The organism is Brevundimonas sp. GN22, from assembly GCF_054824005.1.
In genome coordinates, this window is the sequence record NZ_JSYD01000052.1 from 1 (window position 1) to 54478 (window position 54478).

56 protein-coding genes and 1 tRNA gene are annotated in these 54478 nt (G+C 61.8%); 20 read left to right on the forward strand and 37 right to left on the reverse strand.

Features of this window, described 5'->3' with window-relative positions:
* From OB03_RS08230 to OB03_RS08250, 5 genes are all read right to left on the reverse strand, one after another.
* On the reverse strand, positions 1 to 1105 hold a 1105-nt coding region (locus OB03_RS08230), incomplete at its 3' end, for an ATP-binding cassette domain-containing protein (RefSeq protein WP_461343801.1).
* A gap of 98 nt (positions 1106 to 1203) precedes the next feature.
* A complete protein-coding gene (locus OB03_RS08235) occupies positions 1204 to 1470 on the reverse strand; it encodes a hypothetical protein (protein ID WP_461343802.1) in 267 nt (88 codons plus the stop codon).
* Positions 1425 to 2099: an alpha/beta hydrolase gene (locus tag OB03_RS08240; RefSeq protein WP_461343803.1), complete on the reverse strand. Its 675-nt coding sequence runs from the start codon at positions 2097 to 2099 to the stop codon at positions 1425 to 1427. The genes OB03_RS08235 and OB03_RS08240 overlap by 46 nt, the downstream gene beginning before the upstream one ends.
* 84 nt (positions 2100 to 2183) lie before the next feature.
* The gene (locus OB03_RS08245; protein ID WP_242913209.1) at positions 2184 to 2546 is read right to left on the reverse strand and encodes a hypothetical protein; all 363 of its coding nucleotides are present in this window, start codon (positions 2544 to 2546) and stop codon (positions 2184 to 2186) included.
* Between the two features lie 132 nt (positions 2547 to 2678).
* On the reverse strand, positions 2679 to 3431 hold the full coding sequence (locus OB03_RS08250) for an SDR family oxidoreductase (protein WP_461343804.1): 753 nt from the start codon (positions 3429 to 3431) through the stop codon (positions 2679 to 2681).
* A 104-nt stretch (positions 3432 to 3535) separates the two neighbouring features.
* Between OB03_RS08250 and OB03_RS08255 the strand changes: the two genes are divergently transcribed.
* Positions 3536 to 4162: a TetR/AcrR family transcriptional regulator gene (locus OB03_RS08255; RefSeq protein ID WP_461343805.1), complete on the forward strand. Its 627-nt coding sequence runs from the start codon at positions 3536 to 3538 to the stop codon at positions 4160 to 4162.
* On the opposite strand, the gene OB03_RS08260 is transcribed toward OB03_RS08255, so the two are convergent.
* A complete protein-coding gene (locus tag OB03_RS08260) occupies positions 4163 to 4774 on the reverse strand; it encodes a TIGR02466 family protein (RefSeq protein WP_461343806.1) in 612 nt (203 codons plus the stop codon).
* Between the two features lie 49 nt (positions 4775 to 4823).
* Positions 4824 to 5594, reverse strand: coding sequence for a tRNA1(Val) (adenine(37)-N6)-methyltransferase (locus OB03_RS08265; RefSeq protein ID WP_242913213.1), 771 nt, complete (start codon positions 5592 to 5594; stop codon positions 4824 to 4826).
* A 61-nt stretch (positions 5595 to 5655) separates the two neighbouring features.
* Here OB03_RS08265 and OB03_RS08270 point away from each other — a divergent pair, with 61 nt between their 5' ends.
* Positions 5656 to 6687, forward strand: coding sequence for a polyprenyl synthetase family protein (locus OB03_RS08270; protein WP_242913214.1), 1032 nt, complete (start codon positions 5656 to 5658; stop codon positions 6685 to 6687).
* Positions 6688 to 6808: 121 nt separating this feature from the next.
* Here the strand turns inward: OB03_RS08270 and OB03_RS08275 are convergent, their stop codons facing one another.
* Positions 6809 to 8014 carry a pyridoxal phosphate-dependent aminotransferase gene (locus tag OB03_RS08275; protein ID WP_461343807.1) on the reverse strand — a complete coding sequence of 402 codons (1206 nt, stop codon included), beginning with the start codon at positions 8012 to 8014 and terminating at the stop codon, positions 6809 to 6811.
* 538 nt (positions 8015 to 8552) lie between these two features.
* Here OB03_RS08275 and OB03_RS08280 point away from each other — a divergent pair.
* The 8 genes from OB03_RS08280 to OB03_RS08315 all read left to right on the forward strand — a co-directional run bounded on the left by OB03_RS08280 (position 8553) and on the right by OB03_RS08315 (position 16564).
* A complete protein-coding gene (locus tag OB03_RS08280) occupies positions 8553 to 9167 on the forward strand; it encodes a hypothetical protein (protein WP_461343808.1) in 615 nt (204 codons plus the stop codon).
* Positions 9168 to 9208: 41 nt separating this feature from the next.
* Positions 9209 to 9898 (forward strand): TVP38/TMEM64 family protein, encoded by a 690-nt coding sequence (locus tag OB03_RS08285; protein WP_461343809.1) that lies wholly within the window; start codon positions 9209 to 9211, stop codon positions 9896 to 9898.
* A 261-nt stretch (positions 9899 to 10159) separates the two neighbouring features.
* A complete protein-coding gene (locus OB03_RS08290; RefSeq protein WP_242913218.1) occupies positions 10160 to 11200 on the forward strand; it encodes a rod shape-determining protein in 1041 nt (346 codons plus the stop codon).
* A gap of 110 nt (positions 11201 to 11310) precedes the next feature.
* A complete protein-coding gene (gene mreC / locus OB03_RS08295; RefSeq protein WP_242913219.1) occupies positions 11311 to 12414 on the forward strand; it encodes a rod shape-determining protein MreC in 1104 nt (367 codons plus the stop codon).
* A complete protein-coding gene (locus OB03_RS08300; protein ID WP_242913220.1) occupies positions 12411 to 12929 on the forward strand; it encodes a hypothetical protein in 519 nt (172 codons plus the stop codon). The genes mreC and OB03_RS08300 overlap by 4 nt, the downstream gene beginning before the upstream one ends.
* Complete coding sequence (gene mrdA, locus OB03_RS08305) at positions 12926 to 14911, forward strand: penicillin-binding protein 2 (RefSeq protein WP_242913221.1); 1986 nt, start codon at positions 12926 to 12928, stop codon at positions 14909 to 14911. Before OB03_RS08300 ends, mrdA begins: the two co-directional genes overlap by 4 nt.
* A gap of 5 nt (positions 14912 to 14916) precedes the next feature.
* Positions 14917 to 16074: a rod shape-determining protein RodA gene (gene rodA / locus OB03_RS08310; RefSeq protein WP_461343810.1), complete on the forward strand. Its 1158-nt coding sequence runs from the start codon at positions 14917 to 14919 to the stop codon at positions 16072 to 16074.
* Positions 16075 to 16096: 22 nt separating this feature from the next.
* On the forward strand, positions 16097 to 16564 hold the full coding sequence (locus OB03_RS08315; RefSeq protein WP_242913223.1) for a DUF6173 family protein: 468 nt from the start codon (positions 16097 to 16099) through the stop codon (positions 16562 to 16564).
* Between the two features lie 3 nt (positions 16565 to 16567).
* On the opposite strand, the gene pip is transcribed toward OB03_RS08315, so the two are convergent.
* Positions 16568 to 17542, reverse strand: coding sequence for a prolyl aminopeptidase (pip, locus tag OB03_RS08320; RefSeq protein WP_461343811.1), 975 nt, complete (start codon positions 17540 to 17542; stop codon positions 16568 to 16570).
* 11 nt (positions 17543 to 17553) lie between these two features.
* Positions 17554 to 17934 carry a DUF423 domain-containing protein gene (locus tag OB03_RS08325; protein ID WP_242913225.1) on the reverse strand — a complete coding sequence of 127 codons (381 nt, stop codon included), beginning with the start codon at positions 17932 to 17934 and terminating at the stop codon, positions 17554 to 17556.
* A gap of 51 nt (positions 17935 to 17985) precedes the next feature.
* Here OB03_RS08325 and OB03_RS08330 point away from each other — a divergent pair, with 51 nt between their 5' ends.
* Positions 17986 to 19173, forward strand: a complete 1188-nt coding sequence (locus OB03_RS08330) for an MFS transporter (RefSeq protein ID WP_461343812.1) — start codon at positions 17986 to 17988, stop codon at positions 19171 to 19173.
* Here the strand turns inward: OB03_RS08330 and OB03_RS08335 are convergent.
* From OB03_RS08335 to OB03_RS08345, 3 genes are all read right to left on the reverse strand, one after another.
* The gene (locus OB03_RS08335; protein WP_242913227.1) at positions 19136 to 19741 is read right to left on the reverse strand and encodes a hypothetical protein; all 606 of its coding nucleotides are present in this window, start codon (positions 19739 to 19741) and stop codon (positions 19136 to 19138) included. The genes OB03_RS08330 and OB03_RS08335 overlap by 38 nt on opposite strands.
* Positions 19742 to 19823: 82 nt before the next feature.
* Complete coding sequence (locus OB03_RS08340) at positions 19824 to 22268, reverse strand: tipN (protein WP_461343813.1); 2445 nt, start codon at positions 22266 to 22268, stop codon at positions 19824 to 19826.
* Between the two features lie 176 nt (positions 22269 to 22444).
* Positions 22445 to 22621 (reverse strand): hypothetical protein, encoded by a 177-nt coding sequence (locus OB03_RS08345; protein WP_242913229.1) that lies wholly within the window; start codon positions 22619 to 22621, stop codon positions 22445 to 22447.
* A 153-nt stretch (positions 22622 to 22774) separates the two neighbouring features.
* Here OB03_RS08345 and OB03_RS08350 point away from each other — a divergent pair, with 153 nt between their 5' ends.
* A complete protein-coding gene (locus tag OB03_RS08350; protein WP_242913230.1) occupies positions 22775 to 24250 on the forward strand; it encodes a phospholipase D-like domain-containing protein in 1476 nt (491 codons plus the stop codon).
* Here the strand turns inward: OB03_RS08350 and OB03_RS08355 are convergent.
* The 5 genes from OB03_RS08355 to folD form a co-directional block, all read right to left on the reverse strand.
* Complete coding sequence (locus tag OB03_RS08355; protein WP_242913231.1) at positions 24247 to 24975, reverse strand: endonuclease/exonuclease/phosphatase family protein; 729 nt, start codon at positions 24973 to 24975, stop codon at positions 24247 to 24249. The genes OB03_RS08350 and OB03_RS08355 overlap by 4 nt on opposite strands.
* Before the next feature lie 41 nt (positions 24976 to 25016).
* On the reverse strand, positions 25017 to 25700 hold the full coding sequence (locus OB03_RS08360) for a TPM domain-containing protein (RefSeq protein WP_461343814.1): 684 nt from the start codon (positions 25698 to 25700) through the stop codon (positions 25017 to 25019).
* Positions 25700 to 26530, reverse strand: coding sequence for a TPM domain-containing protein (locus OB03_RS08365; RefSeq protein WP_461343815.1), 831 nt, complete (start codon positions 26528 to 26530; stop codon positions 25700 to 25702). The genes OB03_RS08360 and OB03_RS08365 overlap by 1 nt, the downstream gene beginning before the upstream one ends.
* A gap of 12 nt (positions 26531 to 26542) precedes the next feature.
* A complete protein-coding gene (locus OB03_RS08370) occupies positions 26543 to 27229 on the reverse strand; it encodes a LemA family protein (RefSeq protein WP_461343816.1) in 687 nt (228 codons plus the stop codon).
* A gap of 97 nt (positions 27230 to 27326) precedes the next feature.
* A complete protein-coding gene (gene folD, locus OB03_RS08375) occupies positions 27327 to 28253 on the reverse strand; it encodes a bifunctional methylenetetrahydrofolate dehydrogenase/methenyltetrahydrofolate cyclohydrolase FolD (protein WP_242913235.1) in 927 nt (308 codons plus the stop codon).
* Between the two features lie 109 nt (positions 28254 to 28362).
* Between folD and OB03_RS08380 the strand changes: the two genes are divergently transcribed.
* Positions 28363 to 30153, forward strand: coding sequence for a PPC domain-containing protein (locus OB03_RS08380; RefSeq protein WP_461343817.1), 1791 nt, complete (start codon positions 28363 to 28365; stop codon positions 30151 to 30153).
* A 20-nt stretch (positions 30154 to 30173) separates the two neighbouring features.
* The gene (gene fni, locus OB03_RS08385) at positions 30174 to 31202 is read left to right on the forward strand and encodes a type 2 isopentenyl-diphosphate Delta-isomerase (RefSeq protein ID WP_242913237.1); all 1029 of its coding nucleotides are present in this window, start codon (positions 30174 to 30176) and stop codon (positions 31200 to 31202) included.
* A gap of 2 nt (positions 31203 to 31204) precedes the next feature.
* Here fni and OB03_RS08390 read toward each other — a convergent pair whose 3' ends face one another.
* The 5 genes from OB03_RS08390 to OB03_RS08410 all read right to left on the reverse strand — a co-directional run bounded on the left by OB03_RS08390 (position 31205) and on the right by OB03_RS08410 (position 34479).
* Positions 31205 to 31567 (reverse strand): hypothetical protein, encoded by a 363-nt coding sequence (locus OB03_RS08390; protein WP_461343818.1) that lies wholly within the window; start codon positions 31565 to 31567, stop codon positions 31205 to 31207.
* 110 nt (positions 31568 to 31677) lie between these two features.
* Positions 31678 to 32043 (reverse strand): response regulator, encoded by a 366-nt coding sequence (locus tag OB03_RS08395; RefSeq protein ID WP_461343819.1) that lies wholly within the window; start codon positions 32041 to 32043, stop codon positions 31678 to 31680.
* Between the two features lie 203 nt (positions 32044 to 32246).
* Positions 32247 to 32321: transfer RNA gene (locus tag OB03_RS08400), tRNA-Val, on the reverse strand.
* A gap of 82 nt (positions 32322 to 32403) precedes the next feature.
* Entirely contained in the window at positions 32404 to 33693 is a 1290-nt protein-coding gene (locus OB03_RS08405) for a dicarboxylate/amino acid:cation symporter (RefSeq protein ID WP_461343820.1), read from the reverse strand.
* 102 nt (positions 33694 to 33795) lie between these two features.
* Positions 33796 to 34479, reverse strand: a complete 684-nt coding sequence (locus OB03_RS08410; RefSeq protein WP_242913241.1) for an HAD-IA family hydrolase — start codon at positions 34477 to 34479, stop codon at positions 33796 to 33798.
* Positions 34480 to 34543: 64 nt separating this feature from the next.
* Here OB03_RS08410 and glmU point away from each other — a divergent pair, with 64 nt between their 5' ends.
* Both glmU and rpiA read left to right on the forward strand, forming a co-directional pair.
* Positions 34544 to 35893: a bifunctional UDP-N-acetylglucosamine diphosphorylase/glucosamine-1-phosphate N-acetyltransferase GlmU gene (gene glmU / locus OB03_RS08415; RefSeq protein WP_461343821.1), complete on the forward strand. Its 1350-nt coding sequence runs from the start codon at positions 34544 to 34546 to the stop codon at positions 35891 to 35893.
* A complete protein-coding gene (rpiA, locus tag OB03_RS08420) occupies positions 35890 to 36567 on the forward strand; it encodes a ribose-5-phosphate isomerase RpiA (protein WP_461343822.1) in 678 nt (225 codons plus the stop codon). The genes glmU and rpiA overlap by 4 nt, the downstream gene beginning before the upstream one ends.
* A 62-nt stretch (positions 36568 to 36629) precedes the next feature.
* Here rpiA and OB03_RS08425 read toward each other — a convergent pair whose 3' ends face one another.
* Complete coding sequence (locus OB03_RS08425; protein ID WP_461343823.1) at positions 36630 to 37526, reverse strand: hypothetical protein; 897 nt, start codon at positions 37524 to 37526, stop codon at positions 36630 to 36632.
* A gap of 195 nt (positions 37527 to 37721) precedes the next feature.
* Here OB03_RS08425 and gor point away from each other — a divergent pair, with 195 nt between their 5' ends.
* Positions 37722 to 39101, forward strand: a complete 1380-nt coding sequence (gene gor / locus OB03_RS08430; RefSeq protein WP_461343824.1) for a glutathione-disulfide reductase — start codon at positions 37722 to 37724, stop codon at positions 39099 to 39101.
* On the opposite strand, the gene OB03_RS08435 is transcribed toward gor, so the two are convergent.
* The 7 genes from OB03_RS08435 to parE all read right to left on the reverse strand — a co-directional run bounded on the left by OB03_RS08435 (position 39098) and on the right by parE (position 46452).
* Positions 39098 to 39532, reverse strand: coding sequence for a J domain-containing protein (locus tag OB03_RS08435; protein ID WP_461343825.1), 435 nt, complete (start codon positions 39530 to 39532; stop codon positions 39098 to 39100). The genes gor and OB03_RS08435 overlap by 4 nt on opposite strands.
* Positions 39533 to 39539: 7 nt before the next feature.
* A complete protein-coding gene (locus OB03_RS08440; RefSeq protein ID WP_461343826.1) occupies positions 39540 to 40373 on the reverse strand; it encodes a division plane positioning ATPase MipZ in 834 nt (277 codons plus the stop codon).
* Positions 40374 to 40470: 97 nt separating this feature from the next.
* Positions 40471 to 41079, reverse strand: a complete 609-nt coding sequence (locus OB03_RS08445; protein WP_461343827.1) for an SPOR domain-containing protein — start codon at positions 41077 to 41079, stop codon at positions 40471 to 40473.
* A 161-nt stretch (positions 41080 to 41240) separates the two neighbouring features.
* Entirely contained in the window at positions 41241 to 42002 is a 762-nt protein-coding gene (locus OB03_RS08450; RefSeq protein WP_461343828.1) for a chorismate mutase, read from the reverse strand.
* A gap of 284 nt (positions 42003 to 42286) precedes the next feature.
* Positions 42287 to 42859 (reverse strand): prephenate dehydratase domain-containing protein, encoded by a 573-nt coding sequence (locus tag OB03_RS08455; protein ID WP_242913249.1) that lies wholly within the window; start codon positions 42857 to 42859, stop codon positions 42287 to 42289.
* A complete protein-coding gene (locus tag OB03_RS08460; protein WP_242913250.1) occupies positions 42856 to 44226 on the reverse strand; it encodes a class II 3-deoxy-7-phosphoheptulonate synthase in 1371 nt (456 codons plus the stop codon). The genes OB03_RS08455 and OB03_RS08460 overlap by 4 nt, the downstream gene beginning before the upstream one ends.
* Before the next feature lie 123 nt (positions 44227 to 44349).
* On the reverse strand, positions 44350 to 46452 hold the full coding sequence (gene parE / locus OB03_RS08465; RefSeq protein ID WP_242913251.1) for a DNA topoisomerase IV subunit B: 2103 nt from the start codon (positions 46450 to 46452) through the stop codon (positions 44350 to 44352).
* A 518-nt stretch (positions 46453 to 46970) separates the two neighbouring features.
* Between parE and OB03_RS08470 the strand changes: the two genes are divergently transcribed.
* Positions 46971 to 47291, forward strand: a complete 321-nt coding sequence (locus OB03_RS08470; RefSeq protein ID WP_461343829.1) for a hypothetical protein — start codon at positions 46971 to 46973, stop codon at positions 47289 to 47291.
* Here OB03_RS08470 and OB03_RS08475 read toward each other — a convergent pair.
* Complete coding sequence (locus OB03_RS08475; RefSeq protein WP_461343830.1) at positions 47224 to 48558, reverse strand: O-antigen ligase family protein; 1335 nt, start codon at positions 48556 to 48558, stop codon at positions 47224 to 47226. The genes OB03_RS08470 and OB03_RS08475 overlap by 68 nt on opposite strands.
* A 315-nt stretch (positions 48559 to 48873) precedes the next feature.
* Between OB03_RS08475 and OB03_RS08480 the strand changes: the two genes are divergently transcribed.
* The gene (locus tag OB03_RS08480) at positions 48874 to 49326 is read left to right on the forward strand and encodes a hypothetical protein (RefSeq protein WP_461343831.1); all 453 of its coding nucleotides are present in this window, start codon (positions 48874 to 48876) and stop codon (positions 49324 to 49326) included.
* Position 49327: 1 nt separating this feature from the next.
* Here OB03_RS08480 and OB03_RS08485 read toward each other — a convergent pair whose 3' ends face one another.
* The 3 genes from OB03_RS08485 to OB03_RS08495 form a co-directional block, all read right to left on the reverse strand.
* Positions 49328 to 51664: an ATP-dependent helicase gene (locus tag OB03_RS08485; RefSeq protein WP_461343832.1), complete on the reverse strand. Its 2337-nt coding sequence runs from the start codon at positions 51662 to 51664 to the stop codon at positions 49328 to 49330.
* 82 nt (positions 51665 to 51746) lie between these two features.
* Entirely contained in the window at positions 51747 to 51986 is a 240-nt protein-coding gene (locus OB03_RS08490) for a ribbon-helix-helix domain-containing protein (RefSeq protein WP_461343833.1), read from the reverse strand.
* Positions 51987 to 51990: 4 nt separating this feature from the next.
* The gene (locus tag OB03_RS08495) at positions 51991 to 52413 is read right to left on the reverse strand and encodes a YbaY family lipoprotein (protein ID WP_242913257.1); all 423 of its coding nucleotides are present in this window, start codon (positions 52411 to 52413) and stop codon (positions 51991 to 51993) included.
* A gap of 140 nt (positions 52414 to 52553) precedes the next feature.
* On the opposite strand from OB03_RS08495, the gene OB03_RS08500 reads away from it, so the two are divergent.
* A complete protein-coding gene (locus tag OB03_RS08500; protein ID WP_461343834.1) occupies positions 52554 to 53465 on the forward strand; it encodes a DMT family transporter in 912 nt (303 codons plus the stop codon).
* Here OB03_RS08500 and OB03_RS08505 read toward each other — a convergent pair whose 3' ends face one another.
* Positions 53466 to 53648 carry a DUF4169 family protein gene (locus OB03_RS08505; protein ID WP_242913259.1) on the reverse strand — a complete coding sequence of 61 codons (183 nt, stop codon included), beginning with the start codon at positions 53646 to 53648 and terminating at the stop codon, positions 53466 to 53468.
* The coding region (locus tag OB03_RS08510) for a patatin-like phospholipase domain-containing protein (RefSeq protein ID WP_461343835.1) at positions 53641 to 54478 on the reverse strand (838 nt) is incomplete at its 5' end. The genes OB03_RS08505 and OB03_RS08510, both read right to left, overlap by 8 nt.

Here is a 54478-nt window from a genome sequence, read left to right on the forward strand (position 1 = left end):
TCAGCTTGAACATGGTCGACTTACCCGCACCGTTCGGGCCGATAACGCCAACGATACCGTTCGGCGGCAGCTTGAAGGTCAGGTTGTCGAACAGAACCTTGTCGCCGTACGATTTCTTCAGGCCTTCAACTTCCAGAACCACGTTGCCGAGGCGCGGGCCAGGCGGGATCTGGATGTGGGCGAAGGATTGAGCGCCGCGTTGCGACTCCTGTTCCTCGACCATGCGTTCATAGGCGGCCAGACGGGCTTTCGACTTGGCCTGACGGGCCTTGGCACCCGAGCGGACCCACTCCAGTTCGCGGGTAAGGGCGCGCTGGCGAGCTTCCGATTCCGACTGCTCTTGAACGACGCGCTTCTGCTTGGCTTCCAGCCACGAGGAGTAGTTACCCTCGTGCGGGTGGCCTTTGCCGCGGTCCAGTTCGAGCGTCCACTTGGTCACTTGGTCAAGGAAGTAACGGTCGTGGGTGACGAGGATGACGCAGCCCGGGAAGTTCTCCAGGTGGTGCTGCAGCCAAGCGACGGATTCGGCGTCCAAGTGGTTGGTCGGTTCGTCCATCAGCAGCATGTCGGGCTTCGACAGCAGCAGGCGAGCCAGAGCCACGCGGCGCTTTTCACCGCCCGACAGGTTGGTCACGGCCCAGTCGTCAGGCGGGCAGCGCAGAGCGCCCATGGCCTGATCGATACGGCTGTCGATGTCCCAGACGTCGGCGGCGTCGATCTTCTCCTGGAGAGTGGTCATCTCTTCCATGAGCTCGTCGGTGTAGTTTTCGCCGAGTTCGTTGGCGACTTCGTTGAAGCGGTTGACCCACTGCTTCTCTTCGCACCAGGCTTCGACGTTCTCGCGAACGTTCAGGCTGTCGTCCAGCTTCGGCTCTTGTTCCAGATAGCCACGCTTGATGCCGTCGGCAGCGCGCGCTTCGCCTTGGAACTCGTTGTCGATGCCAGCCATGATCTTCAGCAGGGTGGACTTACCCGAGCCGTTCACGCCGACCACACCGATCTTCGCGTCGTTGTAGAAGCTCAGCCAGATGTTTTCGAAGATTTTTTTGCCGCCAGGGAAGGTCTTGGTCAGACCTTGCATCTGGAAAATATATTGTTGCGCCATGCGGTGCGTCGCGCCCTTGATTCAGAGGAACTGGGAAGTTGGGGCTGATGTAGCGATTGGGGACGCAAAGGGCAAATCCGACGCGACGAATGTCGGGTTCACTTCGCTGGCAAAAGGGCCCCCAGCCCCCTCATGAAGCCAACCGGCGCTACGGTTTGGTGGTCTTCGCCTTCGACAACGAGGTTGCTGACAGTGAGACCGGGATAGTTGCGGCCTTTGAGAACGGCATTCATCCGGGCGTTGTCGCCAACCATGTCGTAGCTGTTGCCGGTCGTGGCCGGGGTTTCCTTCTCGCCGATATACATAAAGACCTTGGCTTTCAGGTCATCATGTTTGGCGGCATAGGCAGCCTTGGCGCGGAACATATGGTGGTTGTCGTACCAGAGGGACGGGCTACCCCGACATAGCCACTAAACGTTTCTGGATCGCTGAACAGGACCTGAGCGGCCAATAGACCGCCGTAGGAGTGGCCAAGCAAAACGCGCTGGCGCGCATCCGCGCGGTACTTGTTCTCGATAAACGGCAGGACGCTGCCCTTAAGCCATGCCTGATAGGCGGGGCCACCACCGCTAATGCGGTTTGGCGTGGGCGTGGGAGTGTAGTCGAGTCTTCGGCTCGCGTTGCCCTCTTCGCCTAAGGCGTAGGCGAGGCCGACGAGGATGTGCTCGGCGATTACAGGGCTGTCGACATTCATACGCCTCGCAAACTGGCGGATCAGCGGAAAGGCGTAATGGGCGTCGGTAACATAGAGGACTGGATAGGTGCGGTTCGGCGACGCGTCATAGCTGGGCGGTAGGGCGACGTAGACCTGATAGGTCCGCCCATCCAGTTTGTCCGGTACGTTCCAGACCTCTGTGCCGGCAAGCTGGTACGGCTCGCCCATGCCGGTCTGGGATTGATCCGTCTGAACGGATGCACTCGGAGCGGCTGACCGGGCATCCGCCGACTGGTCGCAGCCTGCAGCCAGTGTCAGGGCGACAACGTTCGCCAGCACAGTCCATGTTTCATCAAAGCTCGCCCTCAGGAAACAATGATTTCCGGTAACAAGCTTTACTGTGAATACGGCGGGATTTTGTTGTTACGCGACCGGCTGTGGAGTCTTGTGCTGCTTCATCACGCCAAAGAGACCAGTACCGAACAGCACCAGACCAAGGCCCAGCAGGAATATCGAGACTGCATTGCCGCCGATTTCCTGCTGATTGGCTGCGGAGATCGCCCTGGCGGCATCGTTGGCATTGGTCGCCGTCATAGCAACGGCGAACGTCTTGTCAGAGCACTGCTTGGCCATATCGCTGTCGCCGCCTCGATTTTGCACTTCGGCTCGGCAGGCTTGGGTCAGGTCTGCATCGGGCGACGGAGCCGTACCCGAGAACTGCATGAACCCGCCGACCAGCAGGAGCACAAAGCCAATGACGGCGGCGACAAGAGGTTTGGATTTCATAACGAACAGCCCGGACTTTGAATGTGTGTCCGGTAGCAAACCCGTCAGGCATCAATCCGATGCGCAAGGTTACCTTTTCTTGCGTAACGCGAGGAGAAGCCTGCCCTCATTTGAGGGCAGGCGGTCGTTGCATCACGCGTTGGCACCGCCGTCGACCGTGATCCCCGTGCCGGTGACATATCCGGCGGACGGGCCAGCCAGATAGGCGACGGCGGCCGCGATTTCCTCGGGCTGGCCATAGCGCTGGACTGCCAGCGTTGGCAGGACGGCAGCGGCCACGGGACCGTCTTCGGGGTTCATTTCCGTATTGGTCGGGCCGGGGCGCACAAGATTGACGGTGATTTTGCGACCGCCCAGTTCGCGGGCCAGCCCTTGGGTGAAGGACTCAAGAGCGGACTTGGTCGCGGAATAGACGCTGATGCCGGCAAAGGGGACCTTCTGGCCCACATTGCTGCCGATGGTGATGATACGGCCGCCGTCGGTGATGTGCTTCAGCGCCGCCTGCGTTGTGAACAGAACGCCGCGCACATTGACGTTCAACTGTGCGTCGATGTCCTCGGCGCTCATCTCGGCGAATGCGCCCATACGGGCGATGCCCGCATTGTTCACCAGAATATCCAATCCGCCCAGTTCGGCGGCAGTTTGCTCCACGGCGTCGCGCACAGCCTGTGGATTGGCGGCATCGGCGCGGATGGCAACAGCCTTGCGGCCCAAGGCTTGAAGCTCCGCGGCCAATGCCTCGGCCTTTTCCCTGGAGTTTTCATAGGTGATCGCGACGTCTGCGCCTTCGCTGGCGAGACGGAGGGCGATGGCGGCACCGATACCGCGGGCAGCGCCTGTTACCAGTGCGCGCTTACCGGAGAGGGGGAGGGAAGATTGTGTCATGGTAGTTCAGATTCATTCTGTAGTGATCGGTACAGAATGAATGGTGGCGATACCTTGGTCGCGCAAGGGTTTATTTAATGATCAATACAAATTAATATAGGCATATGACCCAGCCCGCCCCTCAAACCCGCACCGCCCGAGGCCGCCCGCGCAGCTTTGACCGCGATCAGGCGCTCGAAAAAGCCATGCGTGTTTTCTGGGAAAAAGGGTTTGCGGCCACGTCGATGACGGACCTCACGTCGGCCATGGGCATTGCTCCGCCCAGTCTCTATGCGGCGTTTGGTTCTAAGGAGGACCTCTATGCCGAGGCTCTGGATTTATATGACCAGCGCGCGCGCACCCTCACCGAAGACATCTATAGCCAAGGGCCGTCACTGCGAGATCAGATCGAGGCGTCCTTGCGTCTGTCGGCTCGTATCGACGGCAAGGATGTTCCGACCGGTTGTATGGTGATGATGGCTTGCGAGCAGTCGTCCGAACTGTCCGAAGACCTGCAGGACCGCTTGTCGGACAAGCGGTGCCGCGGCACGGACATGCTGAAAGACAGGCTGGAGCGCGCGGTGGAGACTGGTGAACTGCGGGCCGATGCGGACGTGGAGGGGCTGAGCCAGTTCTATAGCGTGCTACAGCGCGGACTGGCGCTCAGCGGGCGCGTCGGCATCGAGCCGGATGACATGGAAACCGCTATCGCCAAGGCGATGCAGGCATGGGACCGCCTGACGGCAGCCTGATCAGCTGTAGTTGAAGCTGATTGAGATGCGTTGCTCGGTGGCGCGGTTGGCGGGCACTTCGTGGCGCAGCCAGCTTTCCCACATCAGGATCGTGCCTGACTGAGGGCGCATATAGACGAATGGTTTCTCGGCTTCGGTTGCGGAGTCCGTCACGCCTGGACGGTTCATCATCATGACCAGACGCGGGTCTTCCATCTTCAGCGACGACGCGCCGTCCGGAATATGGATGTAGATGGTGCCCGAGATGATCGAGTGCGGGTGAATGTGGCCGGTGTGGCCGCCGCCCGGCATCAGGATATTGACCCAGAGGTTATCCAGCTTCGGCTTACGCGCGAGATCGAAGTTCAGCGCCTTGGCATAGGCCGTCGCGTGCTTGTCCAGGATGCGCTTCAGCTCGGCAAATTCGGGGAAACGCTGGGGCAGGTCGTTGATCGAGCCATAGGAGGTGTAGCCCGGATAGTGGTTGTCCTCGCACCATTTGATGCCCGCCTCGTCCTCTTCGCCCATCACAAGGCACAGATCGAGCAGCTCTTCATGCAACTCGGCCCAGCCCTTGTCGGGGGCGACGGAGGTTTCGTAAATCTGGGTCGGGAAGAGGGTGCGGATAGCCATAGCCGCCTCATACGCCGATGGCCGCCTGCACGCAAAGCCGTGCTTGCGTCTAGAAGGTCAGGTCTGCCTCGCCGCGCAGGATGGCCTCGGCCTCGGGCGTATGCTTGGGGCCGGTTCGCGGATGCAGCACCAGAGGTGGCAGCAGCCGCAACGGAGCCTTGCCCGTCTTGGTGGCTTGAACCAGCACGCGCTTGGCGGGCTCGTCCGCAAAGGAATGGACGGGGCGGATGGCGAATGATCCGGCCTTAGGAGCCAGTAGCGACAGGATGTCGGCTAGACGGTCGGCGCGGTGAACGATCACGATCTTGCCGCCCTCGCGCACAGACTTCACCAGAAACTCGGTCCAGGCCTTTAGCCCGTCATCGGCTATCCATGCGCCGCGCCGTTCCTCTGCAGGAGGGCGGATAGCGTTCGGGTCGTCGAAATACGGCGGATTGCTGACGGCCCAGTCAAAGGTCGGCAAGTCCAGCGCCTTGAAGCGTTTGGCCACGTCGCCGTTGATGATCGTCGCGCGCTCGGCCACGCCATTGGCCTGCACATTATGCATGGCCAGTTGATAGGCGAATGGATCGCGCTCCAGTCCGGTGACAGAAACCTCGGGGTGGCGTTTGGCGATCTGCATCAACACAGCGCCCGCGCCGCAGCCTGCCTCGATGATGCGCTCGCCCGCTTTTGGCGCGACTGTGGCCGCAAGTAAGGCGGCGTCCATGCCGGCGCGATAGCCTCTGGCGGGTTGGCGCAAAGACACACGGCCACCCAGAAGATGGGTTTCCGTCGTTTCGGCGGTGGTTTGGATGTCGTCTTCGGCTTGACCCTGCATAGTGCGGCCACCATTGTGCGCCGCATCGCGTCGGGGCAAGTCGGCGCGGCATGATTTTGTGATGAAAGAGACTGTTGTGGACGCTGCTACCGCCACTACCCCCCGTTCGAAAGGGGATGTGAACGCCCTTGTCGCTCTGGCGAAGGAGGACATGGCGGCCGTCGATGCCCTGATCATCGACCGCATGCAGTCGGACGTGCCGGTGATTCCCCTGCTGGCCGAGCACCTGATCTCGGCAGGGGGCAAGCGCCTGCGTCCTCTGCTGACCGTGGCATCGGCCCGCGCCTGTGGCGGCGAGGGCGATATCTCGGCGGCGCTCAAACTGGCCGCATCGGTAGAGTTCATTCACACCGCGACCCTGCTTCACGACGACATCGTGGACGGCTCGGAAATGCGCCGTGGCAAGGTCGCCGCGCACCTGATCTGGGGCTCGGCCTCGTCGGTGCTGGTGGGCGACTTCCTGTTCGCCCGTGCATTCGAGCTGATGGTCGAAACCGACTCCATCAAGGCGTTGGGTGTTCTGGCGACCGCGTCTTCGGTGATTGCTGAGGGCGAGGTCCTGCAACTGACCCGCTCGCACGACGTGAACCTCGACGAAGACACCTATCTCCAGATCATCCGCGCCAAGACGGCAGAGTTGTTCGCTGCGGCTGCCGAAACGGGAGCGCTGGGCGTAGGCGTATCGGCAGAGCGCGTGGCCGCCATGCGTGAGTATGGCATGTCGCTGGGTATCGCTTTCCAACTGGCGGACGACGCACTGGATTACGGCGCGACTTCGGAAGCTCTGGGTAAGAATGCCGGTGACGACTTCAACGAGGGCAAGGTGACGTTGCCGCTGCTGCTGGCTATCGAACGCACCAAGGACACGCACGCAGAGTTCTGGACCCGTACCGTCGATAAGGGCGAGCGTACCGAGGGTGACTTCGACATCGCGCTCAACCTGATGCGGGAATGTGGTGCCATCACCGGAACGCTGGACCGCGCTTATGAATATGCGGACCAAGCCAAGGCGGCGCTGTCGATTTTGCCGGAGACGCCGTGGCGCAAGGCTCTTGAAGATGTGGCCGATTATGCGGTCAGCCGCGGGGCCTGATTTGCCTGCTCAACAGACCAAAGCCTCGCCGTCCGGCGGGGCTTTTTCTTTGCGGGGTGCATGAAAAAGGCGCTGATGGGATGCCCATCAGCGCCTCTTCGATTTCAAAGTCTTGCGCGGCTTACTTCAGCGAAGCGCAGAACTTCTGGATACGGGTGCAGGCCTCGGTCAGGGCCGCTTCCGAGGTCGCGTAGGAGATACGGAAGTAAGGGGCCAGACCAAAGGCAGAACCCTGAACAACCGCGACGCCTTCAGCGTTCAGGAGTTCGGTGGTGAAGACTTCGTCGTTCTCGATCACAACTCCCGACGGAGCGGTCTTTCCGATCACGCCCGCGCACGACGGGTAAACATAGAAGGCACCTTCCGGCGTAGCGCAGGTGATACCCTCCGCTTCGTTCAGCATCTTCACGACGAGGTCGCGACGCTTTTTGAAGGCTTCGGCGCGCGGGGCGAGGAAGTCTTGCGTACCGTTGAGCGCCTCAACTGCGGCCCACTGCGAGATGGTGGACGCGTTCGAGGTGGTTTGGCTGGCGACCTTGCGCATCAGGTCGATCAGCGGCTTGGGGCCACCGGCGTAACCGATGCGCCAGCCGGTCATCGAATAGGCTTTCGACACACCGTTCATGGTCAGGGTGCGGTCGAACAGGTCCGGCGCGACCTGAGCGATAGTGGTGTACTCAAAGCCGTCATAGACAAGGTGTTCGTACATGTCGTCGGTCAGCACCCAGACGTGCGGGTGCTTGCGCAGGACGACAGCCAGAGCTTCCAGCTCGGCGCGAGTATAGGCGGCACCGGTCGGGTTCGACGGCGAGTTCAGGATCAGCCACTTGGTCTTGGGCGTGATCGCCGCTTCCAGAACGTCGGGGCGCAATTTGAAGCCGTCAGCTTCTTCGCCAATCACGGTGACCGGCTCACCGCCAGCCAGCAGGACCATGTCCGGATACGACACCCAGTAAGGGGCCGGAACGATGACTTCGTCACCCGGGTTCAGGGTCGCCAGCATGGCGTTATAGATGACCGGTTTGCCGCCCGGAGCGACGTGGATCTGGTTGGTCTCGTACTTCAGGCCGTTCTCGCGCGCGAACTTGGCCACGATGGCAGCCTTCAGTTCCGGCATGCCGTCGGCATCGGTGTACTTGGTTTCACCGCGCTGGATCGCGTCGATTGCGGCCTGTTTGATGTTGTCCGGCGTGTCGAAGTCCGGCTCACCTGCGCCCAGACCGATCACATCGCGACCCTCGCGTTTGAGTTCGCGTGCGCGGGCAGTAACGGCGATGGTAGCCGAAGGCTTTACGCGGGCGAGGGCGGACGACTGAAGGCTGGACATAGTGATCCCGTCTGAACAAATGGACGAATGCGCCGGGGAGGCGAGGGTAGTTACCCATTGCTGCCCGCTTGCACAATCTTTGTGCGTCGAACACGGCATTTTTCCCTCGTTAGAGAGCGATTTATGCGACAGACGACCAATTCTGTGATCCAGATTATCGCGGGGACTACACCGAAGCGTCGCCTGTGGAGGTCGTATGTTTGTTTCTATTTTAGCTGCGCTCGCGGTCGGAGCTCAGCTTCCTCCAGCGACTGATGAAGAGCGGCTTGCGGTATTGGGACTGCCCTCGATCGCCGCCGAGGCTCAAACCGGGGCCGAGATATATCGTGTGCGGCTCATAAACGGGTACGGTCAGCCTCTGCCATCCGTTGCATTCACAAAGCGAAATGGTCAGTCGCCCACATTAGAAGTTCACGGGCGAAGTGGGGCGAGGCTCCACACGGGGGTGAACGATGAAGTCTGGTCGCGGGTTCCCGTAGGCTCCGCCAACGCGGACCGTGAACGCGCTCCCTTAGGATCTCGGCCGCTCCCGGAAGAAATGTGCCTTCACCCTTGGTTCGTGAACGTCGAGATGGCCAATAATGTAGTGCCGGGGCGGGGCCGAAAAGATGTTCGGTCCGCATCGAGCGCGACAGGTTCAGAAAACTATACGACGCGTTACGGGTTCGAACTGGTAGCGCTAGCCATTGAATCCGACGCGCCTTGCCAGTCAATCATAGTCGCAGGCGATGCGGTGGATGCCTTGATCTGGTGTGTCCGCTTCCAAGGGGCGCGGATGGTCGCAGCGTCGCTGTTCAACCAAATCCACAGAACGACAGAACGGGCGGCCGTCGAGCTTCGCACCTCCTCGGCTTGGAAGGCGTTCATGGGGCCGAAAAGCCAGCCTGTCGTGGATTGGTTGGGCGTGTTTGTACGTGCGGAGCCTCTCGACGACAGGGTTTCCACGTTTGTGTGGGACAAAATGCTGTCTTCGCAGTTGTCGCTCTATCCCGAGGTTTACAGTGCTGCCTCCAGTGATGAGGCGATGGTCACGGGTGCAATAATGTTAGGCGGCAAGAAACTCGCCTATACCCAGACTTGGATTTTGGATTCGGCCTTGAACAAGTGGAACCTCAAAAGCTGGACCGTATCCGAAGCTGCGGACGAGAACTGAGACCTTTGCCAAATAACTCCGGCGCACGATTCATAGAGCCCTTGGCACGGCGTTGGCCCGCTATCGCGGCGGGCCTGCTGGTCTTGCTCGGCATGACCCTGCTGTTCGCTGTGGGCAAGCACCATTTCGTGGATAGTCAGGACGAGGTTGCCCGCTGGCTGTCGGGATATCGGGCAGGGCCGTGGGGCGTGGTCGTGGCTTCGGCGCTTTTTACGGCTGCGGCAATCGTTGGTGCCCCCCAGTTCCTGCTGATCGGAATATGCGTGCTGGTTTTCGGACCGTGGCACGGCTTTGCCTATAGCTGGGTTGCGACCGTCGTCTCGGGGGCGATCACCTATTGGCTCGGGCGCGGGCCGGCGGCACGTTGGCTGGATCGCGTCGGTGGGGAGGGCTATGCACGCGTTCGCGCCTTCATCGGAAAAAACGCCTTCGTGGCCAGTTTCGTGATCCGCAACGTCCCGTCGGCACCCTTCGTTGTGGTCAATGCCGCCTTCGGAGCGGTGCGCGCGAACTTTTGGGGTTATTTGGCGGGATGTGCTCTTGGGAGCCTGCCCAAGACAGCAGCGATTGCCTTCTTTGGCGGATCGTTTTTGACCGCCGTAAAGGGCGATGGCGTTTGGTCATCGGCCATTCTGGCGGCAATCGCATTTGTCTGGCTGTTGATCATGGTGCTGACGAAGCAGTGGATTCGCAGCCGCCTGAGACGCGCTGGCTCAGACCTTCAGCCGTGAAAGTGAATTGTGTCGGAAAGGAGTGGGAAATCACCATCTTCCGGCCCGATTTATACCTTCGCTTGCACAAGGCGTTGATCGTATCGCTTAGGCGCTTGCAATCGTCGCATCATAAGGGCAAACCGAAACTTCAGTCGGCTTGGCAAGGGCGATCAGAAGGGCCAACACACCATTTTGGTGTGCGGGCGGGGGCATTGCCGTTGCAGACCAAATCTTTCAGTGCCCTAACAGGCTCAAAACATACATAGCGGTAACCGACGCATGTTCTCACCCCTCTTCGGCATGATCTCCAATGACATCGCGATGGATTTGGGTACGGCTAACACCCTCATCTACATGCGTGGCAAAGGGATCGTTCTGAACGAACCTTCCGTGGTTGCACTTCGCAACGTCGGCGGTCGCAAGATTGTTCACGCTGTTGGCCTCGAGGCCAAGCAGATGCTGGGCCGTACTCCGGGCCACATGGAAGCCATTCGCCCGATGCGCGATGGCGTTATCGCCGACTTCGAAGTCGCCGAGGAAATGATCAAGCACTTCATCCGTAAGGTTCACAACCGCAAGGGTTTCGTGAATCCGAAGATGATCGTCTGCGTGCCGTCGGGCGCAACCGCCGTTGAGCGCCGCGCTATTAACGACTCGTGCCTGAACGCTTCGGCCCGCCGCGTCGGCCTGATCGACGAGCCGATGGCTGCTGCTATCGGTGCCGGCCTGCCGATCCACGAGCCGACCGGCTCGATGGTTGTCGATATCGGCGGTGGTACGACCGAAGTGGCCGTTCTGTCGCTGTCGGGTATCGTCTACTCGCGCTCGGTTCGCGTGGGTGGTGATATGATGGACGACGCGCTGATCGCCTACATGCGCCGCAACCACAACCTGCTGATCGGTGAAACGACCGCAGAGCGCATCAAGAAAGACATCGGTACCGCCCGTACCCCGGCCGACGGCGAAGGCCTGTCGATCGAGGTCAAGGGTCGCGACCTGATGCAGGGCGTGCCGCGCGAAGTGAAAATGAGCGAGCGTCAAGCCGCAGAGGCTCTGGCCGAGCCGGTCTCGCAAATCGTCGAGGCCGTGAAGGTCGCTCTGGAAGCCACTCCGCCGGAACTGGCTGCCGACATCGCCGACAAGGGCATCATGCTGACCGGCGGCGGCGCTCTGCTGCGCGGTCTGGATGCTGAGATCCGCGACCACACCGGCCTGCCGGTTCAGGTTGCTGATGATCCGCTGTCTTGCGTCGCCATCGGCTGCGGCAAGGTGCTGGAGCATCCGTCGTGGATGAAGGGCATCCTGGACTCGACCCTCTAAGGTTCGACAATCCACTGGTGTGAAGGCCGATTTCGTGAGAATCGGCCTTTACTCATTTCCGAACTCCCGACGTTCGCGTCGATTCTGTAAACTTAGCAGGAAGGCTGGCCGTGGCGTTTCGCGACGGACCATTCGAGAATATCAAGTTGCCGCTGGCGTGGGCCGCCGCGGCAGTTGTTGTCGTGGGTATTATCACGGCAATCTTCATGCTGGCAGGTGGTCAGCGTCAGGCCCCGACCCGCATGTCCTATATGCGCGCTGGCGTGGAGACTGCGGCTGCGCCGGTGGGCGAAGCGCTGTCGGCCCCTGTGCGCTGGACGGGCAATGCCTTTGACTACATCGGCGGCTACTTCTTCGCGGTGTCGGAGAACCGTCGTCTGCGCGCCGAGATCGCCGAACTGAACGATTGGCGCGACGAGGCCATCGCCCTCAAAAACATCAACGCCCGCTATGAAAAGATGCTGGGCGTCCATACCGACCCGCCGATTCCCATGGTCACTGGTCGTGCTGTCACGGACACGCGCGGTCCCTTCGCTCGTGCGCGCCTGGTCAATCTGGGGCAGGGCGACGGCGTGCGTCCGGGCAATCCCGTATTGTCTGAGCATGGTCTGGTTGGTCGCATCAGTGGCGTCAGCGGCCCTGTCAGCCGCATGGTCCTGCTGACCGACGTCTCCTCGCGTATTCCGGTAATGGTGGAGCGTACTGACGCACGCGCCGTGCTGGCGGGTGATGCCAGCCGCAACCCGCGCCTAGACTATGTGCGCGGCGTCAACATGGTTCAGGAAGGCGACCGCGTCATCACCTCGGGTGATGGTGGCGGCGTCCCGCGTGGTCTGCCGGTCGGAATTGTCGCCAAGGGCGTAGACGGCTCGTGGCGGGTGAAACTGTTCAGCGAGCGTGTGGCGATCGACTATGTGCGGGTCCTGCTGTTCCAGGACTTCAACCAGCTGGTTGATCCGTCGGCGCTGAACGCCGCGCCTTTGGCTGCACTGGATTCGGCACCGGCCCCCACGCCGCAGCAAGCCGCCGCCATTGCCGACGCCACCACCCGCCGTGCAGTAGCCAACGCCGCTGCCGCAGAGCGTGCGCGTCTGGCGGAGGCTAATGCCGTGGCACGCGAGCAAGCCGAAGCCGCCGCCCGTCGCCAGCAAGAACAAGCTGCCGCCGCTGCACCGGCGGCCACGCCTGCACCAGCCGGGAATACTCCGGGATGAGGCGGCCCATATCGGTTCGGGTGGTCGGTCCTCTGGAGTGGGTCGTCTATCCGGCCCTTGCGGCCATGGCGCTGACGATCTTGCTGGCCACTCCACTGCGTCTTTTCGGACTGGCGTTGCCAGAGCCGGTGTTCCCGTTGGTGCTGGCCTTCGCATGGCCGATGATCCGGCCCAATGCCTTGGGGCCGATTGTCCTGTTCGGACTGGGACTGTTTCTGGACCTGTTCTGGGGCGGGCCGATGGGGCTTTGGGCGCTTGGTCTGTTGGTCGTCTATGGCACGATGTTGATCATGCGCATCTTCATGTCGGGCCATGCGACGATCATTAATTTCGGATTGTACGCCGGATCGGTGTTGCTGGCCTTCTTCACTGCCTATCTAGTGACGGTGCTTCAGACCGATAACGCTCCGGCTATCATTCCTCTCGTGGGCCAGATGCTGCCGACGTTGCTGCTGTTTCCGGTGGCTGACTGGTTGATGCAGAAGTTCGACGACAATGATGTGAGGTTCATGTGAGTAGTGAACCGCAACTGTTTTTCACGGATGTGAACGAGCGTCAGGGTTCGTTCCTGCGCCGCACTGTGGTGCTGGGGGGAGCGACTCTGGGCGGCTTGGGGCTGCTGGTCGGGCGACTGGCCCAACTCCAGATCGTTCAGGCTGACGAATACGCTACTCTGGCCACGAACAACCAGTTCAACTTCCGCCTCGTGCCGCCGCCGCGCGGCCTGATCAAAGATCGCAACGGGGTGGTGGTTGCCGGCAACCGGCCCAGCTTCCGCGTACTGGTCGTTCGCGACGAAACCAAGGACCTGGACCAGACGCTGGATATTTTGGGGCGGCTGTTGCCCGATACGCTGGAGCGTCGCCGCAATATCATCCGCGAAGTCAACGCCGCGCCGCGCTTCTCGCCGGTTCCGGTTAAGAGCGATCTGTCGTGGGAAGAGTTCGCCAAGGTCAATCTGCACGCGGCCGATCTGCCCGGCATCATGGCCGATATGAACGAGGCTCGTTACTACCCCCACGGCGGTGCCTATGCCCATGTGGTGGGGTATGTAGCGAAGGTCTCGGACAACGACGTCAAGGCGCTGCGCGAACGCGGCGAGGAAGTTCCGTCGATCCTCTACAACCCCGGCTACCGGATCGGTCGTCAGGGCATCGAAAAGGCGCTCGACGAACAACTACGTGGCGAGGCGGGCGGAAACCGGGTTGAGGTTGACGTTCGTGGCCGTGTGGTTGCTGAGGACATGGCTGGCTCCAAGCCGCCGGTCCAGGGGGCCGAGGTCGTCCTGACGCTCGATAACGATATCCAGCAGCGTGCCCTCGAAGTGTTCGGTGAGGAAGCGGGCAGCATCGTCGTCATGGATGTGCGCAACGGCGACATCCTTGCAATGGTGTCATCGCCATCCTTCGACCCGAACCTCTTCGTTTCGGGTGTTCCGTCGCGCATTTATCGCGCGCTTGCCGATTACGAGCGCCGTCCGCTGACCGATAAGGCGTTGTCGGGTACGTTCGCGCCCGGCTCGACCTTCAAGCCCGTGGTCGGTCTGGCCGCGATGAAGCGCGGTGTGGACCCGAACCGACGCATTGTTTGCAACGGCAGCTTCTATCTGGGGCGCCGCTTTGCCTGCCTGGGCCGACATGGCGCATTGGATCTGCGCGGCGCGCTGAAGGCGTCTTGCAACGTCTATTTCATGACGCTGGCTACCGAGATGGGCCCTGACGCGATTGCCGAGGCCGCCCGCGATATGGGCTTTGGCCAAACCTTTGATATCGGCATTTCGGGACAGAAGGCGGGCCTCGTGCCTGACCGCGAGTGGCGCCGGAAGAATCCGGTGCGCGGTGACGCCAAATGGTATCCGGGCGAAACTCCCAGCTACGGTATCGGGCAGGGCGCACTGACGGTCAATGCGCTGCAGCTTGCGGTCTATACCGCGCGTATCGCCAATGGCCGCAAGGCAGTCGTGCCGCGTCTGATCAAGTCCATCGGCGGGGTCGAGCAACAGACCAGCGCGTTTGCGGACCTGCCGTATGATCCCAACATGTTCCAGGTCCTGCGCGACGGCATGGAAGCCGTGACCGCAGCGGGTGGTACGGGGTTCCGGAACAGCCAACTGGGCCTTGGCACTGTGAAAATGGCAGGCAAGACCGGCACGGCGCAGGCTCGTAACTATGGGGCCGGTTCGCGTAAGGGCGCAGGTCGACCGTGGGCCCAGAAGGACCACAACCTGTTCGTCGCCTATGCGCCCACCGACAACCCTCGCTATGCCGTTTCGGTCATTGTCCAGCACGGCGGTCTGGGCGGCGGCACCGCCGGTGCGCCGCGAGCGCGCGAGGTCATGAAGATTGCCCTCCTGAAGGATCCCGAAATCCGCGCCCGTATCGAGCAGTCGGGCTTCGAGGTGCAGGAAGATGCCGGTGCACTCGAGGCCGAGGCGCGGGGCGAGCCTGACAACATCGTGGCGACCAATCCTGCCACCCCGCCGCCGCTTGTGGAGTAGGGAAGATGACGGCATCCGCCCTGACGCGTCCTGGTGAGCGCGAGCGTCTTTCGACCAAACTGACCCAGATCGACTGGCGTATTGTCGGCCTGCTGACCTTCCTCGCGGGGGTTGGCACGCTGATGCTGTACTCGCTTGGCAAGCTGTCGTGGGAGCCGTGGGCCGCCAAGCATCTCATCCGCTATGCAGTCCTGCTGCTGGCTATGCTGGGGCTGGCGCTGGTCCATCCCAAGTGGTGGTTCCGCTCGGCCTATCCGCTGTATGGCGTCTTGCTTGTGATGGTCGCCTTGGTGGATTTTACTCCGCTCGGCTACACGGCAGGCGGTGCGAAGAACTGGCTAAATCTGGGTGTCATCCGCATCCAGCCCGCCGAGTTTATGAAGCTGGGCTTGGTGTTGGCCCTGGCGCGCTGGTATCACAACCACTCGGCCCAAGAGGCCCGTTGGTCTTGGAAGCTGCTTATTCCCGCAGGCATGATCGGGGTGCCGTTTGTACTCGTCGCGGCCCAGCCTGACCTAGGGTCGGCTATGATCATCGGCCTGACGGGTGCTGCGGTAATGGTGCTGGCGGGCTTGAGCTGGCGCGCTATCGGGGCGGCAGCGGCCGCTGCGGTCGCGATCATTCCGCCCTTCGTGATGTTCGTGATGCACGACTATCAACGCAACCGAGTGCTGAACTTCCTTAATCCGGAGATGGACCCCTCGGGCACAGGTTACAACATCATCCAGTCCAAGATCGCGCTGGGCTCAGGCGGCCTGATGGGCAAGGGCTTTGGCCTCGGGAGCCAGAGCCAGTTGGAGTTCCTGCCAGAGCGCCATACCGACTTCATTTTCTCGACGGTATCGGAAGAGTTCGGCTTCCTCGGTTCATTCACCGTGCTAGCGGCCTATGCGGCGCTGATCCTGATCGCGCTGCGGATTGCGGCCCTGTCGCACAGCCACTTTGGACGCATCGCCAGCTCGGGGATGACGGCCTTCGTGGCGCTGTTCGTCCTGATCAACGGGGCCATGGTCATGGGTCTGGCACCTGTGGTCGGCGTGCCCATGCCGATGCTGTCCTATGGCGGCTCGGGTATGATGACGGTGATGATCGGGTTCGGTTTGGTTATGTCGGTGCGCGTCCACCGCTATGCCGAACTGCCTAAAGGGCATGGCCTGTTCTAACAACGGTCGCTAGGGTAGGGGCATGACCGAGCCACTACCCAAGGCCGATCCGGCCATGTTTTCCGATTGCGGCGACACCCCGTGCCCGCAGCCTGTGACCGCAGACCCTGCCAACGCCAACGCCGTTCAGGACATGTCCGTCCGCATGCGCGACAATCCGGCAGAGTGGGCGTTTGTGCGCCTGTCCAAACTCATTCAGGAGTTTGAGGCCAATCTCAACAAAGACGAGGAAATCGGGGCCACCGTCGTCGGTTTGCCCGGAGATGGCACGATGCAGATCGTCGATGTCGGGTTTTGGGGGCCGGACCTGATCATGTTCTTTGGCCGGAACGTGGACGGAAAGCCTGTCCGGCTGATCCAGCATTACACCCAGCTCAATGTGGTGCTGAGTGCGGTCCGCAAGCCGGAAGATCAGGCTGAACCCAATCGCATCGGCTTCCGTCTGGACGAGTTGGTGAAAAGCACCAACCCGTCCTTGGGACGTCCGTAAAGATTACTGCTTCGCGGCCCAGTCGGTGCCGCGGATCAGGCTGTCGACGATGCCCGGCTCGCTGGAGGCGTGGCCTGCGTCGCCGATGATCTCAAGCTTGGCCTCGGGGAACGCACGGTTCAGGGCCCATGCGCCCGATGCGGGTGTCACTACGTCCCAACGACCTTGAGCGATCCACGTCGGGATATGGCGGATTTTTTCGACGTTTTCGATGATCCAGTTTTCGCTGTCGAAGAAGCCGCCGTTGGTGAAGTACCAGTTCTCGATGCGCGCAAAGGCGACGGCGAACTCCGGATCACCGAACTTGTCCGGTGCACCTGCCGCGCCGGCGACCGTGACGGTGTTGCCTTCCCATGTGGCCCACGCCACGGCGCAGCGATTGCGCTCTTCGATGTTGTCACCCGTCAGGCGCTTGTAATAGGCGGCCATCAGATTATCGCGCTCGTCCTCGGGGATCGGCGCGAGGAAGTCCTCCCACAGGTCGGGGTGAATCATCGATGCCCCGTCTTGATAGAACCAGTGCAGCTCTTTCTTCGTCATCAGGAAGATGCCGCGCAGCACCAAAGCGCGCGTGCGCTCGGGGTGTTTGATCGCATAGGTCAGCGACAGGGTTGAGCCCCATGAGCCGCCAAACACGACCCATTTGTCGATACCCAGCAGCTCACGGATGGCCTCGATATCGTTCACCAGATCCCACGTCGTATTGTTCTCGAGGCTGGCGTTCGGGCGCGACAGGCCGCAACCACGCTGGTCGAACATGACGATGCGATAGACTGCCGGATCGAAAAAGCGGCGCATACCCGGATTGACCGCACCGCCCGGACCGCCGTGCAGCACGATGACAGGAATGCCCTGCGGATTGCCGCTCTCTTCCCAATAGATTTCGTGGACGCTGTCCGTCTTCAGCCAGCCGTGATTGTTCGCTTCGATCTCGGGATACAGGTCGCGGCGGGGGGCGGTGATTGGAGGAAAGGCCATGAGGGTTCTTTCTACAGGTTACGCGATGAGCTCACCGTGCGGCGCACAGCGTGCCCGGCCAGCAACAGCCAGCCCAGAATCATCAAACTGCCGCCGATCGGGGCGACGGCTCCCATGAAGCGAAGTCCGGCCAGAGCCAGCAAAGTAAGAGCCGAACAGAACACCAAGCCGCCCGACGCCGCAAGCCAGCCTGCTATCCGTCCGGCACGACCGGAATCGGGCCAAAAGCCAATGGCGGCGGCCAATACAGCGTGGACCATTTGGTACTGTCCGCCGGTCTGCAGCAGCTCAGCTTGGGAACTGGCGACCCCGTGGGCACCAAATGCGCCGATGGCGACGGACATAGCCCCGTTCAGGGCGGCGAAAACGATGAGGTTTTTGTTCGCTCTCATGACCAAGGTTTAGACTACATCCGGCCTAAAGTCTCTGCTACCGGCCCGCGCATGAATTCGGCAGCTCGCGTCTCCCTGCAATATGCACTCCTGTTCGGCACCACTGGTGTGGTCATGCCGTTCGCAGCCTTGTGGCTGGCTTCCACCGGTATGACAGGGGCGCAAATCGGCCTTCTGTTGGCTCTGCCGATGGTGGGGCGACTGGCGACGGGGCCGCTGTTAGCGGTCTGGGCCGACGGGTTCAAACACCGCAAGACCGCCATTGCCCTCCTAGGACTGGCCATGGCTGCGGGCTATGGCGGAGCCGCGCTGGTCGACAGCACACTTCTGCGCGGTGCGTTCTGGTTCATCGGGGCGACGGCCTGTGCGGCCATCATTCCGCTCGTGGACGTTCTGACGTTGCGGGTCGCCAAACGCGACGGCTATCCCTTCAGCCTGCCTCGGGGATTTGGCTCTCTGGCTTTCGTTATGGCCAACGTCGGAATGGGGGCGCTGCTGACGCAGTGGTCAGAGCAGGCGGTGATCGTATGGATTGTGGCCGCCAGCACGCTGTGCACGATGGTGTCGCTGCTCGTTCTGCCTGCTTTGCCGGTGACCGAGGATGGGCTTACCCAGTCGGGTAGGGAGCGTTTCCGCGGACTGGGTCGCTTGCTGAAGAACCGCATCTTCATGGCCGCTGTGCTGGGCGTTGGCGCTATTCAGGCCGCCCACGGCTTCTATTACAGCTTCTCCGCCATCCTCTGGAAACAGCAGGGCATTCCCGAGAGCACTACCGGTCTGCTTTGGGCCTTTGCCGTCGCGGGCGAGATTGTCTTTATGTGGCTGATCGACCCGTGGCGTCGCAAGATCGGGATCGGACCGTTCACGTTGGTTATCATCGGCGGCATGGCCGCTGTCGCACGCTGGCTGTTTATGGCCGGAGAGCCGGCGGTTGGGTGGCTTCTGCCGCTACAGGCACTGCATGCCTTCACCTTCGCCGCTGTTTATCTGGGCAGCGTGGAGATCGTCGACACGCTTAGCCCGCGTCAGGATCACACCTCGTCGCAGACGCTGGCGTCCATGCTTTCCTCGGGCCTGATGACGGGTCTGGCGACAGCCGCATCCGGTCCGATCTTTGATCGTTGGGGCGGTGCTGGCTATCTGCCTATGGCGGGCTTGGCCGTCGTGGGGGTCTTCGCGGTTATGGCAGTACGCGCCGAGGTCAGGCGCGGCCTGCCCCAAATCGCGGAGCCTGCGTAAAGTTCTGCGTCATTACAATGACGGCGCTCTTCACCGCCTGCGCGATGGAGGCTTCCGTCATGGAAGCGGGGAAGCGCAGAAGCGCCACCGGAGGGGTTTCCAGAGATTCCCCGATCCGGTTCAGCAAGCCGTAAAGCAGCTCGCTGCCCTCGTCGGGCTCATGCTCGGAAGAGGCGACGATCGAGACGTGGGCCTTGGCGACGGCATCGAGGATATCAGCCGCCGGACCGGTCGAGCGGACTACGCCGGGGCCGTCAGCGGAAATCCGTATGCCGTTCTGGTGCGGGATTTCGGCCCGCAGCTGCAGGCGGGCGGCGCCTTCGTGGCGGGTATGTCCGATCAACAGCACGGCCCGGGCGTCACGGCTCAATAACCGCTCGGCCAAGCTTTCCGCCAAGCTGGCGATGTTGCTGTCACCTTCGACGAGTTCGGTCTGGACGCCTTCGGGTTGCCACGGCACGCCGGACAGGTCCTCGACCAGATCCCATGCAGGGTTGGTAGAGGACCAGTTGCAGATCAGGATAGTTGGACGACGGTCATCGTGCGCGGACTGCGTTGAAAGAGCCATCAGCTAAGCTACTCCTGCCCATTGCCCGGGAAAGCTGCATATAGAGGCCAAAGCGGTCAACCCCCTGTATAGGTTGCGCCGATCAGCGATTATCGTTCAGCGCCGCATCATAGATGAGGAAGGCGCGGCCATCGTCCGTTGCCAGCCGTGCGTTGACCGTGTGCTGGTCATCGCCGTACTCGGCCAGCGCAGCAGCATAACGCTCTACATAGCCGAGGATGTCGCGGTGCAGCTCCTGATCGGCGGTGACGCGGCGGTTGACGCTGCGGACGGCGGCGGGGGCCACGCGGCGCACGATCTGGCGGGCGCGCGTGACATCCTGACGGGCCAGAGCGTAGGCGGCGTCTTCGATGCGGGCGCGTGGCAGAAGGGCATTCGGGTCCACGCCCATACGACGGATGGCAGACACGGCGCGCTCGGTCAGAACGCTCATCGCCACGGGGGCCGGTGGGACCGGCTCTGCATAGGATGATGCCCAAGGGGCCGACTGAGCGGGAGCACGCGTCTCGTGGAGCGGCGGGGCGGCGCGCAGCGGAATGCGGGGGGACAGGTCGTCTGCCGGCGCGTGCGGTTCGTTGGGCGTAGAGCCCATCAGGCGCACCGCCTCGTTGACCATCTCATAGTTCTTACGAACGCGATCCTGGAAGCCCATGTCCAGCGCTTCAGCCTCGGCGGCGGCGCGGCGGGAGGCATCGGTCAGGCTGGCAAGGCTTTGTTCTGCGGTCTGGCGGACTGCGGCCATGCGCTGGGCCGCTTCTTCGGGCAGACGTGCTGTACGGTCATCCAGATCACGAACCGAGGTCTCGATACGGCCCAATGCCTCGTTCATGCGCTGGGTCAGTGTTTCCAGACGCGACATGGCTTCCATGCCAGTGTGGTCCACCAGTTTGAGGGTCTCATCGACAATGCGGCGCGCACCGGCGATGCGCGACTCTGCCGCGTCATCGGCCTGACGGGCCGCGTCGAACAGGCTCTCGCCCAGTCGGTCGGCACGGATCTGGGCTTGTTGCAGCGCTTGTTCGGCCAGTTGGCGCTGTTCAAGAGAAGCGCGGTTCAGGGTTTCGACGGCAGCGCGGGTTTCCGCCAGCAGACGGTCGCGGCTTTCGGCGGCCAGCGCCTCGAACTTGTCGAGCGACAGCTTGGTCGCGGCGTCGAAGCCTTCGGCCTCTCGTTGGGACATGTTCACCAGCGTTCGGAACTGCTCGAGAACGGCCTCGACCTGATTTTTGATGCCCTCGGCAATCTGGTCGCCGGTTTGGTTTAGATCGTTGGCCGCCGTGCGCGTCTCGCTGAGGTGGTCGATAAACTGGGCGCGCTGGCTTTCGATCTGGGCTGCAAAGTCTTCCTGATCGGTGCGCAGCGAATAGGCGGCGGTGACAAGGGCGGCGCGTTGCTGGCTCAGACCATCTTCAACGGCCTTGATCTGTTCGCTGACGCCGGTGCCGGCGGTTTCCAGACGCAGGGTCTGGCGGCCAAGGTCTTCGGCGGCGACACGGGCGGCGTCCTGCGCCTCGTTGGCGGCGGCTGCAAGGTCGGCTGCACGGGCTGCGAGGGCAGCCTCGGCTTCGCGCAGTTGGGCCTGCGCCATGTCCGAAGCTTCAACAACCATTTGAGCCTGACGCTGAACGGCGTCCGCAACCGACAGTGCCTTGCTGTCCAGAGTTTCGCCCAGCGTTGCCAGCTGCTGGCGCTCGTCGCCCATGGTGCGGGTGATATTCTGGGTCGCGGCCTGGGCGGTGCGCGCGGCATCGGACAGGCGGGTCGCTTCGGTCAGAAGGATTTCGCGCAGCTGCGTCAGTTCCTGACGCGCGCGCTCTGCCATACCGGCGGCTTCGTCGATGTCGGTTCGGAGCGAGGCGACAATGCCGGACGTTTGCTGTGCACCGTAGAGCGTGGGGGCTACCAGGGCATCAGCCAGTTCACGCGCGCGGTTGCTCTCGTAAGCCAGCGCAGAGCCTAGGCGCAGCGCATGGGCCAACAGGAAGGCAAGTCCCACAGGCGCAACCGCGATGAGGGCGTAAACCGCAATGCGGATGGGCTCCAGATCCACCATGCCGGAGCCAAACTCATAGGCGAACCACGAGCCGATGCCGCCCACCCACAAGGCCGAACCAATGATGGCGAAGGCATAGGCCGCGCTACTGCGGGCAGGGGTATTTCTCTTTGTCTTGGCAACCTTGGTGGCCTTGGTCGATGCGACCGCGGGCTGTGTCTCGTTCGGTGCAGTTAGCCGACCGTCCGCACTTTCGGCCAAGGGCGAGAGGAACTGGTTCTGGCGTTCTGCGTCACGGCTGCGCTGCTCGGCCTGACGTTGCTGCTCGGCCAGACGGCGGCGCTGACGTTCGGACATGGGGCGCGCATAGGGATCGGGCTTGGGCTCGACGGCCTCGGCCTTCTTTTCCGGCTGGGGCGGGATGGCGTCAATCGGCGTATCGAACGGGTCGTTCAGAGGCGCGTTGTCGATATCCGCTGCGCCAGTCGCTGCAGAGGTTTCTGACGAGGTTTCTGGCCGATGGGGTGTCGTCATGGGCGTCAATCTCGGTCGGCTATGCGTCGGTGGGCAGGATCGAAGCTAGGACCCTAGACGCTAGCAGGAGCCGCGCAAAGCCGCATATGGCTGAAATTTGCGAAGAAATAGGCGGAAAACTGAGGGAAACCGGCCGTTCGTTCGCCCGGATAGCCGAAGAATCAGGGCTTCAGACGTCAGCAGGTCTTGCTGGCGTTTGCTTTCCCGGCTTCATCCGGCGAAGAATGACATTCCGGCAAGCGCTTGATTTCCAAGGGCTGCGACACGCGATCGATATTCAAGCCGAACTGGGCAAGGGCCGCAGCGGCTAGGAAGGCAACAATGCCTGCCAGAAAATCGATCAACATCTTCATGCGGCATTCATGCCAGAAGTTGTGAGTTGCGGCAATCTCTGGGCGGCATAAGGTCCGCATTGCGCGCGTTTTTTACGATCTTGCGGAACCTTGTCACGCGGCTGTCGCTGATCAGGTGTTGGTGGGCAAGTGGCTGTTACGACCGGGGGGGATATGCTTAGGCGCACAGTATATGACCACTCCCTCCTGATCGAGGGGGATGCCATCTGGCGAACGGCTGTAGCGGGGCGGCTGTCTCCGCTGATGGAGAACGATACCTATTTCGAAGCCCTAAGCGCGGCTTTGGAAAAGGCGGAAAAGTCAGTGTTGGTTCTGGGTTGGCAGTTCGATCCGCGGACGCGCCTTGATCCCCAGTCCCCCAGTGACGAACGCCGATTTGAAATCGGCGAGCGGCTCAAATCCATGGTGAAGCAGAGGCCGGAGCTTGAAGTTCGCCTGTTGATCTGGCGCTCGCCGATCCTGATTGCCGCCTCTCAGGGGTTCTATCCGCACAAGGCGCTCAAATTCTTCAACAAGCGCATGGTTCAGCTGGAACTAGAGGGTGTGGGCCTTCTCGGAGCCTGCCATCACCAGAAGGTGGTGGTCATCGACGATAAGGTGGCCTTCTGCGGCGGCGGTGATATCTCGGTCGACCGCTGGGACGAGGAGGGACACTTCAGTGGTGATCCCCGCCGCTGCATGCCGTCCGGCCTGATCCCTTCACCGCGCCATGAGTGGATGAGCGTTGTCGACGGCGATGCGGCCAGAATGCTGGGCGATCTCGTACGCCAGCGCTGGGCGATGGCAACAGAGGAGGCCCTGCCAACGGTTCAGACCGATGGTGACCCGTGGCCGGACCACGTCGCGCCGATCTTTACCGATATTCCTGTCGGACTGTCCCGCACCTATCCGGCCGTGAAGGGACGCGATGAGGTGAGGGAAAACGAAGCTTTACATCTTGAAGCAATACGTGCGGCTAAATCTCTGATTTACATGGAAAATCAGTACTTCACTTCACCTTTGATCGCCTCCGCCATTGCCGAGCGTTTGGCCGAACCGGATGGCCCCGAAGTGGTGTTGGTCTCAACCGGACGCAGCCCGTCCTGGTTCGATGGTTTGACCATGGATACGGCGCGGGCGGAGGTGCTGTGGCGATTGGAAAAAGCAGATGTGCACGACCGCTTCTTCTCCTTCTATCCGGTGACCCGTCGAGGCGACCGGATCATCGTCCACGCCAAGATGACCATTGTGGACGACAAGCTGATGCGGATCGGGTCCAGCAATCTCAACAACCGCTCGATGGGGCTGGATACTGAATGCGACCTATCGTTCGAGGCTCGTGACGAGACCGAGCGCACTGCCATCCGCCGGCTTCGCCAGCACTCGCTAGGGCATTTTATCGGTGTTTCGACCGACGACTTTGCCGAGGCCGAAAGCCTGATGGGGGGTGTGGGGCGATCTGTCGCCACCTTCGGTCAGGCCCGTATGCGGGCGATGGGGCTGCGCCAACCTACGGGGATTGAGCGCATGTTTGCCGAATGGCAGTTGGGCGACCCGCTCTCCGCACACGATGCGTGGCGGCCTTGGAGGCGACGTCATCTGACGCGCGCCACCCGTCCGCGTTCCGAAGGCGGCACGGCGGCCGGTTAAGCGGCGATCTCGAAATCCATCACCAACGGAAGATGATCGGAAGCCACCCGTGCCAACGGGCTGGTCGGCACCCGGATGCCAGTGACGCGGATATGCGGACTGATGAACAGATGGTCGATCCGTATCGCCGGGAAAGCGGACGGGAAGGTCTTGATGGACGGTTTCAGCCCCAGAACCCGCTGGGCGTCCTTCAGGTGGCGGGTCAGCTCGCCATAGGGGCGGGTGATGGACGTCGCGTTGAAATCACCGGCGAGGATCGTTGGGCCCTCGCACGCGCCCACCCATTCTCGGCTGGAAAGGGCGGCGGCCTGTTTGCGCTGTTCGCGCGGCACAAGACCCAGATGGGTGTTGATGATGTTCAGCCAATGCTCGCCAATCTGGATGCGCGACCAGACCGCGCCCCGAGGTTCCAGACCCCTAATGCCGGTTACCGATGGCAGGCTGTCAGCGCGGACGAGCGTTTCGGGCAGGCGCGAGAGAATGGCGTCGCCATACTGCTCGGCCTCGATCCGCATGGCGGGGTGAAACCGCGACGTCATATTCAGGCGCTGGGCCAGTTCGGCGGCCTGATCGACGCTGCCGGTCCGCAGGCGCCCGACATCCAGTTCCTGAAGACAGACGATGTCGGCATCTTCATCGGCAATGACATCGGCAATGCGCGCGACGCTTAATGTCCGGTCTGTGCCCACGCAGCGGTGGACATTGTAGGTAAGCAGTCTGGGCATGACCGTATGAAAACGCAGGAATGTGACGAAAGATCAGTCGATCAGAGAACGATCAGTCTATCGGGGACTTCGTTGATATCGTTTTCACGCGGCGGGAAATGCTCGGCGAGCGCATTGCCACATAGAGCGATGGCGTCCTCCATCCCGTCTATCGGCTGCCCGCGCTTGATACCGCGCACTAGCGCCTGAACCGTTTCACCCCAGAATTCCGGCTTTGTTTTGGAGTAAATACCGGTGTCGGCGATGACCTCGACCTCATGATCGGCCATGGCGGCAAAGATCAGGACGCCGGTACGGTCCACGGTATCGTGCAGGCCGTGGGCCATGAACTGTTGCAGGGCAACGCGGCGGACGCGGGCACGACGAATGCGCTGCGGCACCATTATAAGCCCTATGACCGGTATCATGCTCAGGAGATAGACACCGATGAAGGTGAGGGCTTGGGCGATAATATAGGCGGTAAGAGCCTGGTTGACCTCGTTGGACTGGCTGGCCGCGTGGGCTATGTGCCAACCGTCGTTGACGCCCAACCATTCGCCCGTCAGGCCTAAAGGCACTAGCACGGCAGGCAGGACCAGTGACGCTGTCGCCGCCCACGCCAGCCGGATATCGCGATAGGTCGAGACCCGCCGCGAGATGACGCAGAAGATTTCGCCACTGGTGTTGGCTTCGGCTGCGGAAATGGCGCTCGAGACGCGTGCGTGATCTTCGGGTGTGAAATCCATTACCAACCTCCAGACGCACCGCCGCCGCCGAAGCCGCCGCCGCCGCCGCCAAATCCGCCGCCGCCGCGACCACCGCCGCCGCCACGTCCACCGCCACCGCTGCTGACGATCATCGAAAGGATCTGTGCCGTCGTCCACAGTACAGTGCCCGCACCATTGGCTGCGCCATGGATGCGACGACCGCGTCCGCCTGAAGCAGCTCCTGCCGTAGCGCCCAGAGCCACCATCACACCGAAGACGATGAAGACGATCACCAGTATGCGCGAAGTGCCGTCGCTGCCGGATTGAGCCTCTGCCTGCATTTTGGCAGCGCGGGCAGCGGCCTCTTCGGGATCCAGAGTAAGCTGGGTGGCAAGGGCATCGACGCCCTTGTCGATCCCGCCGTAATAGTTGCCTTCGCGGAACGAGGGCAGGATGTCGTTGCGAATAACGATGGATGCAAAGGCGTCGGTGATGACGCCTTCGAGGCCGTAACCCGTCTCGATGCGCACCAGTCGGTCATTCGGTGCCACAATCAGCAGCGCACCGTTGTTGGCCTCTTTCTGGCCAATGCCCCAACTGCGGCCCAGTTGGTAGCCGTAGTCGGCAATATCATAGCCTTCGAGCGAGGCGAGCGTGACCACGACCACCTGATCGGTCGTCGACTGTTCGAGGCGCGAAAGCTTTTCCGTCAACGCAGCCTCTTCGGCAGGCGTGAGGATATTCGCGCCGTCGACTACGCGTCCGGTCAGAGCGGGAAACTTGATGTTGCTCTGGGCCATGGCCGGAAGCGGCATTGCCGTTCCCAGCCACAGACCCAGTACAAACAGAAGGGCGAGTGCCCTTTTCATTGGCTGAATGCCTTAGTTGGCAGCGGCAGGAGCCGCAGCAGGAGCCGAGCCCGGAGCCACAGCCGGAGCATTACCGCCCGGTTGAGCCGCAGCGCTCGGGTTCAGGCCGTCGAAGTTCACGTTCGGTGCCGTCTGGGCTTCAGCCGTAGCGGTGAACAATTGCATCGGCTTGGAGCCGCTCTGGATGGTCTTGGCCCAGATGATGCTGGGGAAGGTGCGCAGGGTAGTGTTGTAGTCGCGAACGGCTTCGTTGTAGTCGCGGCGGGCAACCGCGATGCGGTTCTCGGTACCTTCCAGCTGCGACTGCAAGGCGACGAAGTTCTGGTTCGACTGAAGCTGCGGATAGGCCTCAACCGTCACCAGCAGGCGCGACAGGGCACCCGACAGTTCGCCTTGGGCTTGCTGGAACTGCTGGAAGGAAGCCGGATCATCCGCGTTCACATTGACGCTGGTGGCCTTGGCGCGGGCTTCGATGACCTGCGTCAGGGTGGTGCGTTCCTGAATGGCGGCACCTTGAACGGTCGCAACGAGGTTCGGCACCAGATCGGCGCGGCGTTGGTACTGGCTCTGGACGTCGGCCCAAGCGGCCTGTGCGCGCTCGTGCTTAGTCGGAATGGTGTTGTAACCGCAGGCACCCACAGCCGGAGCCAGAGCGATAACAGCGGCCACGGTGGCCATACGGGGGGACATACCAGCCATCAGCTTCCTCCTGTCGGTCACTATGACCGATCTCGGGTATAGGATTGGGGTGCGATGGGGCCTTAGCGCAAGTCCAAAGCCACATCGCTTTACAAAATTACTGCGCCAGAAGGTCGTCCGGCTTTACGCCGACGGACCGGCAAGCTGCCGTATAGGTGTTGGCCAGCAGGCAGGCGATGGTCATCGGACCCACGCCACCCGGAACCGGAGTGATCTTGCCTGCGACCTGAGCAGCTTCGTCGAATGCCACGTCGCCGACTACGCGGGTCTTGCCATCGGCGGCCTTGACCGGGTCCTTGGAGGGGACGCGGTTGATGCCCACGTCGATAACGGTCGCGCCCGGCTTGATCCAGTCGCCCTTGATCATTTCCGGACGGCCAACGGCGGCGACAAGAATGTCGGCGGTGCGGCACAGGGCCGGAAGGTCCTTGGTGCGCGAGTGGGCGATGGTGACGGTGCAGCTCTCGCCCAGCAGCAGTTGCGCCATCGGCTTGCCCACAATGTTGGAGCGACCAACGATGACGGCATTCAGGCCCGACAGGTCACCCAACTGATCCTTGAGCAGCATCAGGCACCCCAGCGGCGTGCACGGCACCAGACCGTCCTGACCCACAGCCAGACGACCGGCGTTCACAACGTGGAAGCCGTCCACGTCCTTGTCCGGCGAGATGGCGTCCAGCACGGCATTGGAATCAATGTGAGCGGGCAAGGGCAGTTGAACCAGAATGCCGTGAATGCCGTCATCGGCGTTCAATTGGGCGATCAGATCCAGCAGCTGGTCTTGAGTGGTATCTTCCGTCAGGCGGTGCGTGTCGGAGCGCATACCGGCTTTCAGAGTGGTCTCGCCCTTGTTGCGAACATAGAGCTGGCTGGCGGGGTCCTCGCCCACAATAACGACTGCCAGACCGGCCTTTACGCCATTTGACTTGATAAGGCGCTCAACCGCTGCGCCAACTCGCGTCACCAGCGTTTGGGCAAAGGCCTTGCCGTCAATGATTTCGGCAGCGGCATTTTCGGTCGCCATGGGTTTGACTCCACCTGTTGGCACGGAACTGAATTCGTTCGGGGCGATTTACAGGCGCCACGGTTCGTCGTCTATGATGACGTTATCTTATTGAAGAGGCAGACCCCTTATGCGTCACTCGTTGCTTGCCGCCGTCAGTGTCCTGGCAATCCTCAGTGCCCCGGCATTGGCAAACGCGCAGGCGGATAGCGGATCGGTCCGGGTGGGGCAAAGTGTCTCTGGCAATACCGACGATGATGGCCGCGACTATACCCTGACGCTGCATGCAGGTGACGGCATCGAAGTCATCATGCGCAGCGACGATATTGATTCCCTGCTCGAGATCTACGGGCCTTCGGATTCCGAGGAGCCGCTGGCGATGGACGATGACGGTCTCGGCGACGGGCTTCATTCCCGCCTGCGCTTCATGCCGTCCGAGAGCGGCACCTATCGTATTCGCGCCAAGTCCCTGTCCGAGGCGGGCAATTTCAGCCTGTCGGTTCAGCGCTGGCGGCCGACGCCGGTCCGTTCGGTCAACATCAGTCGCGGGCGCGAGGTACGCGGCCAGATCAACAATCGTAGCTCACAGGATAATGACGGCAACAAGTTCCAGCAGTACCGCCTGAACCTGTCGCAGGGCGAGCGCGTCGCGATCAAGGTCGAAGCCAACGATATCGACCCCATCGTCCGAATTGGCCGTGAGACGAACGGTGTGTTCGAAGAGCTGGGCGTGAACGACGACGCGCCGGGCGCAGGTCTGAACTCGCAATTGAACTTCTCTGCGCCGACCAGCGGCACCTATGCCATTCGCGTAGGCTCGGTAAGCGGCTCGGATGGGCCATTCACGATCACTGTAGAGGACGCCGCCCCCCTGACACCGCCGACCCCGATTGTCATCGGCGAGAGCGTTGCGGGCGAACTGTCCGATAAGACCCCGACGGGGATGTCGGGCGTGCGCGCCGACCGCTACGCCTTGCCGGTTGTGGAGGGACAGGCCTATGAAATCACTATGACAGGCGATGATTTCGATGCCTTTTTGAATGTTTATGATGAAGCGGGCACCGAAGTGGCGTCGGACGATGATAGTGCCGGCGACCTCAACCCGTCGCTGTTGCTGACCCCGAAAACCAGCGGCACCTACATCATCGAGGCCCGCGGTTTGTCGGACGCTAATGGTGCCTACACGCTGGAAGTTGAAAGCGTAGAGCCGCCACCGCCACCGCAACCGCTTGCGATGGGTCAGGAAGTGGAGGGGGAACTGACCGATGACGATGCACGCCTGAAAGGCAATGCCCGTTTCGACGGCTACAGCTTCACGGCGACCGAGGGTCAGCGGCTTCAGATCACCATGACCTCGTCCGAGTTTGATGCAGTGCTGGAAGTCGGCAAGGCTGAAGGGACTTTCGAAGCCCTGGCCAGTGACGACGACGGCATGGGGCAGGGCACGAACGCGCGCCTGACCTTTGATGTGCCCGAGGACGGCGAATACATCATTCGTGCCCAGAGCTTCGATGACGGACGCGGGGCCTATCAATTGCGCTTGACCGATCGCGGGCCTGAACCGGAATCGGGCAGCCTGTTGATTGGATCGACTGTGCGCGGCTCGCTGGGCGAAAACGACAACACCTCGAACGAAGGCCGCTTCGGGGGCGGCTATTACGACGACTACACCTTTGCCGCACGCAAGGACGAGAAGCTGCGCTTCATCCTGGTTGCGCCAAAGTTCGATGCGGTTGTTCTGGTGGGGCAGAAGTCGGGCTCGTCCACCTCTTTCAGCAAACAGGACGATGACGGTCTGTCCGACACGCATTCGCGTCTGATCTGGACCGCGCCGCGTGATGGCGACTATGTCGTCCGTGTTACCAGCTTCGGACCGAATGCCACCGGTGACTATTCCCTGATCGTCGAACGACAGCCCTGATAGAAGAACGTCCTCAGCCTATGTCCGCGTCCCCCCACATTTCGCGAAAAGACCAGCACCTTGATGTGGTGCTGTCGGGGCGGGGGCGGCATGCGCTTGGCACGGGCTTTGACGACTGGCGCTTCGTGCACGAGGCCCTGCCGGATATCGATCACGCCAAGATCGATCTGGGCGTCGACTTTCTCGGGAGGCGTTTGAAATCACCTTTCCTTATCAGCGCCATGACCGGAGGTCCGGCGCGCGCGGAAGCGATTAACGCGCGGCTGGCCGAGGCAGCTCAGCAACTCGGCATCGCTTTGGCAGTAGGATCGCAGCGTTCTGCTCTGGCGGGCGAGGATACCGGACTGGATCTGGCGCTGCGGCGTCGTGCACCGGATACACCCATTCTTGCCAATATCGGCGCGGCCCAGTTGACCCGGGGTGTCGGGCGCGACGAGGCCCTGCGGCTCATGGATATGATCGATGCCGACGCCTTGGTCGTGCATCTGAACCCGCTTCAGGAAGCCTGTCAGCCAGAAGGCGATCGGGACTGGTGGGGTGTAGCTGCCGCCTTGCATGCCTTGGTGCGTGAGTTGGGGCGTCCTGTCATCGTCAAGGAGACAGGGACGGGCATATCCGCTCTTACCGCCCAGAAGCTGGTGGCTATGGGGGTCGCGGGCATCGACGTTGCAGGCGCTGGCGGTACCAACTGGGCGCTGGTGGAAGGCGCGCGCAGCGACGATCCTGACCACGCCGGGCACGCGGTCGCGTTCGCAGACTGGGGCATCCCGACGGCCCGAGCGATTGCCGAGGCTCGCAACGCTCTACCGAGTGTCTTGTTGATCGGCTCCGGCGGCGTTCGCGACGGCGTGGACGCCGCCAAGGCTATCCGACTGGGAGCCGATATCGTGGGCGTGGCGGCAGGCGTTTTGCCTGCGGCCACGCAATCTACCGAAGCCGTCGTCAGTCATTTCCAGACGATGACGCGACAGTTGCGAACGGCCTGTTTCTGCGTAAACGCACCCAGTCTCGCGCATTTGAAGCGGGTGCCGCTGCTACCCGCGCGCTGACTTTAGTAATCGGCAGGAACCTTGGTCACCTTGACCTTGGGATCTGCGACCGGAGCGGTATCGCGCACTTCGATCGCAGGGCCAGTCCCCTCAGCCCAGTTCTCGTCATTCCAGGTCGTGCCGATGTCGTCAACCGGCTGCTCTACCGCGTGGGCGCGCGCCATGGTCTGCTCGTGGTCATAGCCGTTGGCCAGATCACCGACTGACAACTGACCACCAGCAGGGACGATTTCGGGCTCGCGTGGGGCGACGACGTCGACCCGCAGGCCTTCGCCACCGACATGCGGCTCTGTCTTCTCGGGCGAACAAGCACCAAGGGCGGCGACTGCGGCCAATCCAAGCAGGGAAAGGGTCTGTTTGCGCATTTCAGGCTCACCGACGGACTAAGCAACAGATTGACCGAGCGTTTCGCTCAGGCCGGACGTCCTCTCTACACCCGTTGGGGGGATCAAAGAAGCCGGCCCATGACATTCTGTCAGCGCGATAGGGCTTCAAGAAGGGCGTCGCGGACTGCGACCTCGGTGAAGGGTTTTTGGATGGTGGGGTGTCCGCGCCATTGCTCGGGCAGACCGCCTTCACCGTAACCGGTCGAGAATACGAAGGGGATACCGCGCCCCTTCAGGGCCTCGGCAACAGGAAATACCAGCTCGCCCGCGACGTTTACGTCCAGCAGGGCTGCGTCGATATCGGCGGAACGGGCGGTATCGGCACCCGCCGCCACCGTGCCCTCGGGGCCCACGACATTGCAGCCCAAATCTTCGAGAATGGTTTCCAGCAGCATGGCGACGAGCGACTCGTCTTCCACCACCAAAATCCGGCGAGTTTCCAAATCTTCCGCCATAAAGTGCGCCCCGCTCTTAATCGAATAATGCACAGTGTAGGGACCAATGGGTGATCCGCATACCGTGCGTAGCTACTGCCCAGCCAGCAACAATACAGCAACGTCTGATCTTGCGATGAGTGCCACAGACCCGTGAATAAAGTTCACAACGTCTGACATTTGGCACCAGCGAGGTGGATCGGATTTATGGGGGAGGGTGAAGATGGTGGACGCGACAGGGATTGAACCTGTGACCCCCTCGGTGTGAACGAGGTGCTCTCCCGCTGAGCTACGCGTCCATCTTCTGGAACGGGTTCGTGCGAACCGCGTCGGGAGGCGGCGATTTAGCCCGCGAATCCCCCGACGGCAAGTCCAAACTTATCAAATACCTGCGGCACGTGCCGCTTCGGCGGTTTCCGCGTCCGGATCACCGGGCAGCCATTCGACGCGCCCGTTGTAGATGTCCTGATTGAGAATGCCTTCTTCCTTGGCGACAATCACAGGCACCAACATCTGGCCGGTCACATTTGTCGCGGTACGCATCATGTCCACAATGCGGTCGATGGCGACGATGTAGCCAATGCCTTCCAGCGGCAGGCCCGCAGTCGACAGCGTCAGGGTCAACATGACAATCGAGGTGCCTGGAACACCTGCCGTCCCCAGCGATCCCAGCACGGCAGTGAGGCCGATCAGGATGTACTGCGTCACCGTTAGATCGATCTGGAAATACTGGGCGATGAAGATGGCCGCGATTGCGGGATAGATGGCACCGCAACCGTCCATCTTCACATTGGCACCCAGAGGCACAGCGAACGCGGCATAGGCCTGCGGGACACCAAGGCGCTCGACCGTCTGGCGAAGCGTAATCGGCAGGGTGCCAAGCGAAGACGAGGTCGCAAAGGCGGTCTGCTGGGCGGCGAATGCGCCGCGGAAGAAGCTCGTGGCCTTAAGCCCGTGCAGCTTCAGCAGGCCGGAATAGACCACCAGAATGTGGAATAGGCAGGCGAAGTAGATGGCAAGAATGAACTTGCCCAGCGGCAGCAGGCTTTCCCAGCCATAGCCACCCACAACCGAACCGATCAGGGCAAAGACCCCGAACGGGGTCAGCTGGATAATCCAGCGTGTGATGCGGAAGATGATGGCCGCACCTTCGTCCACGGCGCGGCGTGCAATCTGGGCACGATCACCCAATGCTACCAGCGCGGCACCCACAAAGGCCGAGAAGAAGATGATCTGCAGCACCTTGCCTTCGCTGAGCGCGGCGAAGGGATTGCGCGGTACGATATCAAGCAGGACCTGCAGCGGCGTCGGGATTTCACGCGCCTTTACCTCGCCAAGAGGCAGGTCCGCTAGACCCACCCCCGGATTGATGATGTGCGCCGTCGCAAAGCCCACCAGCACGGCCAAAAGCGAGGTGATAGCGAACCAAATAATGGTGCGCACGCCAAGGCGAACCGCGCCCACCCCTTCGCCCAGTTTGGCGATGGAGCTGGCGATGGTGAACAGCACCAGCGGCGCAACGACCATCCGGATGAGGTTCAAATAGACGTCGCCGATGGGTTGGAGCACGGTCGGCGCTAGGTCGCCCAGCAGCAATCCAGCTACTACGCCAAGCGCAAGGCCAGCAAAGGTGCGTTTCCAAAGGGGGATGGCAAAGAAGCGACGGATCATAGGTTCACCTGAAGTCAGGAGGCCTATGTCTGGCTTCGCACCCCGCGCGGCAACCGGGGAGAGTGTTAGAAGTTCTAAACTTTGGGTGAGAATATCTAACGATCAGGCGACGAGTTTCGCCAACGCAGCCTCGAACTCGCTGTAATGGTCTATAGTGATGTCCCCACCCATTTCTGCCAGTGGAACGTCGCTGTAGCCAAAGCTGACGAGAATGCACGGGATGTTGGCATGCTTGGCCGCGCGGGTGTCGGTGGTGGAGTCACCGACCATGATGGCTTTCGCGGGATCGCCGCCGGCCTTGATCACAGCCTCGCGAATGTGCGCTCCGTCCGGCTTTTTCGCGGACACAACGTCGGGGCCGACGATAGCGGCAAACCGATTGCTGATGCCCAAGGTGTCCATCAGATTGGTGGACAGGTCTGTACGCTTGTTCGTAGCGACAACCAGCGTTGCTCCGCGCAATGCCAAACGGTCCAGCACGTCGAGGCACGACGGGAAGGGCGCGGTATCAACGGCGATATTGGCGTTGTAGTCGACGAGGAAGGCGTCAAACAGCGCCTTGCTGTTCTCTTCCTTCCAGTCGGCACCGGCCTCGGCAAAGCCATTTTTTAGAAGAGCCAAGGCCCCGTGTCCGACCAGATGGCGCGCGGCCTCGATAGGCCGTGGCGGCAGGCCCTCCTTTTCCAGCAAACGGTTCAGCGTGCCGATCAGATCAGGTGCTGAATCCACCAAGGTACCGTCCAGATCAAAGGCAATCGTCCAGCCTTCGAGATCGCGTTCGGTCATTGGTGTCTCCCGTTCGAGCATTGGATGGTTTAGAGCCATGGGTGACTAGCCTCCGGGACGACTCATGACCAGCATTTCTACACGCCGCGCCGCGATCATTCTTGCCGCAGGGCAGGGTACGCGGATGAAATCCTCGCTGCCTAAGGTGCTGCATCCGGTGGGGCACCGCGCCATGGTGGATCATGCCATTGATGCCGCCGAGGCGCTGGGCTGCGAAAAGATCGTGGTCGTGGTGGGTAACCACTCGCCGGAAGTCCGCGCCCATATCGTCAAACGTCTGGGCGAGGATGCCATTGCGGTTCAGGACCCGCCGATGGGCACCGGCCACGCCGTGCGTGCGGCCGAAGACGCGCTGAAAGATTTCGATGGCGAGGTTGTCATCACCTATGGCGACGTGCCGCTGCTGAAGGCCAAGGACATCGAGCCTGTATTCGGAGGCAAGGGCGTCAGCGTCATCGGCTTCGAAGCTCGTGATCCGGGTGCCTATGGCCGTCTGGTCATCGAAGGCGAGACACTGGTCGCCATCACCGAGGCTAAGGAAGCCAGTGCAGAGGTTCTGGCCATCCGTTCGTGCAACTCGGGCGTGATGGCGGCTCCTGCCAAGATGCTGTTCGAGCTTCTGGCCGATGTGAAGAACGAGAACGCCAAGGGCGAATACTACCTGACCGACGTGGTCGAACTGGCCCGCAAGGCCGGTCACGACACCCGGGCCGTCTTCGCGCATGAGGACGCCGTGATGGGTGTGAACTCACAAGCCGAACTGGCGGATGCGGAGGCTCTGTTCCAGAAGGTTCAGCGTGAAACCTTCATGGCCAATGGCGTGACCATGAGCGCGCCGGAAACCGTCCACTTTGCCTATGACACCCAGATCGCGGCTGGCGTCACCGTTGAGCCGTTTGTGGTCTTCGGTCCGGGGGCGGTGGTCGAGAGCGGCGCACGCATCCGCAGCTTCTCGCACATCGAGGGTGCCAAGGTCGGCCCGAAGGCCGAGGTTGGCCCTTACGCCCGCCTTCGCCCCGGTGCGGACCTCGGCGAGAAGGTGAAGATCGGCAACTTTGTCGAAGTGAAGAACGTCACGCTGGGCACCGGCGCCAAGGCCAACCATTTGGCCTATCTGGGCGACGGCTCGGTCGGTGCAGGGGCGAACATCGGCGCGGGCACGATCTTCTGTAACTATGACGGCTTCTTCAAACACCGCACCGAGGTGGGCGAGGGCGCTTTCGTTGGCTCGAACAGTTCGCTGGTAGCGCCGGTGACCATCGGTGACGGGGCCATGATCGGCTCTGGATCGGTGGTGACGAAGAGTGTGGGGGCGGGGGAGCTGGCGCTGGCGCGAGCACCGCAAGTCAATAAGGCCGGTTGGGCCACGCGCTTCATGGAGATGATGCGCGCGAAAAAGGCTGCGAAAAAGTGAGTGATATCCAGAAGAAGAACGCCGGCTATGCCGCTGCCCAATATGTAGAGGCAGGCATGAAGGTGGGCCTTGGCACCGGCTCGACCGCTGCATGGTTCGTCAAGGCTCTGGCAGAGCGTAACCTGCCGGACCTGAAGTGCGTGCCGACGTCGGAAAAGACGGCTGATCTGGCGCGCGAACTTGGCCTGACCCTTTCTACTCTGGAAGATACCCCCCGACTGGACCTGACGGTTGATGGCGCGGATGAAATCGGCCCCGAACTGGCGTTGATCAAGGGCGGCGGCGCGGCTCTGCTGCGCGAGAAACTGGTGTGGGAAGCGTCCGACCGCTGCATCGTTATTGCCGACGCGGCCAAGTCTGTCGCTGAACTGGGCCAGTTCCCGCTTCCCATCGAAGTCGTCGCCTTCGGGCACAAGACCACGGGCGCGCGTATTAACGCGGTACTGGGTGCCCACGGCCTCGGCGAGGCGACTGTGCGCCAAGCGGACCGTGGCATGGTCCGCACCGATGGCGGCAATGTCATCTATGACGCCGCGAAAGGCGTGATTCACGATCCGGTGAAACTGGCTGCTGACCTGAAAGCCATTACGGGCGTGGTCGAGCACGGTCTATTCCTCGGATTGACGGAGCTTGCAGTGATCGGCACCGACGAAGGTTTCCAGACAATCGGCTGAACCCTTGTTGGGTTCTGCCGTATGCAAGATTAAGGGCGACGGTCATGCCGTCGCCCTTTGTCTTATTCAACAGTGGCCGCCATCAAACGGGCCTGTCGCTCGATAGAGTTCGCGATCTCGTCCCTCGCGGCACCCGCTATGCGTTGGGTGCGTTGCGCCGAGTAGAGACCCTGCAGGTAGGCCTTGTCCCAATCCGTGAGCCCGGCGACTTCATTGGGGTGTGCCACGACGTTCAGGATAGAGTCATAAGCCTCGGTGTCTGCTTCGGTGTTGACCTGGGCGAGGCTCAGGAATGCCAGATAGTCGGCGAGTTGGTTCGTGGTCAGGTGGGTGAGCCGGGTGGGATCAAACACAATAAAGACCGTACGGAGATAATCTGCGTCACCCGTGAGAATGCGGGATGCCGTTTGGTGGGATTTGCGCACTCCTTGCAGCGCCCGATCGATAATCGGATCGCCTGGTATGCCTGTGTCGTTGTGGATAGAGGTCACGTACGAAATGTGCCACCAGCGAACCGGCGCGGGATTTTCGACGAACCTGTCGTAGGCTCTACGTCCGGCTGTCGTCCCGCTTTCGTTTCTCATCAAAACGGGGCGCAGGTTCGTGCGCAGCCATTCATTTCCAGCGTTCGATTGGTCCGCCGCAATCATAAACACATTGGGTGTACAGCCGGGTGCACCGACCCGTAGTTCAAGGCCTCTGGCGACGTCGCCAATTCTGTCCGCGACATATTGGGATGTTGCCTGCGGCATATTCATTACGCCGACGCAAAACTGATCCCCCCGGTGCCAGCGTGCAACCTGACGGTTCGTCGAGGGCTGCGCGACGTTGGCTACGAAGCGGTCAATCAACGGGCGACGCCGTGTGCCCTGCACGGCCAAATCTTCCAGCCGGATGGGAGCCTCGGCGGCCGCTGTCGCAGGAGCCTCCTGGCCCACGCCCAAGGTCGGTGACAGCATGGCTGCTGACATTGCGATTGACGCTAGCAACATTTGTATCGGATCCCAATCTGCAATGGTGTGATGACACTCAGACTGCACACAACAGTGTTATGTATAATCGGATTGTTGCAAGTCCCGATTTCGTGAGGCCCAGCACTCGCGAATGGGCGTCAGGCGCATTAAATAACGCCCGACAACTTTGTGGAGCCTTCTATGTCCAAATCCTATGACTACGACCTGTTCGTGATCGGTGCAGGTTCGGGGGGCGTGCGAGCAGCCCGCCTTACGGCCATGGGAGGCAAGAAGGTCGCTGTCGCCGAAGAGTATCGGGTCGGTGGTACCTGCGTGATCCGTGGGTGTGTGCCCAAGAAGTTCATGGTCATGGCGTCGGACATCACCCACCAGATCGAGGTGGCCGAGGGCTTTGGCTGGACCATCGAGAACGCCAGCTTCGACTGGCCCAAATTCCGCGACACCAAGGAAACCGAGATTGCGCGCCTGTCGGGCCTCTATAACGCCAACCTGTCCAAGGCGGGCGTCGAGGTCATCAACGGCCGTGCGGTCCTAAAGGACAAACACACTGTAGAAATCGTGGGCACGGGCCAGACGGTCACCGCAGAGCGTATTTTGATCGCCGTTGGTGGCCGCCCGTTTGTACCGACCTTCCCGGGCTCCGACCTGACCATCACCTCGGAAGAGGCCTTCCATCTGCCGGAACTGCCCAAGCGTATCGTGGTGGTGGGCGGTGGCTACATCGCTGTGGAGTTCGCAGGCATCTTTGCGGGCTTGGGCGTGGAGACCACGCTTGTTTATCGCGGTCCGGGCATCCTTCGCGGGTTCGATGACGACGTCAGCGCCCATCTGACGCGTGAAATCGAGCGTCACGGCATCAAGGTCGTCCTGAGCGCCGAGCACACGGCGATCGAGAAAACCGAAACCGGTCTCCTCAATCGCCTCAGCAACGGCATGGAGTTGGAAACCGATGTGGTGATGTTCGCCACCGGTCGAGTGCCCTATGTGAAGGATCTGGGCCTGGAAAACGCTGGCGTGGCGTTGAACGACAAGGGCGCGATCAAGGTCGACGAATATTCGCAAACGACGGCGGACAACATCTGGGCCGTGGGCGATGTGACCGATCGCGTGAACCTGACGCCGGTTGCCATCCGCGAAGCCGTGGCCTTCCACGAGACGGTGTACAAGAATAACCCGCAGACCGTGGATCACACCAATATCGCGACGGCTGTCTTCAGCCAGCCGCCGGTCGGCACTGTTGGACTGACCGAGGCCGAGGCACGCAAAGTCTGCCCGGGCGAGGTCGATATCTACGTTGCCAACTTCCGTCCGATGAAATACGCCTTCTATGGCGCAGAGCATCGCATGCTGATGAAGCTGGTGGTGGATGCCACCACCCAGAAGGTCGTCGGCTGTCACATTGTGGGTGACGATGCACCGGAAATGATCCAGCTGGCCGGTATCGCGGTGAAAGCGGGCCTTACCAAGCAACAGTGGGACGAGACCTGCGCCGTTCACCCGACGGCGGCAGAAGAGCTTGTGCTGTTGAAGGAAAAGCGCGTCGTCGAGCAGCTGCCCTAATCGAGCAGGCGATCGCGGGCCGCGTTAACACGCGCGGCCAATTCCTCGGACCCACCCTGATCGGGGTGGGTTCTTGCCATCAGGCGCTTCCAGGCGGCTTGGATGTCCTGTGGGCTCGCGTCCGGACCGACACCCAAGATGGCGCGGGCTTCGCTCTTGCTCATCCGGGATGACGGGTTCGGATTTGAGGGTCGGGGCGGGGCCGTCCTGATCCGCGACTGGACCACCAGATAACCGCCGGCCAGAGCCAGCGCCGCTGCAACCCAGTATGAGTTGCGCGCAACGCTAAGGACGGCACCTGCAAAGCAGACGCCGCCCAATAGGGTTGCCGATATCCGCCAATGACCGCGACGGGCTTTTTCAGTCTGCTTGCCTAGCCGGACAAGAACCCACAGCGCCACGGCCGCTAGGCCCAGCCCGATTAAAAGCATACCGCGTTTATGCCGCTTCGATCAGCGGCGCACCGTTGTCTTCGAGGCCCATGTCGGCCAGCAAGCCGCGCAGCTCTTGCCGCGCCGAGATGTGCGACATGGTGATCGATACTGGCTTGATGTCGTCGGACAGGTCGGCAACCGTCAGGCCGAATGGGAACAACTCGCGATAGATCACGCGTTCGCGCAGTCCGGGGCCGACGCGGAAGCCCACGCGCTTGGCCAGCTTACCCATACGCTCTTCCAGACGGTCGCGGTTGCGCGCGTGCACGCCTTGCAGACGGTTGGTGACAACCAGCCAATCGATGGTGGCCTGACGGCCTTGCTCGATGGCGCGTTGCTTGCGGGCTTCCCAGACGCTTTCCGAATAGATCGACGGCTTTTGCAGCTCGAGCGTGACGGGATCGACCTGACCCAACAGGTCAAAGTCGACGAAGCTGTCGTTCATCGGAGTGACGATCTGGTCCGCACGGGCGTGCGCCACGCGCGACAGGGTCGTGTCGCCGCCGGGAGTGTCGATAAGAATGACTTCGGCATTGGGAACGGCGTCCGCAAAGGCGGCCTCGAACTTGGCAATCTGCTCGGCCGGTTCGGCCTTGGCCAGAGCCTTGCCGTCGCCCATGTCCGGCACATAAGGCTGGGGCAGTTCATGCCCGTTAGCGGCCAGCCAGACTTTGCGGTTGGCAAAGAAGCGCTCCATCGAACGCTGGCGAAGGTCGAGATCGATGATGGCGACCTTCTTGCCCGCGTGGAGCAGGCCCGTGGCAATATGGATGGCGAGGGTCGACTTACCCGCTCCGCCTTTTTCATTGCCGATGACGATGACCAGAGGCTGCGCCATTGTGAGAACCCACTTTCAGGACGGGCGCGACTCAATAGCGAGGGCCCTGCATTATGGCGGGAAGATCACGCCACACGCCCAAATCGTCAATGAAAGCTTAATGGAAGATTGTGGATGCGTCCGCAGTCGTGACCGCGCGGGCGCACCAGGGATCAGCCGAGGCCACGGATTGGCAAAGGTTTTGTACCCGATCTTCGCGGGCAGACACGCGCAAACGCACAAGTTGGCGACCGCCAACTTCGGTCGGCTCGAACTGGGGGGCAAGGCCTCGCAGGGTGGCGGCATTGGTACCGGTGTTCAGGCGGTCCCACGCCGAGCGGGCCGCCTGTTCACTGCTGTAGGCCCCCAGTTGGACCGTGCGGAAGGCGGCACCTGATCCGGTCGCAGGTGTCGTTGCGGGGGGCGTGGGGGCGACAGGGATTGGGGACGAGGCGTCGGTGCTCAAGACGACGACGGGGGCTTGGCCGGAGTTGTCGGACACCAAGACAGCCTTGGTCGTACCCTCTGCCACCTCGATAGACGGCACTTTAAGCGGGCCATCGCGCAGGTCCCACAACTGATGCGGGGACATCAGTTCGACGCGCAGAGGCCGGGCCGGGCGATGCGCGGCGGGAGCCTCGTTGAGAGGTAACAGCGTGGGTGTACTCAGGCTGTCGTTGCCGACATCCTTGGGCGAGAGCGGAATGGACGACACATGTTCGGCCATCGCCTGATAGGTCGACGTGCTGCTTTGACCAGAGTTGTCGCATGCCGATAGGCAGGCGGAGACCGCAGTCAGGCAGACAAGGGGACGCAAGAATACAGCTCTCATGGTCCCCACTGTCGCTGCGCAATCTTGCGGCGTGGTTAACGCGATAAAAACTCTTGTTAGATGACTGCGCCGACGCAGCCTTCGGCGTCACCGACGCTGAGGTCTGCTTCGGTCAGGGCCAAGGTCCAGCCGTGATGGGTGTTCAGGCCCCAGCGGCGTGCGCCGGAGCCATCGCCCGCGTCGCCACCAGCAGTGACCGTCACGCGGCGACCCGTCGGCAAGGCAGGCGGATCGATCTTGCCGACAGCCAGCGCAGTCGGGTTGTCGCGACCGCCCAGACCCTCGAAGACGCTGAGCATCGACCATTCTTTGCGCAGGCCAATCCACCAAGGCTCGTCGCCGTTGATGGCCAGAACCGACACGCCATTACCCTCGGCCGCGTGTTGCAGGGCGGTCTCGGCGCTGTAAACGACACGGATATCGGCAGCGGCACCGAAGCGGGTGCGGGCGGCATCCATGGCGCGGGCACCATCTACCGGAGCATAGACCTGAACCTGCAGACGGCCCTGACGGGCTAGACCCCAGCCGACGATCTCGCGCCAAAGGGCACCGACGGCTTCTTTATTTTCCGGCTGGGCGTTGCCTACAAGGCGGCCCAGCACGGCCTGCTCGCGGTCGGGGCGCAGCTTGGTGTGCGGTCCGGTCGGGGCGTCCTTGGCCTTGCCGACTTGGGCTGCAATCGCAAGACGACGCTCGAACAGTTCGAGGATCTGGTCGTCGATGCTGTCGATTTCAGCGCGGAGGGCCGACAGGGCCTGTTGCTCGGCAGTCAACTCGGTCACCTCGACGGGCAGGGATTTTTGCAGGGTGGTGGTCATGGCACTAGCTTTGAATTCGGTTTTTCGATGGAGAGAAAACGCGCAAGGGCGCAATGCCGCTCTGGTCAGAGACGGTCGCCGGAGAAGCTGTCAGGAAACGGGGTGTCCCAACGCCTCAGCCGGCGTATCGAAAGCCGTAAAAGCTAAAGCCATAATAGAAACCGGCCACTTCGTACGAAGCGGTTTCAAGGACGAATTGTGCGTTCGAAGACGACATTTTCGGGTCCGGTTTCTGGATCAATGTTGATCCGACGGGTTCTTAAACACGCAAAGTTTGTGCGTGGTCAACCCTTGGGGGGTCCTAAAAGGACAAAGCGTGTGCGATTGTCGCTGAAATCCTGAAGATCGTTGCGCAAAATCTGCAGGCCATAAACCTCTGCCGCACGGGCCGGAGCCACAGCAGCGCGGGTGAGATCGCCTGCTTCTGCAACGTCGCGGGCCGCACCAGCGGTGTCGAACACCACCAAAGGTTCAATGCGCAGCGCCTTCAGGCTCTGGGTGCATTGCTGCAGCGCGATGGGGTGGCTCTCAGCGGTTTTGATATCCGACAGTCGCGCCGAGGGCAGGGCCAGAAGCGCGTGCCGGATCGGACGCCATGCCTCGGACAGCGGTTCAAGCCCTGCTTCCTCGACGAGCGTGGCCGCAGGTTCGACCGTGCCGACTGTGGTGTTCTCCAGCGGGATCAAGGCCAGATCGCAGTCGCCGGTTAAGACAGCGTCGATCGCGCCCTCGAAGGTTTCGAACGCCACAGGAACGTCCCAAGGACGCAGGTCGAGGCAGGCCTCATGGCTGAAGGCACCCGGCGCGCCCTGATAAGAGATGCGGGCCGGGCGGACGTCTTCGGTCGTGTCGGTCATGCGGCTTTGGACTGGGCCTGACGTCCATCTTTCAGGCGCTCGGCGACCAGGAAGGCCAGTTCGAGTGCCTGATCGGCGTTGAGACGCGGATCGCAATGGGTGTGATAGCGGCTGGACAGGTCATCTTCGGTAACCGGCTGGGCACCGCCGAGGCATTCGGTGACGTTCTGGCCGGTCATTTCGAGGTGGACGCCGCCGGGGTGGACACCCTCGGCCTCGGCCACGTCGATGAAGCTGCGGACTTCACCCATGACGCGGTCGAACGGACGCGTCTTATAGCCGTTGGCGGCCTTGAGGGTGTTGCCGTGCATCGGGTCGATGGACCAGATCACGCGCTTGCCCTCGGCCTTCACCGCACGCATCAGCGCAGGCAGGCGGTCGCCGACCTTGTCATGGCCAAAACGGCCAATGAGCGTCAGACGGCCCGGAATATTGTTCGGGTTCAGCGCGTCGATCAGCGGAAGCAGGTCTTCTGACGTCATGGTCGGGCCGCACTTCACGCCGATGGGGTTCGAGATCCCCTTCATGAACTCGACGTGGGCACCATCCAACTGACGGGTGCGCTCGCCGATCCACAGCATGTGGGCCGAGGTGTCGAACCATTCGCCCGAACCGCTGTCGACGCGGGTCAGAGCGGTTTCGAGGTTTAGCAACAAGGCTTCGTGGCTGGTGAAGACCTCGACGCGCGACAGGTCAGGATGCGTCTGTGGCGTAACGCCAACCGCTTCCATGAAGGCCAATGCCTCGGTGATCTTGTCCGCCAGTTCACGGTACGCAGCGCCCGCACCGTTATCGGCAAAGCCCAGCGTCCACTTGTGGATGTTGTACAGGTCGGCATAGCCGCCGCCCGCAAACGCCCGCAGCAGGTTCAGTGTGGCCGACGACTGGTGATAGGCCTTCAGCAGACGCTGAGGGTCCGGAATACGCTCTTCCGGCGTGAAGCCCATGCCGTTGATGATGTCGCCACGATAGGACGGCAGTTCAACGCCACCGATTTCCTCGATGGGCGAGGATCGGGGCTTGGCGAACTGACCTGCGATACGGCCCACCTTCACCACGGGCTTGCGGCCCGCGAACGTCAGCACGACCGCCATCTGAAGGATCAGACGGAAGGTATCGCGGATGTTGTCCGCCGAGAATTCTTTGAAGCTTTCGGCGCAGTCGCCGCCTTGCAGCAGGAAGGCATTACCGGCCTCAACCTGAGCAAGTTGCTGGGTAAGACGACGCGCTTCGCCCGCAAAGACGAGGGGCGGCATAGCCCGAAGTTCGTCTTCAACGCGGGCCAGTTCGGCCGCGTCAGGATAATCCGCCGGCATATGCAGGGCGGGCATTTGTCTCCAGGAATCTGGGGTCCAGCGCTTAGTCATTTCCATAGAATAAGCGTTTCGCCTGCTTAGAACAATGAAAATGCCCACAATTGTGCGATGCGGAATAAAAAGAGCCGCCCCGATAGGGGCGGCTCCGTGTTTTGCGGTGGAATATGGCCGTGCTTAGACGTCGAGGACGTCTTGGGCGAACTGGGCATTCTCCTGAATGAACTGGTAGCGCGCCTCGGCCTTGCGGCCCATCAGGCGTTCGACCAGATCTTCGATCTCTTCTTCGCTTTCGGGCAAGGAGACACGAGCCAGCGTGCGCTTCTTCGGGTCCATCGTCGTTTCTTTGAGCTGGGACGCCATCATCTCGCCCAAGCCTTTGAAGCGGCCGATTTCGAACTTCTTGCCCTTGAAGACAGTCGCGATGAGTTCGTCGCGGTGGGCGTCGTCGCGGGCGTACTCGGACAGCGGGCCTGCCGAAATGCGGTACAGCGGCGGCAAAGCCATAAACAGTCGGCCCTGACGGATCAGGTCCGGCATCGAGCGGTAGAAGAAGGTAATCAGCAGGGCGGCAATGTGCGCGCCGTCGACGTCAGCGTCGGTCATGATGACGACGCGCTCATAGCGCAGGTCATCGACGCTGAAGCGGGTGCCCCCTTGAACGCCGAGTGCCAGCATCAGATCGGTCAGTTCGACGTTGGCGCGCAGTTTGTCCGCTGTAGCAGAGGCCACGTTCAGGATCTTACCGCGCAGCGGCAGAATGGCCTGGGTTGTACGGTCACGGGCCTGTTTGGCCGAACCGCCTGCCGAGTCACCTTCTACGATGAACAGTTCGGTGCCTTCGGCGGCCTGACGCGAGCAGTCGGCCAGCTTGCCGGGCAGGCGCAGCTTACGGGTAGCCGCGGCGCGCTGGACTTCCTTGTCCTTGCGTCGGCGCAGACGATCTTCGGCGCGGTCGATGACGAAGTTCAACAGGGTGTTGGCCTGTTTCGGGCTTTCCGTCAGCCACAGGTCGAACGGGTCGCGCAGCAGTTGCTCGGCCAGTCTCGCACCTTCCGGCGAGGACAGACGGTCCTTGGTCTGGCCCTGGAACTCCGGATTGCGAATGAAGATAGAGATCAGCGCGCCGGCGTTGGCGATCACGTCTTCGGCGGTGATCTGGGCGGCGCGTTTCTCGTTGGTCAGTTCACCATAGGCCTTGAGGCCCTTCACCAGAGCGGCGCGGAAGCCCGCTTCGTGGGTGCCGCCGTCAGGCGTGGAAACCGTATTACAGTAGGAGGCGACGAAGCTGTCGGCATCACCGAAGCCGATGGGCGACCATGTGACGGCCCATTCCAGCGCGCCAGCCTCGCCCTTACGCTCTACGCGGCCAGCGAAGACGGGCGTAACAGTCTCTATCTCGCCCACGCGCTCGGCCAGTGCATCGGCCAGACCACCGGGGAAGTGCAGGGTCGCAGACGCAGGCGTCTGATCGGTGATGCGTTCAGGTGCACAGGTCCATTTGATCTCGACGCCACGGAACAGATAGGCCTTGGCGCGGGCCATGCGGAACAGGCGAGCGGGCTTGAAGGCCGCGCCTGCGCCGAAAATCTCTTCATCCGGTTTGAAGCGGATGCGGGTGCCTTTTTTCTTCGACGGGCCGACTTGCTCGATTGGGCCAAGCACGTGGCCGCGGCTGAACGACTGACGCCATTCAAAGCCGTCACGCCAGACGGTGACATCGAGGTTGGTCGACAGGGCGTTCACGACCGAAACGCCCACGCCGTGCAGACCGCCGGACGTCTCATAGGCCTTGCCGGAGAACTTGCCGCCCGAGTGCAGCACGCTCATGACCACTTCCAGCGCCGACTTGCCCGGATACTTCGGGTGTGGGTCAACAGGGATACCGCGGCCGTCGTCGCGAACCGACAGGAAGCCGTCGGCGTCCAGATCGACCGTGATCAGCTTGGCGTGCTTGGCGACGGCTTCGTCCATCGCGTTGTCGAGCACTTCGGCGAACAGGTGGTGCAGGGCACGTTCGTCGGTGCCACCGATGTACATACCGGGGCGCTTACGGACAGGCTCAAGACCTTCCAGAACTTCGATCGACTCTGCCGAATAGCCGGTGGCCTGAGCCGCGCTGGTGGCACCTGCCGAAGCGGGCGCAGCCACAGGGGCCTTCGCAACCGGAGCGGCAGGGACAGGGGCAGGCGCAGCCGCCTTTACCGCAACCGGAGCTTCCTTTTTCGGCTCGGGCTTCGGCTCGGGCTGATCGTCATTCAACTGGGAAAAAAGGTCCATGAACTCAGTCTGCGGTGATTCGGAACGAGGTCACCTAGGACGATAGGCACCTGTGGTGCAAGCGGGGGTGGATTATTGGTCCACAACAGTGGGCAAGGCACTCTTTGGGCGGTTGCGGGTTAGGCATCCCATGACCCGACGAGACGACAGCAAGCAAGGCTTTAGATATAACCCGTTCAAAGACTACCGGGCTTGGGCCATCTACGGTCCGTTTGTCGCCGCCGTCATGTTGAACGCTATTGTGCGCCCCTCGCTAGCGACCCGACTGGGCGGCGAGCTTGTCAGTCGGGGTGGCTCCACCAGAGGCAACGATCGTTGGTGGGTGTTTGATAATGCAATACGCGCGGATCATCCTTGGTTGACTGGATTCCTGTCGCTTTCTGACGGGCTGATCGGGATTGGTTGCTTTGCCCTGATCGCCATTCTGCTGTCAGGAGGTTGGCTGGCAAACCGGTTAAAGGCGAGGCACCCTTAAGCACCCCGGGAGTTTTCCCTCCGACGGGGGAGCACTTTAGGCCATGCGCGATAAGCCGATCTTTGATTACTGGGTGCTGTCATTCTTCGTGCCGGTGGGGGTTGTGTTTCTGCTTAACGGCGTGGTGCGCCCGCTTATGGGGTCGGCGCTGGGTGGCACGATGGTGCGGACCAGCAACAACATACGGCGCGGTGACATATGGTGGATTTTCGACGACGCGACCCGCGCTGATCATCCGCTGCTCACAGGCTTTCTGGCGGATTATTCGAATGGAGCAATTGCCCTGACGGGCGTTGTTACCGTGATCGGCCTGATGACGGCAGGTTGGGTGGTGAAGCAAGTTCGGTCACGCTTGCCTCGGTAGGGTCAAACGCGCGGGCCAGCGCGGCAAGGCAGAGCACCCACGGCAGGTTCTGGGCCGTCATCACCACACTCTCCGACAGGCTCAATAGGACGAAGATGCCCAGATAGGCCAGAGACCACCAACCTTCGTTCTTCCCAGACCTACCAGCCCGCACAACGTGGATTAGCCCAGTGAGGGCCGTGACTGCGCCCGTGAAAATGGCACCGGTCCAGCCCAGTTCTAGCAGGATGTCCAGCCACCCGTGGTGGGCGGACGGGACGTCCCATCCGGTGCTGTGGCGTATCCAGTTGGCAGGCACGGATTCCTTGCCCCAGAAGGCGTTGTAACCATAACCCAAGGCGGGATGCTGCGCGGAGGCCTTGGCCACGGCCTCCCAGATCTCGGTGCGACCGGTCAGGGTCGGGTCCTTGCCCAGCAAGGCTAGAATAGCAGCGGAATCCGTTGTCCAAATCCACCACCCGACGCCGGCAACCACGAGCCCGCACCAGACGGCGATGATACCCAACACGGGCCCGCCCCGCCGCATCACCGCTAATGCGGTCACGACGCCGACACCCAGCATCAGGCAGACCAAAGACGTCTTGGAGGCCGTCGCCAGTGCCAGCCCAGAGCACAGCACCAGCGTACTGATGGCCAGTTTGGGGCGATCACTCCCAGCCGCCAGCCATGATGCAGCTCCGACGGCACAGGCCACCATCACCAGCCCCATCTGGTTCTTCTCGTACCAGATACCCCGCCACAGGCCGTCATTCACACCGTGGTGCACACCGATGTGCGGAAGGAAGATGACGAACAGCACCGACAATCCGCCCATCCACAGGCCCGCCATCGCCAACAGGCGGGGCAGGGCGGCACCGCGATATCGCGCCCCCAGATAGACAGCGAAGGCGCTGTTCACTGACAAGGCGATAAATCGACGCTGGGTCGTCTCCGGATCAATGGACCAATAGCGCGACGCAAAGGCCAGCAAGGCCATCAGAGCGACCAACATGGCCGCCGGCCAAACCCGCACCAGATCGCGCCAACGCAACAGACAAAGCCCTACCGTCACCGCATAACTGGGCAACCAGAACAGGCGAAGCGCAGTGTTCTCGACCTGATCGGGTGCCAAGATCGGCCCGATCAGCGCCCCTGTCAGCATTATCAGCACATAGAAGGCCGCGCCTTGTTCCCATGCTGGAATATTGCTGATCGACGTATCTTGTACGGAATGGCTATTCACCATTTGCGTAATCGTTTGGGATGCGGCGAATGAGGGGTGGGTCATGTTGGGGCGATTGTTCGGGTCTAGGCCATTTCTCGATGCGGATGTTGAAGCGTGGCACCTTGAAACATGGGCCTGGCTAATCGATCATTTCGCCTCTGAAGTTCCTTTAAAGTCGACGCCGCTCGTTCTGGCAAACGCTGATTTTTTTTCCGGCGTCGGATGCCACCGGGCATGCGCGCGCCTTGCACGTATTCGACTGTGTTAAGCGGATCATGCACATCGAGGATGGGCCCTGTACGTTAGAGGATCAGTCTTATCTTATCGCAGGCCACAGGGTCGCCGAGTTTGTCGCTGTGGCAGGCGGAGATGACCCTAATGGCATTCCGTATCGAGGAAGGCGGAGAGGTCATCATCACCTATGCGCCAGACCTGCTAGATCGGCCGGTGGAACTGGTCGCGACGCTGGCGCACGAACTAGCGCACTATCTTTTGGCGCACGAGAATGATCTGGACGAAGAAACCCACGAACTCATCACGGACCTGACCGTAGCCTATACGGACCTAGGACTGTTTGGTGCCAATGCAGCGTTCAGTTTCAGCCAGCACGGCGACGCCTTCTCCCAAGGCTGGTCCAGCAAACGTTCGGGGTATCTGTCACCGCCGAGTTGGGCATTTGCCTTGGCGGTGTTCGCCCAACTGACAGACGACCACCGAGATTACAGACCTTGGTTGTCTGCGGAGGTGGCGGGGCCGTGGAGGGCCGCCATGAAGTATTTGGGTAAGTCTCCAGAGATTCTGGCCCCGTTGAGGGCTAAAATCGCGGGGTAAATCAGGCCTTCTCTACGAAGGTGTCGATGACTTTTTTCTCGCCGGCCTTGTCGAAGCTGACGATCAGTTTGTTGCCTTCGGTGGCCTTGACCGAGCCATAGCCGAACTTCTGGTGGAAGACGCGGTCGCCTCGCTTCATGCCATTGCCGGACTTGGGATCGGCGGTGGCGATCAGCTTGCCTTCGCCCTCGATGACGGCGCGGCGGGCATAGGCGGGCTGGCTAGAGGCGCTGGCGGCATTGGCCTGACCGCGCTTCCACCCGGGCGAGCCATAGCTGCCGGAGAAGGTCGGGGCATCGTCCCAGCGGCTGCGGGCGTCCTTCATGCCTTGCGATGCGCCGTAGTAGCCGGTGTCGGAGGCGACCTCGACGTGTTCGATGGGCAGTTCGTCCACAAAACGGCTCGGCAGCTGGGTGGTCCAACGGCCATAGACCATGCGGTTGGCGGCAAAGCTGATGCGGGCGTCGCGCTTGGCGCGGGTGACGCCGACATAGGCCAGACGGCGCTCTTCCTCGAGGCCCTTCAGGCCCTTTTCATCGATGCTGCGCTGGCTGGGGAAGACGCCTTCTTCCCAGCCGGGCAGGAAGACCAGCGGAAACTCCAGCCCCTTGGCCCCGTGCAGAGTCATGATCTGAACCGCGCCGTCACTGTTTTCCTCGTCAGCGTTACGCTCGAGGTCCATCACCAGCGACACGTGCTCCAGATAGGCTTGCAGCGTGTCGAACTGCTGCATGGATTGCACCAGTTCCTTGAGGTTATCGAGGCGGGTCTGGCCGCTGGTGCGGTCGGCCTTTTGCATGTCGGTATAGCCGCTCTCTTCCAGAACGGTTTCCATCACCTGCCAGTGCGGAGTGCCCATCTTCAGCAGGTCGCGCCAGCGGTCGAGGTCGCGCACGAAATTGGTCAGCGGCGTGCGGGTGCGGCCCGGCAGCTCATCGTTGAGTATCAGATGGCGCACGGCCTGCATGGCCGAAACGCCATTCTCGCGGCCGATGTGCAGGATCTTCTGGACCGAGGTGTCGCCGACCCCACGCTTGGGCACATTGACGATGCGCTCGAAGGCCAGATCGTCATTTTCGGACTGCAGCAGCCGCAAATAGGCGTGGGCATCGCGGATTTCGGCGCGTTCGAAGAAGCGCGGACCGCCAATCACCTTGTAAGGAATGGCCAGCATGACGAAGCGCTCTTCAAACGCCCGCATCTGGAAGGAAGCGCGCACCAGCACGGCGATGTCGCGATAGGGGATGCCGCGACGGCGGGCGTCCTCGACCTCCTCGGCGATCATACGGGCCTCGGCGTCACCGTCCCAGAACCCGCGCACGCGAACCTTGTCGCCGCTCTCGTCCTCGGTCCAAAGCTGTTTGCCGAGGCGCTCCTTATTGGCCGCGATTAGCGCACCGGCGGCCCCGAGGATATGCACCGTTGAGCGATAGTTCTGCTCCAGACGGATCACTTTGGCACCGGGGAAGTCCTTCTCGAAGCGCAGGATGTTGTCGACCTCTGCGCCGCGCCAGCCATAGATGGACTGGTCGTCATCGCCCACGCAGCAGACGTTGCCGGTAGAAGACGTCAGCAGGCGCAGCCACAGATACTGGGCGACGTTGGTGTCCTGATACTCGTCGACGAGGATGTATTTGAAGCGGCGACGGTATTCCTCGGCCAGATCAGCGTGTTGGCTCAGGATCGTCAGGTTGTGCAGCAGAAGGTCGCCGAAGTCACAGGCGTTCAGGGTGCGCAGGCGGTTTTGGTAGGCGGTGTAAAGCGCCTTGCCGCGCCCCTCGGCGAAATCCTCGCTGGGCGGCAGCTTTTCGGGCGTCCAGCCACGGTTTTTCCAGTGGTCGATGGCGGCGGCCAGCGACTTGGGCGTGTGCTTTTTGGTATCGACATTGGCCGCCTCAAGAAGCTGTTTCAGCAGCCGCTCCTGATCGTCGGTGTCGAGGATGGTGAAGGAGGATTGCAGACCCACCAGTTCGGCATGGCGGCGCAGGATCTGCGCGGCGACCGAGTGGAAGGTGCCCAGCCAGCGCAGGCCCTCGGCCTGATCACCGATCAGATGGCCAATCCGCTCGCGCATCTCGCGCGCGGCCTTGTTGGTGAAGGTGACGACCAGCAGCTCCCACGGACGCGCACGGCCTGTTGCCAGAATGTGGGCGAGGCGCGTGGTCAGCACCCGTGTCTTGCCCGTCCCCGCGCCGGCCAGCACCAGAACCGGACCCTCGGTCGTTTCCACGGCTTCGCGCTGCTCGGGGTTCAGGCCCGTCAGATAGTCTTTCACAGCGCCTTGCGGCGGCTGCGGGCGGGCGATGTCGGAGATGCGGACGGGCGGTTGATCGGTCACAGTTCACTCGGGCGGCGGAATCGTGAGTGAAACATAAGCGGAACATGGGCCAAAGTCAGGCCCGCAAACCCAGAAACCTTATTTAGTCGTCCCTGGCGTCGGCAAAGCTGCGATCACCGGCAGCCCATTGAAGAGCCAGAACGCGGCAAGCAGACGCCAAGGGGCGGCGGCCCCGCCACTCGTCGATGCGGATCAATAACTCCGCGCGGGTCAGTTTCAGCTCTTCGCCGATGCCATCCAGAACGGCCCAGAATTCCGGTTCCAGCGCTACTGACGTTGCGTGGCCCGAAAGGAGGACAGAGCGTTTGGCTAGGTTACTCACTGACTTACTTGACCCCGATCATAATGATTGTCGCCGCGTTTGACTGGCCCAGGGTCAGCACACCGTGATGCGTATCGGTGGTGAAGCGCAAATTGCCTGCGCTGTCACGAATTTCAGCGCGCGCGGCATAGCGATGGTTAGGCTGGATCGCGCTGGACGGCACGGTCACGTGGACCCGATAGGGGGGAGAGCGCCCGTCCAGAGGCAATGACACCTCGTTCAACGTCTTGGCGGGCGCGTCGGCGAGGCTGACATCCTGAACACTGACGCGAAGGACGTGGCCGGGCGTCAGCGCAATCCGCTCGCGATATGCGGCGTTGATCTCGACCGTCTCGGTCGCCATCGACACCGATGAACCAGCCATATCGGTCGGCGCACACGCGGCTAGCGAAAGGAGGGATGCAGCAGCCAGAACGGTGAGTTTCATCTGAGTTCCATATGCAGGCGATGACAGCGTCACCTTAAAATGCGCAGCGCCCCGTAAGGTGCCCGATTTGTAATCTTCTGATCTTTCAAACCGGTGTAAGGACGCTTCTCTCTTCCCCCAGATTGCCGACCGGATTTCCAATGACCTCCACGCCTGCTTCTTCGTCTTCTGCGGGACTGGCTGGCTATAGCAGCGTCGCAATTTGCGCAGTGGTGTGGGGCACGACGTGGTACGCCATCACGTTCCAGCTCGGTGCGGCCGACCCGGCCGTCTCGGTTGTTTTGCGGTTCGGGATAGCTGCCGTCGGCATGGCTATCGTCGCGAAGCTGTTCAATCAGCCTCTGCGTCTGAACCGCAAACAGCATCTGGCGGCTGTGGGGCAGGGGGCCTTTGCCTTCGCCCTGTCCTACTACTTTGTGTATGCGGCCGAAGAGCGCATCGCATCGGCGGTGGTGGCTATCATCTTTGCGGCGCTGACTTTCATTAGTCTGGGCGTTTTCCGCATTCTCTCGAACCAAAAGGCTGGAGCGGCGTCGTGGATCGGGGCGCTGATGGGTGTGGCGGGCGTCGCCGTCCTGTCGTGGGGCGAGGTTGCGGGCAAAGGGCTTGGCGATGACGTCGCGGCCGGTATCGCTTTCGGCTTCATCGCGGTGTTCGCATCGGCCATGGGGAACTGGTTCGCGTGGCGCGGGCAACGGGCGGGCGCAGCGGTTCTGCCTGCCACCGCATGGGCCATGGCCTATGGTACCCTTATCCTCGCCGCCTATGCGCTGATATCGGGTCGTAGCTGGCACATCGAATGGAGCCAGTCCTACATTCTATCGCTGGCCTATCTGTCGCTAGTGGGGTCGGTGGTGACGTTCGGCCTCTATTTCAGCCTCGCGCGCAGCAAAGGTTATGCGCTGGCGGCCTATATTTCCGCGCTGACACCGCCCATCGCCATGCTGGTCTCGGTCATTTTCGAAGGTGCACGTTTCGGGCTTTTGGCCTTCGCGGGACTGGTTTTTGTGCTGGCGGGGCAGGTGTTTATCGCCCGCTCGCCCAAACCCTGATCACTCGTCGGGGGTCAGCTTGTGGCCGTCCACATGACTGATGATCTGGGCACGTTCCTTTTCAGTCGTCAGCTTTTCGACCTTGGTGCGCCCGAAGGTAAGGCGGTTGGCTTCTGCCTTGGCCTTGTCCTGTTGGCGCGCGGCCTGTTTGCGGAAGCGGTTGAGGTTGACGACTTCACCCATTGTCGGCTGCCTTCAGGGTAGGCGTTTCGGCCGGACCTTCGCCGGTGGCGTTGTTGTCGTTGGCAGGTTGCTCTTCGACTTTCAGCTCTTCGGGAATGTCCTGCTCGGACACTTCATCCGTCGGCACAAAGTCCTTGGACGGGTCGTCTTCGTCCAGACGACGCCAAGCCGATCCATCACGTCCGCGTTGGCGAGCAAGCTCGAACAGAGCCGTCATGGACGCCTGATCGAAAGCCAGGGCCGAGGCCTGCACGTTGTCCGGAATGGCGGTGAACGAGAACTCCAGACCGTTGCGACGCGCAAAGCCCGCAGTTACAGCCAGATGGGTGCGCAGCGACGCCTTGCTCATACTGTCGTAGGTCCGGCCCAGAATGCCGGTCAGGCGACCCGGTGTGGTGCCGATGTTTCGACCCGTCTGGCCGTTGACGACCACATACATGGCACCGGCGCGCATGCCTTCCTGACGCGGTGAGGTCCACAGCATCAAGCCCTCGGGCACCGCCAGGTAGGGCAGGTTCACGCCGCCATCGACGTGCATCTCCATCATGACCTGCCCCTGATCGGACAGGCCGGGAAGAAGCACGGGCGGGAAGACACCGGGGATAGAGGCCGAGGCGACGAGGACCTTCTTGAACAGTTCGCGAGCCTCTTCATCTCCGCGACGGGCGATTTCGCCCATGTCCCAGATGACGGATTCCTGCGTGTCGAGATTGGTCGTTACCACCAGCAGGCGACGGCCTTTGGCATGCTCGCGGGCGACGGCAGACATCAGCTCGAAAGAGACATAGGAATCCACCAGATCTTGTAGGCGTCGCGACGAGAACAGGCTG

Bases quoted from the DNA above. Each gene is read 5' to 3' on its own strand.
- OB03_RS08235 (WP_461343802.1), bottom strand. From the start codon at position 1,470: ATGTTCCGCGCCAAGGCTGCCTATGCCGCCAAACATGATGACCTGAAA.
- OB03_RS08245 (WP_242913209.1), bottom strand. From the start codon at position 2,546: ATGAAATCCAAACCTCTTGTCGCCGCCGTCATTGGCTTTGTGCTCCTG.
- OB03_RS08250 (WP_461343804.1), bottom strand. From the start codon at position 3,431: ATGACACAATCTTCCCTCCCCCTCTCCGGTAAGCGCGCACTGGTAACA.
- OB03_RS08255 (WP_461343805.1), top strand. From the start codon at position 3,536: ATGACCCAGCCCGCCCCTCAAACCCGCACCGCCCGAGGCCGCCCGCGC.
- OB03_RS08260 (WP_461343806.1), bottom strand. From the start codon at position 4,774: ATGGCTATCCGCACCCTCTTCCCGACCCAGATTTACGAAACCTCCGTC.
- OB03_RS08265 (WP_242913213.1), bottom strand. From the start codon at position 5,594: ATGCAGGGTCAAGCCGAAGACGACATCCAAACCACCGCCGAAACGACG.
- OB03_RS08270 (WP_242913214.1), top strand. From the start codon at position 5,656: ATGAAAGAGACTGTTGTGGACGCTGCTACCGCCACTACCCCCCGTTCG.
- OB03_RS08275 (WP_461343807.1), bottom strand. From the start codon at position 8,014: ATGTCCAGCCTTCAGTCGTCCGCCCTCGCCCGCGTAAAGCCTTCGGCT.
- OB03_RS08280 (WP_461343808.1), top strand. From the start codon at position 8,553: ATGTGCCTTCACCCTTGGTTCGTGAACGTCGAGATGGCCAATAATGTA.
- OB03_RS08290 (WP_242913218.1), top strand. From the start codon at position 10,160: ATGTTCTCACCCCTCTTCGGCATGATCTCCAATGACATCGCGATGGAT.
- OB03_RS08300 (WP_242913220.1), top strand. From the start codon at position 12,411: ATGAGGCGGCCCATATCGGTTCGGGTGGTCGGTCCTCTGGAGTGGGTC.
- rodA (WP_461343810.1), top strand. From the start codon at position 14,917: ATGACGGCATCCGCCCTGACGCGTCCTGGTGAGCGCGAGCGTCTTTCG.
- OB03_RS08315 (WP_242913223.1), top strand. From the start codon at position 16,097: ATGACCGAGCCACTACCCAAGGCCGATCCGGCCATGTTTTCCGATTGC.
- pip (WP_461343811.1), bottom strand. From the start codon at position 17,542: ATGGCCTTTCCTCCAATCACCGCCCCCCGCCGCGACCTGTATCCCGAG.
- OB03_RS08325 (WP_242913225.1), bottom strand. From the start codon at position 17,934: ATGAGAGCGAACAAAAACCTCATCGTTTTCGCCGCCCTGAACGGGGCT.
- OB03_RS08330 (WP_461343812.1), top strand. From the start codon at position 17,986: ATGAATTCGGCAGCTCGCGTCTCCCTGCAATATGCACTCCTGTTCGGC.
- OB03_RS08335 (WP_242913227.1), bottom strand. From the start codon at position 19,741: ATGGCTCTTTCAACGCAGTCCGCGCACGATGACCGTCGTCCAACTATC.
- OB03_RS08340 (WP_461343813.1), bottom strand. From the start codon at position 22,268: ATGACGACACCCCATCGGCCAGAAACCTCGTCAGAAACCTCTGCAGCG.
- OB03_RS08345 (WP_242913229.1), bottom strand. From the start codon at position 22,621: ATGAAGATGTTGATCGATTTTCTGGCAGGCATTGTTGCCTTCCTAGCC.
- OB03_RS08350 (WP_242913230.1), top strand. From the start codon at position 22,775: ATGCTTAGGCGCACAGTATATGACCACTCCCTCCTGATCGAGGGGGAT.
- OB03_RS08355 (WP_242913231.1), bottom strand. From the start codon at position 24,975: ATGCCCAGACTGCTTACCTACAATGTCCACCGCTGCGTGGGCACAGAC.
- OB03_RS08360 (WP_461343814.1), bottom strand. From the start codon at position 25,700: ATGGATTTCACACCCGAAGATCACGCACGCGTCTCGAGCGCCATTTCC.
- OB03_RS08365 (WP_461343815.1), bottom strand. From the start codon at position 26,530: ATGAAAAGGGCACTCGCCCTTCTGTTTGTACTGGGTCTGTGGCTGGGA.
- OB03_RS08370 (WP_461343816.1), bottom strand. From the start codon at position 27,229: ATGGCTGGTATGTCCCCCCGTATGGCCACCGTGGCCGCTGTTATCGCT.
- folD (WP_242913235.1), bottom strand. From the start codon at position 28,253: ATGGCGACCGAAAATGCCGCTGCCGAAATCATTGACGGCAAGGCCTTT.
- OB03_RS08380 (WP_461343817.1), top strand. From the start codon at position 28,363: ATGCGTCACTCGTTGCTTGCCGCCGTCAGTGTCCTGGCAATCCTCAGT.
- fni (WP_242913237.1), top strand. From the start codon at position 30,174: ATGTCCGCGTCCCCCCACATTTCGCGAAAAGACCAGCACCTTGATGTG.
- OB03_RS08390 (WP_461343818.1), bottom strand. From the start codon at position 31,567: ATGCGCAAACAGACCCTTTCCCTGCTTGGATTGGCCGCAGTCGCCGCC.
- OB03_RS08395 (WP_461343819.1), bottom strand. From the start codon at position 32,043: ATGGCGGAAGATTTGGAAACTCGCCGGATTTTGGTGGTGGAAGACGAG.
- OB03_RS08405 (WP_461343820.1), bottom strand. From the start codon at position 33,693: ATGATCCGTCGCTTCTTTGCCATCCCCCTTTGGAAACGCACCTTTGCT.
- OB03_RS08410 (WP_242913241.1), bottom strand. From the start codon at position 34,479: ATGACCGAACGCGATCTCGAAGGCTGGACGATTGCCTTTGATCTGGAC.
- glmU (WP_461343821.1), top strand. From the start codon at position 34,544: ATGACCAGCATTTCTACACGCCGCGCCGCGATCATTCTTGCCGCAGGG.
- OB03_RS08425 (WP_461343823.1), bottom strand. From the start codon at position 37,526: ATGCTGTCACCGACCTTGGGCGTGGGCCAGGAGGCTCCTGCGACAGCG.
- gor (WP_461343824.1), top strand. From the start codon at position 37,722: ATGTCCAAATCCTATGACTACGACCTGTTCGTGATCGGTGCAGGTTCG.
- OB03_RS08435 (WP_461343825.1), bottom strand. From the start codon at position 39,532: ATGCTTTTAATCGGGCTGGGCCTAGCGGCCGTGGCGCTGTGGGTTCTT.
- OB03_RS08440 (WP_461343826.1), bottom strand. From the start codon at position 40,373: ATGGCGCAGCCTCTGGTCATCGTCATCGGCAATGAAAAAGGCGGAGCG.
- OB03_RS08445 (WP_461343827.1), bottom strand. From the start codon at position 41,079: ATGGCCGAACATGTGTCGTCCATTCCGCTCTCGCCCAAGGATGTCGGC.
- OB03_RS08450 (WP_461343828.1), bottom strand. From the start codon at position 42,002: ATGACCACCACCCTGCAAAAATCCCTGCCCGTCGAGGTGACCGAGTTG.
- OB03_RS08455 (WP_242913249.1), bottom strand. From the start codon at position 42,859: ATGACCGACACGACCGAAGACGTCCGCCCGGCCCGCATCTCTTATCAG.
- OB03_RS08460 (WP_242913250.1), bottom strand. From the start codon at position 44,226: ATGACTAAGCGCTGGACCCCAGATTCCTGGAGACAAATGCCCGCCCTG.
- parE (WP_242913251.1), bottom strand. From the start codon at position 46,452: ATGGACCTTTTTTCCCAGTTGAATGACGATCAGCCCGAGCCGAAGCCC.
- OB03_RS08470 (WP_461343829.1), top strand. From the start codon at position 46,971: ATGCGCGATAAGCCGATCTTTGATTACTGGGTGCTGTCATTCTTCGTG.
- OB03_RS08475 (WP_461343830.1), bottom strand. From the start codon at position 48,558: ATGACCCACCCCTCATTCGCCGCATCCCAAACGATTACGCAAATGGTG.
- OB03_RS08480 (WP_461343831.1), top strand. From the start codon at position 48,874: ATGGCATTCCGTATCGAGGAAGGCGGAGAGGTCATCATCACCTATGCG.
- OB03_RS08495 (WP_242913257.1), bottom strand. From the start codon at position 52,413: ATGAAACTCACCGTTCTGGCTGCTGCATCCCTCCTTTCGCTAGCCGCG.
- OB03_RS08500 (WP_461343834.1), top strand. From the start codon at position 52,554: ATGACCTCCACGCCTGCTTCTTCGTCTTCTGCGGGACTGGCTGGCTAT.
- OB03_RS08505 (WP_242913259.1), bottom strand. From the start codon at position 53,648: ATGGGTGAAGTCGTCAACCTCAACCGCTTCCGCAAACAGGCCGCGCGC.